Annotated in this window: 47 protein-coding genes (1 of these 47 running past the window's edge); 18 read left to right on the top strand and 29 right to left on the bottom strand. The window is 70.5% G+C overall.

Annotation, left to right across the window (positions count from 1 at the left end; translation table 11 throughout):
- From AB0G20_RS37660 to AB0G20_RS37650, 3 genes are all read right to left on the bottom strand, one after another.
- Positions 1-637, bottom strand: partial view of a glycosyltransferase gene (locus tag AB0G20_RS37660; RefSeq protein ID WP_361310885.1) — the 5' end (the start) only. 1,181 nt of this gene lie to the left of the window's left edge; only the first 637 of its 1,818 coding nucleotides appear in the window; the start codon lies at positions 635-637; its stop codon lies off the left edge, out of view.
- Positions 638-873: 236 nt separating this feature from the next.
- Positions 874-3,156, bottom strand: coding sequence for an oligosaccharide flippase family protein (locus AB0G20_RS37655; protein ID WP_361310882.1), 2,283 nt, complete (start codon positions 3,154-3,156; stop codon positions 874-876).
- Positions 3,149-4,408: a DegT/DnrJ/EryC1/StrS family aminotransferase gene (locus AB0G20_RS37650; protein WP_361310880.1), complete on the bottom strand. Its 1,260-nt coding sequence runs from the start codon at positions 4,406-4,408 to the stop codon at positions 3,149-3,151. Before AB0G20_RS37650 ends, AB0G20_RS37655 begins: the two co-directional genes overlap by 8 nt.
- A gap of 310 nt (positions 4,409-4,718) precedes the next feature.
- Here AB0G20_RS37650 and fahA point away from each other — a divergent pair, with 310 nt between their 5' ends.
- The 8 genes from fahA to AB0G20_RS37610 all read left to right on the top strand — a co-directional run bounded on the left by fahA (position 4,719) and on the right by AB0G20_RS37610 (position 14,446).
- Positions 4,719-5,930 carry a fumarylacetoacetase gene (gene fahA, locus AB0G20_RS37645; protein WP_361310877.1) on the top strand — a complete coding sequence of 404 codons (1,212 nt, stop codon included), beginning with the start codon at positions 4,719-4,721 and terminating at the stop codon, positions 5,928-5,930.
- A 217-nt stretch (positions 5,931-6,147) separates the two neighbouring features.
- Positions 6,148-7,086: a M56 family metallopeptidase gene (locus tag AB0G20_RS37640; protein WP_361310948.1), complete on the top strand. Its 939-nt coding sequence runs from the start codon at positions 6,148-6,150 to the stop codon at positions 7,084-7,086.
- Positions 7,087-7,484: 398 nt separating this feature from the next.
- Positions 7,485-8,273: a GntR family transcriptional regulator gene (locus AB0G20_RS37635; protein ID WP_361310874.1), complete on the top strand. Its 789-nt coding sequence runs from the start codon at positions 7,485-7,487 to the stop codon at positions 8,271-8,273.
- 33 nt (positions 8,274-8,306) lie between these two features.
- Complete coding sequence (locus AB0G20_RS37630) at positions 8,307-8,534, top strand: ferredoxin family protein (RefSeq protein WP_003992261.1); 228 nt, start codon at positions 8,307-8,309, stop codon at positions 8,532-8,534.
- A 51-nt stretch (positions 8,535-8,585) separates the two neighbouring features.
- Positions 8,586-9,911: an ABC transporter substrate-binding protein gene (locus AB0G20_RS37625; RefSeq protein ID WP_361310871.1), complete on the top strand. Its 1,326-nt coding sequence runs from the start codon at positions 8,586-8,588 to the stop codon at positions 9,909-9,911.
- Entirely contained in the window at positions 9,908-10,786 is an 879-nt protein-coding gene (locus tag AB0G20_RS37620; RefSeq protein ID WP_361310868.1) for an ABC transporter permease, read from the top strand. Before AB0G20_RS37625 ends, AB0G20_RS37620 begins: the two co-directional genes overlap by 4 nt.
- Entirely contained in the window at positions 10,770-11,618 is an 849-nt protein-coding gene (locus AB0G20_RS37615) for an ABC transporter ATP-binding protein (protein WP_361310865.1), read from the top strand. Before AB0G20_RS37620 ends, AB0G20_RS37615 begins: the two co-directional genes overlap by 17 nt.
- 11 nt (positions 11,619-11,629) lie before the next feature.
- A complete protein-coding gene (locus tag AB0G20_RS37610; protein ID WP_361310863.1) occupies positions 11,630-14,446 on the top strand; it encodes a fumarate reductase/succinate dehydrogenase flavoprotein subunit in 2,817 nt (938 codons plus the stop codon).
- A gap of 43 nt (positions 14,447-14,489) precedes the next feature.
- Here AB0G20_RS37610 and recQ read toward each other — a convergent pair whose 3' ends face one another.
- The 15 genes from recQ to AB0G20_RS37535 form a co-directional block, all read right to left on the bottom strand.
- Positions 14,490-16,589: a DNA helicase RecQ gene (gene recQ, locus AB0G20_RS37605; RefSeq protein WP_361310945.1), complete on the bottom strand. Its 2,100-nt coding sequence runs from the start codon at positions 16,587-16,589 to the stop codon at positions 14,490-14,492.
- A 206-nt stretch (positions 16,590-16,795) separates the two neighbouring features.
- Positions 16,796-18,445 carry an NADH-quinone oxidoreductase subunit NuoN gene (gene nuoN / locus AB0G20_RS37600; protein WP_184909204.1) on the bottom strand — a complete coding sequence of 550 codons (1,650 nt, stop codon included), beginning with the start codon at positions 18,443-18,445 and terminating at the stop codon, positions 16,796-16,798.
- Complete coding sequence (locus AB0G20_RS37595; RefSeq protein ID WP_361310861.1) at positions 18,442-20,013, bottom strand: NADH-quinone oxidoreductase subunit M; 1,572 nt, start codon at positions 20,011-20,013, stop codon at positions 18,442-18,444. Before AB0G20_RS37595 ends, nuoN begins: the two co-directional genes overlap by 4 nt.
- A 5-nt stretch (positions 20,014-20,018) precedes the next feature.
- Positions 20,019-21,983: an NADH-quinone oxidoreductase subunit L gene (nuoL, locus tag AB0G20_RS37590; protein WP_361310858.1), complete on the bottom strand. Its 1,965-nt coding sequence runs from the start codon at positions 21,981-21,983 to the stop codon at positions 20,019-20,021.
- Positions 21,984-21,998: 15 nt separating this feature from the next.
- The gene (gene nuoK / locus AB0G20_RS37585) at positions 21,999-22,298 is read right to left on the bottom strand and encodes an NADH-quinone oxidoreductase subunit NuoK (protein ID WP_003992252.1); all 300 of its coding nucleotides are present in this window, start codon (positions 22,296-22,298) and stop codon (positions 21,999-22,001) included.
- Positions 22,295-23,137: an NADH-quinone oxidoreductase subunit J gene (locus AB0G20_RS37580; protein ID WP_361310856.1), complete on the bottom strand. Its 843-nt coding sequence runs from the start codon at positions 23,135-23,137 to the stop codon at positions 22,295-22,297. Before AB0G20_RS37580 ends, nuoK begins: the two co-directional genes overlap by 4 nt.
- Positions 23,134-23,775, bottom strand: a complete 642-nt coding sequence (gene nuoI, locus AB0G20_RS37575; RefSeq protein ID WP_361310853.1) for an NADH-quinone oxidoreductase subunit NuoI — start codon at positions 23,773-23,775, stop codon at positions 23,134-23,136. Before nuoI ends, AB0G20_RS37580 begins: the two co-directional genes overlap by 4 nt.
- Complete coding sequence (nuoH, locus tag AB0G20_RS37570; RefSeq protein WP_361310850.1) at positions 23,768-25,144, bottom strand: NADH-quinone oxidoreductase subunit NuoH; 1,377 nt, start codon at positions 25,142-25,144, stop codon at positions 23,768-23,770. The genes nuoI and nuoH overlap by 8 nt, the downstream gene beginning before the upstream one ends.
- A complete protein-coding gene (locus AB0G20_RS37565; RefSeq protein WP_361310847.1) occupies positions 25,141-27,645 on the bottom strand; it encodes an NADH-quinone oxidoreductase subunit G in 2,505 nt (834 codons plus the stop codon). The genes nuoH and AB0G20_RS37565 overlap by 4 nt, the downstream gene beginning before the upstream one ends.
- Positions 27,642-28,991 (bottom strand): NADH-quinone oxidoreductase subunit NuoF, encoded by a 1,350-nt coding sequence (gene nuoF / locus AB0G20_RS37560; protein ID WP_361310845.1) that lies wholly within the window; start codon positions 28,989-28,991, stop codon positions 27,642-27,644. The genes AB0G20_RS37565 and nuoF overlap by 4 nt, the downstream gene beginning before the upstream one ends.
- Positions 28,988-29,848, bottom strand: coding sequence for an NADH-quinone oxidoreductase subunit NuoE (gene nuoE, locus AB0G20_RS37555; protein ID WP_361310842.1), 861 nt, complete (start codon positions 29,846-29,848; stop codon positions 28,988-28,990). The genes nuoF and nuoE overlap by 4 nt, the downstream gene beginning before the upstream one ends.
- The gene (locus tag AB0G20_RS37550; protein WP_361310840.1) at positions 29,845-31,167 is read right to left on the bottom strand and encodes an NADH-quinone oxidoreductase subunit D; all 1,323 of its coding nucleotides are present in this window, start codon (positions 31,165-31,167) and stop codon (positions 29,845-29,847) included. Before AB0G20_RS37550 ends, nuoE begins: the two co-directional genes overlap by 4 nt.
- The gene (locus tag AB0G20_RS37545) at positions 31,164-31,907 is read right to left on the bottom strand and encodes an NADH-quinone oxidoreductase subunit C (RefSeq protein WP_361310838.1); all 744 of its coding nucleotides are present in this window, start codon (positions 31,905-31,907) and stop codon (positions 31,164-31,166) included. Before AB0G20_RS37545 ends, AB0G20_RS37550 begins: the two co-directional genes overlap by 4 nt.
- A complete protein-coding gene (locus tag AB0G20_RS37540; protein WP_018528252.1) occupies positions 31,904-32,458 on the bottom strand; it encodes an NADH-quinone oxidoreductase subunit B in 555 nt (184 codons plus the stop codon). Before AB0G20_RS37540 ends, AB0G20_RS37545 begins: the two co-directional genes overlap by 4 nt.
- A gap of 13 nt (positions 32,459-32,471) precedes the next feature.
- Positions 32,472-32,831 (bottom strand): NADH-quinone oxidoreductase subunit A, encoded by a 360-nt coding sequence (locus AB0G20_RS37535; RefSeq protein ID WP_003974383.1) that lies wholly within the window; start codon positions 32,829-32,831, stop codon positions 32,472-32,474.
- Between the two features lie 725 nt (positions 32,832-33,556).
- Here AB0G20_RS37535 and AB0G20_RS37530 point away from each other — a divergent pair.
- Together AB0G20_RS37530 and def are read left to right on the top strand one after the other, a co-directional pair.
- Positions 33,557-34,396, top strand: a complete 840-nt coding sequence (locus tag AB0G20_RS37530; protein WP_361310942.1) for a C40 family peptidase — start codon at positions 33,557-33,559, stop codon at positions 34,394-34,396.
- Positions 34,397-34,850: 454 nt separating this feature from the next.
- Positions 34,851-35,477 carry a peptide deformylase gene (def, locus tag AB0G20_RS37525; RefSeq protein ID WP_361310836.1) on the top strand — a complete coding sequence of 209 codons (627 nt, stop codon included), beginning with the start codon at positions 34,851-34,853 and terminating at the stop codon, positions 35,475-35,477.
- A gap of 181 nt (positions 35,478-35,658) precedes the next feature.
- Here def and AB0G20_RS37520 read toward each other — a convergent pair whose 3' ends face one another.
- Positions 35,659-36,951: a geranylgeranyl reductase family protein gene (locus tag AB0G20_RS37520; RefSeq protein ID WP_142160740.1), complete on the bottom strand. Its 1,293-nt coding sequence runs from the start codon at positions 36,949-36,951 to the stop codon at positions 35,659-35,661.
- 100 nt (positions 36,952-37,051) lie between these two features.
- On the opposite strand from AB0G20_RS37520, the gene AB0G20_RS37515 reads away from it, so the two are divergent.
- Together AB0G20_RS37515 and AB0G20_RS37510 are read left to right on the top strand one after the other, a co-directional pair.
- Complete coding sequence (locus AB0G20_RS37515) at positions 37,052-37,576, top strand: GNAT family N-acetyltransferase (RefSeq protein WP_361310832.1); 525 nt, start codon at positions 37,052-37,054, stop codon at positions 37,574-37,576.
- A gap of 110 nt (positions 37,577-37,686) precedes the next feature.
- A complete protein-coding gene (locus AB0G20_RS37510; protein ID WP_361310939.1) occupies positions 37,687-37,998 on the top strand; it encodes a PASTA domain-containing protein in 312 nt (103 codons plus the stop codon).
- Between the two features lie 2 nt (positions 37,999-38,000).
- Here AB0G20_RS37510 and AB0G20_RS37505 read toward each other — a convergent pair whose 3' ends face one another.
- Together AB0G20_RS37505 and AB0G20_RS37500 are read right to left on the bottom strand one after the other, a co-directional pair.
- Entirely contained in the window at positions 38,001-38,696 is a 696-nt protein-coding gene (locus AB0G20_RS37505; protein ID WP_361310829.1) for a demethylmenaquinone methyltransferase, read from the bottom strand.
- A gap of 121 nt (positions 38,697-38,817) precedes the next feature.
- On the bottom strand, positions 38,818-39,201 hold the full coding sequence (locus tag AB0G20_RS37500) for a hypothetical protein (protein WP_361310826.1): 384 nt from the start codon (positions 39,199-39,201) through the stop codon (positions 38,818-38,820).
- A gap of 209 nt (positions 39,202-39,410) precedes the next feature.
- Between AB0G20_RS37500 and AB0G20_RS37495 the strand changes: the two genes are divergently transcribed.
- The gene (locus tag AB0G20_RS37495) at positions 39,411-40,430 is read left to right on the top strand and encodes a chitinase (protein ID WP_361310823.1); all 1,020 of its coding nucleotides are present in this window, start codon (positions 39,411-39,413) and stop codon (positions 40,428-40,430) included.
- An 8-nt stretch (positions 40,431-40,438) separates the two neighbouring features.
- Here AB0G20_RS37495 and AB0G20_RS37490 read toward each other — a convergent pair whose 3' ends face one another.
- The 5 genes from AB0G20_RS37490 to AB0G20_RS37470 form a co-directional block, all read right to left on the bottom strand.
- A complete protein-coding gene (locus AB0G20_RS37490; protein WP_361310821.1) occupies positions 40,439-41,101 on the bottom strand; it encodes a hypothetical protein in 663 nt (220 codons plus the stop codon).
- Between the two features lie 7 nt (positions 41,102-41,108).
- Positions 41,109-42,308 carry a cyclic dehypoxanthinyl futalosine synthase gene (gene mqnC, locus AB0G20_RS37485; protein WP_030839983.1) on the bottom strand — a complete coding sequence of 400 codons (1,200 nt, stop codon included), beginning with the start codon at positions 42,306-42,308 and terminating at the stop codon, positions 41,109-41,111.
- 70 nt (positions 42,309-42,378) lie between these two features.
- Complete coding sequence (locus tag AB0G20_RS37480; RefSeq protein WP_361310818.1) at positions 42,379-43,410, bottom strand: CPBP family intramembrane glutamic endopeptidase; 1,032 nt, start codon at positions 43,408-43,410, stop codon at positions 42,379-42,381.
- Positions 43,411-43,476: 66 nt separating this feature from the next.
- Positions 43,477-44,205 carry a prepilin peptidase gene (locus AB0G20_RS37475; protein WP_361310815.1) on the bottom strand — a complete coding sequence of 243 codons (729 nt, stop codon included), beginning with the start codon at positions 44,203-44,205 and terminating at the stop codon, positions 43,477-43,479.
- A complete protein-coding gene (locus tag AB0G20_RS37470) occupies positions 44,202-47,198 on the bottom strand; it encodes a BTAD domain-containing putative transcriptional regulator (RefSeq protein WP_361310812.1) in 2,997 nt (998 codons plus the stop codon). Before AB0G20_RS37470 ends, AB0G20_RS37475 begins: the two co-directional genes overlap by 4 nt.
- A 317-nt stretch (positions 47,199-47,515) precedes the next feature.
- Between AB0G20_RS37470 and AB0G20_RS37465 the strand changes: the two genes are divergently transcribed.
- The 5 genes from AB0G20_RS37465 to AB0G20_RS37445 all read left to right on the top strand — a co-directional run bounded on the left by AB0G20_RS37465 (position 47,516) and on the right by AB0G20_RS37445 (position 51,851).
- Positions 47,516-48,166, top strand: a complete 651-nt coding sequence (locus AB0G20_RS37465) for a hypothetical protein (RefSeq protein WP_361310810.1) — start codon at positions 47,516-47,518, stop codon at positions 48,164-48,166.
- Complete coding sequence (locus AB0G20_RS37460) at positions 48,163-49,251, top strand: hypothetical protein (RefSeq protein ID WP_361310807.1); 1,089 nt, start codon at positions 48,163-48,165, stop codon at positions 49,249-49,251. The genes AB0G20_RS37465 and AB0G20_RS37460 overlap by 4 nt, the downstream gene beginning before the upstream one ends.
- A gap of 35 nt (positions 49,252-49,286) precedes the next feature.
- The gene (locus AB0G20_RS37455) at positions 49,287-49,988 is read left to right on the top strand and encodes a hypothetical protein (protein WP_361310805.1); all 702 of its coding nucleotides are present in this window, start codon (positions 49,287-49,289) and stop codon (positions 49,986-49,988) included.
- A gap of 166 nt (positions 49,989-50,154) precedes the next feature.
- A complete protein-coding gene (locus AB0G20_RS37450; protein ID WP_361310802.1) occupies positions 50,155-50,802 on the top strand; it encodes a hypothetical protein in 648 nt (215 codons plus the stop codon).
- A 62-nt stretch (positions 50,803-50,864) separates the two neighbouring features.
- Positions 50,865-51,851 carry a hypothetical protein gene (locus AB0G20_RS37445; RefSeq protein WP_361310800.1) on the top strand — a complete coding sequence of 329 codons (987 nt, stop codon included), beginning with the start codon at positions 50,865-50,867 and terminating at the stop codon, positions 51,849-51,851.
- Between the two features lie 59 nt (positions 51,852-51,910).
- On the opposite strand, the gene AB0G20_RS37440 is transcribed toward AB0G20_RS37445, so the two are convergent.
- From AB0G20_RS37440 to AB0G20_RS37430, 3 genes are all read right to left on the bottom strand, one after another.
- The gene (locus AB0G20_RS37440; RefSeq protein ID WP_361310798.1) at positions 51,911-52,558 is read right to left on the bottom strand and encodes a hypothetical protein; all 648 of its coding nucleotides are present in this window, start codon (positions 52,556-52,558) and stop codon (positions 51,911-51,913) included.
- 194 nt (positions 52,559-52,752) lie between these two features.
- Positions 52,753-52,983: a hypothetical protein gene (locus AB0G20_RS37435; RefSeq protein ID WP_361310796.1), complete on the bottom strand. Its 231-nt coding sequence runs from the start codon at positions 52,981-52,983 to the stop codon at positions 52,753-52,755.
- 881 nt (positions 52,984-53,864) lie between these two features.
- Positions 53,865-57,632 carry a DUF6531 domain-containing protein gene (locus tag AB0G20_RS37430; protein ID WP_361310794.1) on the bottom strand — a complete coding sequence of 1,256 codons (3,768 nt, stop codon included), beginning with the start codon at positions 57,630-57,632 and terminating at the stop codon, positions 53,865-53,867.
- Between the last annotated feature and the right edge of the window lie 39 nt (positions 57,633-57,671).

Here is a 57,671-nt window from a genome sequence, read left to right as displayed (position 1 = left end):
ACTGGGGGGAGAAGTAGTCCTGCCCGACCCAGTTGGCGACGTAGAAGAGCCAGACCGCGGTCCAGATCAGCCGCCGGTCCTCGGTGAAGGTGCGGTAGATCAGCAGGAGCGGGAGCAGCAGCATCAGGCTGGAGGCCAGGGGCCACCAGGCCATGAACATCGCCGTCGAGTCCACGCCCAGCAGCTTCTGCAGGGCCGCCTGGGCGGCGAAGAAGCCCGGCCACTGGTCGTACACCGCCATGTCGCCGACCTGATCGGCCGTCTGCAGACCGCCGGCCGTCAGCAGATGGTCGATGACCGCCTCGTGCTTCCACGCCCAGGCGTACAGCGGGGTCGGGTACAGCACGGCCTGCGTGGCCCGCTCCATCACCAGCAGACCGAGCACGTACGCCGCCGACCAGGCGCCCGGCCGGCGCGGGTCGCGGACCGTGAACCAGAAGCCGGTGGTGAGCACCGCGAGCCCGGCCCAGAAGGCCGGGTGCAACGCGCTGACCAGTCCATAGTCGTCGAGCCGCGAGACGTCGGTGTGCCGCACGGCGTACGCCCAGAGGGCGAGCGCGACGAGCAGCGGGACGCCGGGCCAGGTGAGCGCGCGGCGCCCGGACCAGGCGGGGGGCAGGTCGGACAGATCCGTCACGGGCTCATGGGCGGGGCTCGACGACTCCGAGGAGGAGGGGCTGGAGGACTGGCTGGCCGTCTCGGGGCCGCTGCCGGGGGTGCTCGCGCCGTCCCGTGCGGGTGTGGGTTCCGGCGTGGATCTCTCCCTCGGTGTGACTGGCGGACGCACGGTGGTTCCCCCCTGGCGGTTGCTCTCTTCGGCTCTGTTCGGCTCTGTCGGCCCTGAGCCCGGATCGGTCCCGGCTCCGGGTTTGATCAGTCGCGGGGTCGGCCGCCCGGTGGTCCGTCGGCCGTTCGGTCGGCTATGGAGGCTGCCGAGGCTATGGAGGCGGTGGAGGCGGTGGAGCGGGAGCGCGCCCACGCGGACGCGGCTTCGTGGAGCAGCAGGAGCAGCGTGAGGGCGACGAGCAGGGGCGGCGCGACCGGTGCGAGCGCGTCGCGCCACACCCAGCCGCCGACCGCGACGAGATACAGAACCCCCCAGCGCCCCGGCCACGTCAGCCGGCCGCCCGCTCTCGCGAGCAGCAGCCCCAGCGGTACGAGACACAGCAGCTGGCAGACCGGCGGCGCCCAGCGCAGCAGCGGCTCGGGCCCGTCGAGCCCCACCGCGTCCGCCAGGAAGCCGACCGTCTTCTCGTACAACGCCCCGTCCACCGGCCGCGGTTCCCGTCCGAGGGCGACCGGTGCGGCGTACAGGGCGAGCAGGGCCGCGCCCAGGCTTGCGCCGGGGAGCCACGGGTCGCGCCGGGTGCTCAGTGTGACGGCGGCGACGAACACCACGAGCAGCAAGCCGCCCGAGGTGAGGGACGGCAGGGGCAGGCCCTCCAGCAGCTGACGCCCGGTCAGGGCCGCTTCGGAGGCGCCGTCGAGCCACGGCAGGTCCCGCAGTGGCGCCCAGAAGAACACGACGGCGACACCGAGCAGGCTCCAGAGGGCGCCTCTCAGCCGCCGCTCCTGCGGCGCCTGGTCCGGTTCCGGCTCGTGGGGCGGTGGTTCCCGGGTCGGCCCGTCGGGCCGCACGATCAGCGCCAGCGTGTCCGCCTGCAGCGCCTCCCGCTCGTATCCGGGGCGCCCGATGAACAGCGTGACCGTGTCCTGGTCGCCGTCCCTGGGCTGGTAGGCGGCGCGGCGGGCCCAGGTCGTGCCGTACCCGGCGGTGGCGTTGAGTTTCGCCCAGCGCGTGCCGTACGAGGGGTCGGCGGGGGTACGGACGGCGGGTGCGCTGTCGTCGTGGCGCAGGGCCGCACGCAGCCCGGCCGTGGCGACGACGGCGATCAGCGTCATGCTCAGCAGCACCGCCCAGCCGGCGCCCGCGATCCCGGACGGGGTGAACAGCATGGCCGCGCTGCCCAGCACCAGGGCGCACATGGCCCCTTGGAGTGCGGCCAGCACACCTGTGCGCCCCTGGACGCGCAGCACGCCGATGTACAACTCCACCACGATCCGTGGCAGGGCACCGAGGGCGAGCAGCCGCAGCACGGTCGAGCCGTGCTCGGCGTAGTCCGGGCTGAAGGGCGTGAGGATCTGCGGGGCGAAGACGACCAGCACCAGCACGACCGGGACCAGCAGCAGCGTCATGCGCCGCAGGGCGCCCCGGACACCGTCGGCGAGCTGACGCGGGTCGTGCGAGGCGTGCGCGGTGAGCGACGAGGCCATGTTGATGGCCATGAACTCCATCGTGCCGCCGACGGTGTAGGCCACGTAGAAGTAGCCGTTCTCGGCGGCGCTGAAGCGGACCGCGACCATCACCGGCAGCAGGTTGATCATCGCCAGGCTGAACAGCGCGCCCAGCGAGTCCCCGGCCAGGAAGCGGCCCATGTCCCTGATTTTCGGGGGTTCTTTGTCGCCCTCGGCCGCCGCCTGGCGCGGGATGAGCCGGCGGAAGATCAGCCAGCCCAGCGGCAGGGTGGAGAAGGCGATCGCCACCGCCCAGGAGACGAAGATGCCGAGGACGGGCAGCGTGCCGGCGAAGACGGCCAGAAGCGCCAGCTTCCCGACCGAGAAGACCGCGTTCCCGGCGGGCACCCACTCCGCCTTGCGCAGTCCGGTGAGCACCCCGTCCTGGAGGGTGAGCAGCGCCCAGGCCACGCAGGCCGCGACGAACACCGCACCGGCCACGGGCGTGCCCAGGGGAGCGTAGGACGCTCCCCACGCGTCGAGCGTGAGCAGGAAGACGGCGGCGGCGAGCGCCACGACCAGCGAACTGGCCACGTACGTGCCCCACACCAGACGCCCGGTCTCCCGTCCCGCGCGCGGGACGAAGCGGACGACGGCGCCGATCATCGTCGTCGCGGTGATGCTGGCGAGCAGCCGCATCGCGGCGATCGCGGCCGAGCCCTGGCCGACGGCCTCCTCCGTGTAGTAGCGGGCGGCCACCAGCCAGAATCCCAGGCCCAGTACGGCGGAGACACCGGTGCTGAGCATGAGGAAGTAGGCGTTCTTGAACAGCGAGTCGTGGGTGTGGTCACTGCGGGCAGGCTTCGGCCCGCCGCCGTCGGTGCGCGCTGCGGCGGGCTCGTGCACCTGGATCTCAGCCACGGGACTGTCCCAGCCCTCCCTGTGTCGGCCTGCTCCCCGGCAGTTCTCCCGGCGCCTGCACCGGCAGCGCCCCGGACCGCTCCAGCACCTCGACGACCGTCCGCGCCCGCAGCGGGTCCACGGGCAGCGCGTGCCGGGCGAACCAGCGGGCCGCCTCGGGGGCCGGCGAGGGGTCGGTGAACTCCGCACCGGCGTAGTCGTCCAGGGGCGGGTCGTAGAGGTAGCCGACGACGATGCCCTGTCGCGCAAGAGCCGCCACCGCCGCGTCCCGGTCGGCCACGAACAGCGGCACACGGAACAACGGCTGCGTGCCGTAGGCGTCACGCGGCTTGGCCCAGGGCGTGGAGAGCAGCAGTTCCGTGCCCGCCCGGCAGGCGTCCAGGACCGCGTCCAGCCGGTCGAGCTTGTGCCCGATGCGCCGCAGCCGCAGCCGGCCCGCCTCCAGTCGGTAGTCGTGCATGTCGACGCGCACCCACGGATGGTGGGCGTCGAGCCCGGGCGTCCGGCGGGCGGCGAGGGCGAGTTCGTCCGGGCGCAGCGGCATCCGGATCTCCTCGCGGTCCGCCAGCCCCAGCAGCCGGATCGCGGCCCAGGCGGCGCGCCGCAGCCGCAGCCCGCGCACCGCCGCCTCCGCGTACGGCCGGACCAGGTAGGCCAGTTCGGCGCTCGTCCGGCGCGGCGCGAGCAGCCCCGCGCAGGTCTTCTCCACCGCCTCCCGCAGCCCCGGGTCGGCGAGCGAGAGCATGCCTCCGGCCTTGGCCCCGACGTGCTTGGACAGGCTGAACACGGAGGCCTCGCCCCACGCCCCGACCGGCCGGTCCCCCACCCGGCTGCCGATCGCGTGCGCCCCGTCCTCGAACAGCGGGATCCCCAGCGCGTCGCACTTCTGTCTGAGGCGCGGCGCCGGGTCCGGGTTCCCGTACAGGTTCGTGGTGAGCACGGCCGACACGGAGCCCCAGACCTCGTCCGGCACGGCATCGATGTCGATGGACGCGTCGAGCGGGTTCAACGGCGCCTGCACCGGCCGCAGTCCGGCCGCGAGCACGACGAAGAAGATCACGTCGTCGTTGACCGGCGACATCAGCACCCGTCCGCCGGGCGGGCACCAGTGGCGCAGCGCCACGTACAGCCCGAAACGGCACGACGGTACGTACACACATTCCCGGCCGAGCCGGATGCGCATGGTCTCTTCCAGCCGCTTCGGCTGTGCACCACGCCGCACCGAACCCGGACCGGCCTCCCCTATGGCCATCCGCCCCCCAGATGTGCCGTGGGAAAGCCCCCTCCCCGAGGCCTTCCGGCACCCGCCCAGAGTCGCCCCGTTCGCACCGCTCCGTCAAGATTGCGTCGCGTCCTGTGGATAACTTCCGGCACGTACGAATGTGGCGTCCCGTCCGGCCCGCCGGAGTCGCCCCGTCCGGTCCCACCGAGGCCCACCTGCCCCGTTCGCCCGTCTCCGCCTCCTCGGACTCTGCCCAGGACCGGTGCGTCACCCGTAACGTGTGGCACGACCACGAATACGTGGCGACGACATGGCACACCCGAAAGCGAGGCAGCACCCGATGCCCCCCTTCGATGTCCCCGAGGGCGACCCCTTCGGCCCGCACAACCTGCCGTACGGCGTGTTCTCCCTGCCCGGCTCGTCCCACCGGACGGTGGGCGTCCGGCTCGGCGACCATGTGCTGGACGCGGGCGCCGCGGCCCACGCGCTCGGCTCGCCGTACGCCTCCCTGCTCGCGCAGCCGACCCTCAACCCGCTGCTGGCCGCCGGTCGCACGGCCTGGTCGGACGTGCGCCGGGCGCTGACCGCCTGGGTGACCGTGCCGTCCCACCGCGAGACCGTCGCACCGCTGTTCCACCCCCTGTCGTCGGTGACCCTGCACCTGCCGTTCGAGGTCGCGGACTACGTCGACTTCTACGCCTCCGAGAACCACGCCCGCAACGTCGGGCAGATGTTCCGTCCCGACGCCGAGGACTCCCTCACCCCCAACTGGAAGCACCTGCCCATCGGCTACCACGGCCGCTCCGGCACGGTCGTCGTCTCCGGCACGGACATCCCGCGGCCGTCCGGCCAGCGCAAGGCCCCCACGGACGCCGCTCCCGTCTTCGGCCCGTCCGTCCGCCTGGACATCGAGGCCGAGGTCGGCTTCGTCGTAGGCGTGCCCTCCCGGATGGGCGCGCCGGTGGCCCTCGGCGACTTCCGCGAGCACGTGTTCGGGCTGTGCCTCCTCAACGACTGGTCCGCGCGCGACGTCCAGGCCTGGGAGTACGTGCCCCTCGGCCCGTTCCTCGGCAAGTCCTTCGCCACGTCGGTGTCGGCGTGGGTCACCCCGCTGGACGCCCTGGAGGAGGCCCTCGTGGCGCCCCCGGCCCGGACGCACGAGCTGCTGCCGTACCTGGACGACAGCGACGAGGAACCCGGCGGCTACGACCTGCGGATCAGCGTCGCCGTCAACGGCCATGTCGTCTCCGAGCCCCCCTTCTCCACCATGTACTGGACGGCCGCCCAGCAGCTGGCCCACATGACCGTCAACGGCGCCTCCCTGCGCACCGGTGACCTGTACGGCTCCGGCACGGTCAGCGGCCCGACGGAGCGGGAGCGCGGCTCCCTGCTGGAGCTGACCTGGAACGGCCGCGAGCCGCTCGAACTCCCCGACGGCAAGCGGACGTTCCTGGAGGACGGCGACGAGGTGACCCTCTCGGCGTGGGCCCCGGGCCCGAACGGCGTGCGGGTGGGGCTGGGCGAGGTGACGGGACGGGTGGTCCAGGGCTGACGACGGTCGACCAGGGGACGGCCGACGGTCGCCCCTCCGGTCTCTTCCGTTGTCGTTCGGCCTCTGACGCACACCGCCCGGCCCGTCATACTGGGCGTGGGGCGGTGTGCCCGCATGTCCGCCGCGCTCGTCGCGGTCACCGGTGCGCACGGCTGCCGCCCTCCCCCGCACGACCCGTAGCCGCCCCTCTTCCGACGAGGAACCGGAGCCCGTGGCCATGACCGTCTGCCTGCTCCTGCTGAGTGTCGTCGCCGTGACGGCCGCCGTCCCCGTTCCTCGTGCGCTGACCCGGGCCGCGTGGCCCGAGCGGGAACCGGTGGTCGCGTTGTGGGTCTGGCAGTGCCTGGTCGCCACGGTCCTGCTGGCGTGCGTGACGGCGCTGTCCCTGGGCGCCGCCGCCGTCTTCGGCACCGTCCGCGCCCAGCTCTTCGCCCCGGCCCCGCCGGCGGTGACCGCGGCGTACGACCTGTCCACCGCCCCGCCGTGGGCCGCCGCCCTCACCCTGCTGCTGGCCTGTGGCGCCGCCTGGACGACCGCGATGCTCGCGCGGGAACTCGTCGAGGCCCGCAGGCGCCGCGCCCAGGCCCGCGCCCACCTGCGCGAGCGCGCCCCCGACCTGCCGGCCGGCCTGCCCGCGGCCCGGGGCCCGCTGCTGGTCCTGGAGGACGAGTACCCGGACGCCTGGTGGATGCCCGGCAGCCCGCCCCAGTTGATCGTCACCACGGGTGCCCTGCACCGCCTCACCGGCCACCAGCTCGACGCCGTCCTCACCCACGAGCGCGGCCATGCCCGGGCCCGCCACGACTGGCTGCTGCACCTGTCCACCGCCCTGGCCACCGGCTTCCCCCGCGTCCCGCTGTTCGCCCACTTCTGCGACCAGACCCACCGCCTGGTCGAACTGGCCGCCGACGACACGGCCTCCCGGCGCTGCGGCCACCTGACGACGGCCCTGGCCCTGATCGAGCTCAACCAGCACCGCGGCGTCCTGTCCTGCGCTTCCAGCCACCGCCTGCTGGGCGAGCGGGTCGACCGGCTCCTGGAACCGCCTCCCCGGCTGGGCCGCCGGCACCGGGCCCTCACCACCACGACGGCCGCGCTCGTACCGCTGCTGCCCCTGCTGATCGCGTTCGCCCCGGGCCTGACGGCGCTGTCGTAGCCGAGGCGGGTGAACGGCCGGTGGCTGTCGTGGCCGAGGCGGGTGGACGGCCGGTGACTGGCGCAGCCGAGGCGGCCCGGCGGTCGGTGACTGTCGCGGCCGAAGCGGGCAGACGGTCGGTGGCTTTCGCAGCCGAGCTGGCCCCGTGACCGATGACTGTCGTGGCCGAGCCGGGCGGACGGCCGGTGACTGGCGCAGCCGAGAGGCCCCGGCGGCCCGTGGCTGGCGTAGCCGAGGCGGCCCGGCGGTCGGTCGCTGCCGTACCGGCCCCGCGATCGGTGGCGGATCTCGTCACGGGTCGGCCGAAACGCCAGCTCACCCGTCGGATCGGTCACACTCCTGGTGGCGCAACATTCCCGCAACACCACTTTTCCTATCGGATAGGTATGGTCCGAGCCATGCCCAGTGACCGCATCCGAGACCACGCCGGACAGGGAGCCGCGACCACCGTCGCCGCCCACCGCGCGCGGCGACGGCTGCGCGCCGACCGGGCCCGGCAACTGGCCGACCTGCTCCGCCGATTGCTGCTCACCGGCGCCTTCTCCGACGGCGTCCTCCCCCACGAGTCGGCCCTCGCCACCGAGTACGGCGCCAGCCGCAACACGGTCCGCGAGGCGCTCGACCTGCTGCGGGCCGAGGGCCTCGTGGAGCGCCAGCCCGGCGTCGGCACCGTGGTCGTGGCCCACAAGTACCCGCACGGCCTCGACCGCCTGATGGGCCTCGCGGAAACCCTCCGCGAGCACGGCCGCGTCACCAACGAGGTCCGCACCATGGGCCCCACCCCGGCATCCGCCCCGGTCGCCGACCGCCTCCGTCTCGCGCCCGGCACCGATGTCCTCTACATCGAACGCCTGCGCCGCCTGAACGGCCTCCCCCTGTCCCTCGACCTCACCTACATCCCCCTCGACATCGGCACCGACCTGCTCGGTGCCGACCTGGAGAACACCGACGTCTTCCGCCTCCTGGAAGCCGTCACCGGCCGGCGCCTCGGCCACGCCGAGATCACCCTGGAAGCGGTCAGCGCGGACACCCACTCGGCCACCGTGCTCGAGGCCCCGCGCGGCGCCGCCGTCCTCATGCTGGAACGCCTCACCCACCTCGCGGACGGCCGCCCGGTCGACCTGGAGTTCATCCGTTTCCGCGGCGACCGCATCACCATGAGCGGCCTGCTGCACCGGACCCGGTAACCAACCCGCTCGCGCAGATTCCTGGAGACAGCCATGCCCTTGGCGCCCCAGCGGGCCGACGTGCCCGTGACCATCGACGAGTCGAAGTGCATCGACGGCTGCACGCTCTGCGTGGACATGTGCCCGCTGGACTCCCTCGCCATCGACGAGCGCAACGGCAAGGCCTACATGCATGTCGACGAGTGCTGGTACTGCGGCCCGTGCGCGGCCCGCTGCCCCACCGGAGCCGTCACGGTCAACATGCCCTATCTGCTCCGGTGAGAGGCCCGAATCGTCATGTCCCGAAACACCACGCAACGCACAGCAGTCGCGATGTCCGCCGTCGTTCTCCTGCTCCCGCTCAGCGCCTGCGGCGGTGACGCCGAGGCGGGCAGCGGCTCCACGGTCACCGTCACCGTCGGCTACCAGTCCAGGACGATCAACACCGTCACGGCGGGCACCCTGCTCCGCTCCCTCGGCTCCTTCGAGAAGGAGCTCAACTCCCTGCAAGACGGCGTCCACTACAAAGTGGACTGGCAGGACTACGCCACCGGGGCGCCCATCACCGCCCAGATGACCGCCGGGAAGATCGACATCGGCTCGATGGGTGACTTCCCGCTGCTCATCAACGCGGCCCGCGGCAAGCAGCTGAACAGCCCCACCCGCCTGGTGTCGGTCACCGGTTACAACCTCCGCGGCGGCCTCAACACCATCGTCACCGCACCCGGTTCCGAGCTGACCTCCCTGAAGGACCTGAAGGGCAAGAAGGTCTCCACGAGCGTCGGCTCGGCCGCCGACGGCACCCTCGTACGGGCCCTGCAGCGCGCCGGCATCGATCCGAACCGCGGCGTCGAGAAGCTCAACCAGCAGCCCTCCGTCGGCGCCTCCGCCCTCGCGGCGGGCAGCACGGACGCCCTGTCCCAGTTCGTCGCCTGGCCGGGCCTGCTCGCCTTCCAGGGCAAGGCGAAGGCGATCTACGACGGCGCCCGGCTGAACCTGCCCACCTTCCACGGCGTCACCGCCCGCGAGGACTTCGCCAAGGAGCGCCCGGCCGTGCTGGAGGCGTTCCTGAAGGCCCAGGCGGAGGCGACCGACTACCTCAACGACCACCCGGTGGACGCCGCCGAGAAGGTCGCCAAGGCGACGGGCCTGCCCGCCGAGGTCGTCTACCTCTACAACGGCGCTCACGGCATCGCCACCTTCGACCCGGCCATCAAGCCCCAGCTCGTCTCCGCGCTGAAGCAGGACGTGTCGATCCTCAAGTCGGCGAAGCTCACCGGCGACGTGGACGTCGACTCCTTCGTCGACGACCAGTACGTGAAGAAGGCCCTCGGACCGGCGGCGTACGCCAAGCGCCTCGACACGAAGCCCGCCCCGGCCGCGAGCGAGGCCTGGCCCGAGGGCGCCTCGAAGACCCTCACGTTCAACTCCCCCTCCAAGCTGCTCCGTTACGTCGCCGGGCACCGCGACGCCCTGCGCGCCGCCTATGTCCCCGACACCACCACCGGCACCCTCTGGTTCGCCGACAAGGCCGTATGGGTGGCCGACGGCGACAAGCTGCTGCCCTTCGTCGCCCCCGACACCGCGCAGGCGTACGTCGCCGGGCACGGTGGAGCGCGGGTCGTCCCGTACGCCGACGCTCTGGAGCGGGCCTCGTGAAGCGGTATGTGCTCCGCGTGGTCTCGCTGGCCGCCGCGCTGGGCCTGTGGCAGGCGCTGACCAGCCTGAACATCGATCTGTGGCTGCGCTTCTCGCAGTTCCCGACGGTCACCGACGTGGCCCGGGCCTTCGCCGCCCGGGTGTCCGGGCCGGACTACTGGACGGACCTCACCGACAGCCTCACCCGGATCCTCACCGGCTTCCTGCTGGCCGCCGTCCTCGGTGTGGCCACGGGCGTGCTCGTGGCGCGCTCGCGACTCGCCGAGGACCTGCTCGGTCCGGTGCTGGAGGTGATCCGCCCGATCCCGGCCATCGCCCTGGTTCCCGTCGCGATCCTGCTGTTCCCCTCCAACGAGCAGGGCATCGTCTTCATCACCTGCACCGCCGCCTTCTTCCCGGTCCTGGTCTCCACCCGGCACGCGGTGCGCGCCCTGACGCCCGTGTGGGAGGAAGCCGTGCGCACCATGGGCGGCGGCCGGTGGCGGATCCTCGGCTCGGTCGTGCTGCCGGGTGCGCTGCCCGGCGTGTTCGGCGGTCTGTCCGTCGGCATCGGCGTCTCGTGGATCTGCGTGATCTCCGCCGAGATGATCTCCGGCCAGTACGGCGTCGGTTACCGCACCTGGCAGGACTACACCGTCGTCGACTACCCCGGCGTGTTCGTCGGCATGGTCACCATCGGCGTCCTCGGCTGGCTCACCTCCACGGCCGTGGAGCTGCTGGGCCGCCGCCTCACCCGCTGGCTGCCCCGCACCGCGTACGTCCCCGGCGCCCGGCCGCCCCGGCCCGGCCGGTCCGTGAAGCCGGCACCGGCCGCCCCCGCCGCCGTCCCCGGCGGGGCCCGATCCGAGGAGGCACGCGATGAGCACCTCGTCTGAGACCGTCCCCCCGAACACCTCGGCCGGGACTGTCCCGAAGACCTCGTCCGGGACCGGCCGGAACACCTCGTCCGGGACCGCAGCCCCCGGCACCCCGGTGCGCGGCACCCGGCTCACCCTCGCCGGCGCCTCCCTCGGCCGCCCCGGCGCACCCGCCCTGGACAAGGTCCACCTGGACATCGCCCCCGGCGAGATCCTCACCGTCGTCGGCCCCTCGGGCTGCGGCAAGTCGACCCTGCTGCGCACCCTGGCCGGCCTGCTGTCGCCGCTCTCCGGCGAGATCACCCAGGACGGGCACCCGCTGACCGGCCCCTCGGCCGACCGTGCCCTGGTCTTCCAGGAGGACGCCCTGCTCCCCTGGCGCACCCTGCGCGCCAACGTCGAACTCCCCCTCGCCGTCCGCGGCGTGCCCCGCGCCGCGCGCCGGGAGCAGGCCCAGGCCTGGCTGGAACGGGTCGGACTCGGCTCGCAGGCACGGCAGTTGCCGCACCGGGTCTCCGGTGGCCAGCGCCAGCGCGTCCAGCTGGCCCGCGCCCTGGCCGGACGCCCGCACGCCGTCCTGATGGACGAGCCGTTCGGTGCCCTCGACGCGCAGACCCGCGCGGGGATGCAGGACCTGCTGGTGGAGGTACTCCAGGGCACCGGCGCCACCGTCGTCTTCGTCACCCACGACGTGGACGAGGCCCTGTTCCTCGGCGACCGCGTGGCCCTGCTCGGCGCGGGCGGCCTCCTCGCCGTCCGGGACATTCCCCGCCCGCGCGAGCGCGACGCACACGACGACCCGGCGCGCGTGGCCCTGCGGCGCGACGTCCTCACCTCGCTCGGTACGTGAAAGGCACCCCGGTGACCACCTCCGTGAACCCCCCTGCGGACACCCCCCTGGCCGTCCCGTCCCTCGCCGACGCCGAGGAACTGACCTGCGACGTCCTCGTCATCGGCGGCGGCACCGCCGGCACCATGGCCGCCCTGACCGCGGCCGAGCACGGCGCGAACGTGCTGCTGCTGGAGAAGGCGCACGTCCGCCACTCCGGCGCGCTCGCCATGGGCATGGACGGTGTCAACAACGCGGTCATCCCGGGCCGCGCCGAACCCGACGACTACGTCGCCGAGATCACCCGCGCCAACGACGGCATCGTCGACCAGTCCACCGTCCGCCAGACCGCCACCCGCGGCTTCGACATGGTGCAGCGGCTGGAGTCCTACGGCGTGAAGTTCGAGAAGGACGAGCACGGCGACTACTCCGTGCGCCAGGTGCACCGCTCCGGCTCCTACGTGCTGCCGATGCCGGAGGGCAAGGACGTCAAGAAGGTGCTGTACCGGCAGCTGCGGCGGCGCGAGATGCGGGAGAGGATCCGCATCGAGAACCGGGTGATGCCGGTGCGGGTCCTCACGGCGGACGGGCGGGCCGTCGGAGCGGCGGGCTTCAACACCCGCACGGGGCAGTTCGTCCAGGTCCGAGCGGGCGCGGTGATCCTCGCGACCGGCGCCTGCGGCCGCCTCGGCCTGCCCGCCTCCGGCTACCTCTACGGCACCTACGAGAACCCCACCAACGCGGGCGACGGCTACGCCATGGCCTACCACGCGGGCGCCGAGCTCACCGGCATCGAGTGCTTCCAGATCAACCCGCTGATCAAGGACTACAACGGCCCGGCCTGCGCCTACGTAGCCAACCCCTTCGGCGGCTACCAGGTCAACCGGCACGGCGAACGCTTCGTCGACTCCGACTACTGGTCGGGCCAGATGATGGCCGAGTTCGCGGCCGAGGTGGCGTCCGACCGTGGCCCCGTCTACCTGAAGCTGAGCCATCTCCCCGAGGAGTCGGTCTCGGCCCTGGAGACGATCCTGCACTCCACCGAGCGCCCCACCCGCGGCACCTTCCACTCCGGCCGCGGCCACGACTACCGCACCCACGACATCGAGATGCACATCTCCGAGATCGGCCTGTGCGGCGGCCACTCCGCCTCCGGCGTCCGTGTGGACGAGCACGCCCGTACGACCGTCCCCCGGCTGTACGCGGCCGGCGACCTGGCCTGCGTGCCGCACAACTACATGATCGGCGCGTTCGTCTTCGGCGACCTGGCGGGAGCGGACGCGTCCCGGTACCAGGCCTACGCGGGCGAGTTGCCGTCCGATCAGCTGCGGGAGGCGCACGAGCTGATCTACCGCCCCCTTCGCAACCCCGACGGCCCGCCGCAGCCCCAGGTCGAGTACAAGCTGCGCCGCTTCGTGAACGACTACGTGGCACCGCCCAAGTCCGGCGCCCGGCTGTCGCTGGCCCTGGAGGCCTTCGAGCGGATGCGCACCGACATCGCAGAGATGGGCGCCCGCACCGCGCACGAGCTGATGCGCTGCGCCGAGGTCACCTTCATCCGCGACTGCGCGGAGATGGCCGCACGGTCCTCCCTGGCCCGTACGGAGTCCCGCTGGGGCCTCTACCACGACCGTCTCGACCACCCGCAGCGCGACGACGCGTCCTGGTTCCACCACCTCGATCTGCACAAGTCCCCCTCCGGTGCGATGGAGTTCACGGCCCGGCCCGTGGCTCCCTATCTCGTTGCGGTCGACGGCTTCGACCCCGTCGGCGGTCCGTCCCGTGCCCTCGGCGAGGTCCACGCCGAGGACGTGGCCACGGCAGGCTCGCGGGACGTGGCGCCGGTCGCGACCCCGGTGGGGGCGACGGAGCCGGAGCGGGCTCCGACGCCGCAGGCCTCGGCCACCGCCCCGTCCGGGGAGCAGTCCTCCGCCCGTCTCCTAGAACTCGTCGCCCTCGCCGACGAGGAGCCCGAACTCGACGCCCTTCAGCCATACTTGAGCGACCCCGTGCCCGCCGTCCGCCGCGAGGCCGTCGCCGTGCTCACCGAGACGCTGCCGCCGGGGACGGGCACCGCCCTCGCCGCCGCCCTGCGCGACACCGCCGCCGAGGTGCGGGCCGCCGCGGCCGCGTCACTGCGCGAGCTCGTCGAGACGCTCCCGGCCGAGCCCGACCTGCGCGACGGCCTCGCCGCCGCCCTGGCCGAGCCGGACCCGGTGGTCCGCGCCGCGGCCCTGGACGTCCTGCGCGCCCTGCGCCTCGGAGACGCCGCCCTGTTCGCGGACTCCCTCGCCGCCTCCGACATCGCCGTCCGCCTCGAGGCCGTACGCGCCCTGGTGTCGGTCGACGCCGCCGGCGAACTGTCCCGCGCGGCGGTCACCGAACCGTCCCGCGAGGTCCGGGTCGCGATCGCCAAGGGCCTGGCCACGGTGGGTGCCGAGCGGCTGGCGGGTGATGCTCCGGCCGACGCCGATCCCACCGCCGACGCGATCGAAGGGGCCCTCACCGGGCTGCTCGACGACCCCGACGCCCTGGTGCGGGCAGCGGCCTACGGAGCACTGGGCACCACCGGCTGCCCGGCGCCCCTCACCGCACGCGCCGTGTCCGCCCTGTCCGCGTCGGCCTGGCAGGTCCGGGCCGGAGCGGCCACGGCCCTGTCCGTCGCCGACCCCGACGTGGCCGTCCCGGCCCTCGCCAAGGCCCTGGCGGACCCCAACGCCGACGTCCGCAAGGCCGCCGTCCTGGCACTGACCCGGCACCGCACCGCCGAGGAGGCCCGCGCGGCCCTCGCCACGGCGACGACGGACTCCGACGCGGATGTCAGGGCGTACGCGGGACGGGCGTTGTGACCAGTCCGGCTCCCGGATTCGCGTGACCCGGCCGGAGCCCGCGCTATATCCAGTCGTCGGGCTCCGGCTCCGCGTCCATCTCCGGCCAGTAGTCCGGCTCGCCCGCGTCCTGACCGGGGGCTTGAGCCGGAGCCCGGCCGGACGGCTGGGCCGAAGGCGCGTCGCCCGCAGGAGCAGCACTTCCCGGCCCGCCGAGCGACGCGAGCACCTCCAGCACACCCTCCCCGTACGTGGCGAGCTTCTTCTCGCCGACCCCGCTGATCCCGCCGAGCTCCCCCACCGACGACGGCCACGCCATGGCGATCTCCCGCAGCGTGGCGTCGTGGAAGATCACGTACGCCGGGACGCCCTGCTCACGGGCCTGTTCGGCACGCCAGGCGCGCAACGCCTCGAAGGCCGGCAGCAGCTGCTCGGGAAGCTCGGCGGCCACGGCCTTGCCCTTGCGCTCGCCCCGTCCGGAGCCCGCGGACGAGGACCCCGACCGGGAGGTCACCGGCTTCCTGGGCTCCTTGCGCAGCGGCACGTCCCTCTCCCGCCTCAGCACCGCCCCACTGGCCTCGGTCAGCACCAGCGTGCCGTACTCGCCCTCCACGGCGAGCAGCCCCTGGGCGAGCAACTGCCGGATGACGCCCCGCCATTCGCCCTCGGTGAGCTCCTCGCCGATGCCGAACACGGACAGCTGGTCGTGGTCGAACTGGATGACCTTGCCGGTCCGCTTCCCCAGCAGGATGTCGACGATCTGCACCGCGCCGAACTTCTGCCCGCGCTCCCGCTGCAGCCGGACCACCGTCGACAGCGCCTTCTGCGCCGCGATGGTGCCGTCCCAGGTCTCCGGCGGGGTCAGGCAGGTGTCGCAATTGCCGCAGCCGGACGGGTCCGGGTCCTGGCCGAAGTAGGCGAGGAGCTGGCCCCGGCGACACTGGGCCGTCTCGCACAGCGCCAGCATCGAGTCCAGGTGGGCCTGGGCCCGGCGCCGGAAGGCCTCGTCGCCCTCGCCGGACTGGATCAGCTTGCGCTGCTGGATGACGTCGTTCAGGCCGTAGGCCATCCAGGCCGTCGAGGGCAGCCCGTCGCGGCCGGCCCGGCCCGTCTCCTGGTAGTAGCCCTCGACCGACTTGGGGAGGTCGAGGTGGGCGACGAAGCGGACGTCCGGCTTGTCGATGCCCATGCCGAAGGCGATGGTCGCCACCACGACCAGGCCGTCCTCTCGCAGGAAGCGGGACTGGTGGGCGGCGCGCGTGCCCGCGTCCAGGCCCGCGTGGTACGGCACCGCCTCGACGCCGTTGCGGCTGAGGAACTCGGCCGTCTTCTCCACCGAGTTGCGCGACAGGCAGTAGACGATGCCCGCGTCGCCCGCGTGCTCCTCGCGCAGGAAGCTCAGCAGCTGCTTCTTCGGGTCGGCCTTGGGCACGATCCGGTACTGGATGTTGGGCCGGTCGAAGCTCGCCACGAAGTGGCGGGCCGTCGGCATGTTCAGCCGCTCGGTGATCTCCTGGTGCGTCGCGTGCGTGGCCGTGGCCGTCAGCGCGATCCGCGGCACGTCCGGCCAGCGCTCGCCGAGGAGGGACAGCGCCAGGTAGTCGGGCCGGAAGTCGTGGCCCCACTGGGAGACGCAGTGCGCCTCGTCGATCGCGAAGAGGGAGATCTTGCCGCGGGAGAGCAGGTCGAGTGTGCTCCCCACCCGCAGCCGCTCTGGCGCCAGGTACAGCAGGTCCAGCTCGCCGGCGAGGAACTCGGCCTCGACCATCCGCCGCTCGTCGAAGTCCTGCGTGGAGTTCATGAACCCGGCCCGCACGCCCAGCGCCCGCAGCGCGTCCACCTGGTCCTGCATCAGGGCGATCAGCGGGGAGACGACCACCCCTGTACCCGGCCTGACCAGGGACGGGATCTGGTAGCACAGCGACTTGCCGCCGCCGGTCGGCATGAGCACGACGGCGTCGCCGCCCGCCACGACATGGTCGATGACGGCTTCCTGCTCCCCGCGGAAGGCCTCGTAGCCGAAGACGCGGTGCAGCGCGGCCAGCGCCTCGCTCACGTCGGCGCCGAGGGGCCCGGCGGGGCCGCTGCCCGCGCCGATCCCGGCCCCGGTCCCGGTCACCGCGTCCAGTTCCGTCATCACACCCGTCCCGCCCGTCGCGCCCATCATTGCGTCCCCCGTGCGTCGCGCCTCGACCACTGCGTCCACCATAGGCGCCCGCACCGACAGCCCCGGAGTTATCCACAGGTCCCGCCCGGTGGAGACGGTGCCCATACATGCGTTCGGCTTGACCCGGTGGCAGCCCGCCCGGAAAACGCCGTGGGACCCGACTCCCGAAGGAGACCGGGTCCCACCCAGGCGATACGGGGCGGTCAGCGCACGAACACTCCCGCCTGCCCCGCCAGATCCAGGAAGTACTGCGGTGCCACGCCGAGCACCAGCGTGACCGCGACACCCACCCCGATCGCCGTCATCGTCAGCGGCGACGGCACGGCCACCGTCGGGCCCTCCGGCCGCGGCTCGCTGAAGAACATCAGCACGATGACGCGGATGTAGAAGAAGGCCGCGATCGCCGACGAGATCACACCGATCACGACGAGCGGGGCGGCCCCGCCCTCCGCCGCCGCCTTGAACACGGCGAACTTCCCGGCGAAGCCGGACGTCAGCGGAATGCCCGCGAAGGCCAGCAGGAACACGGCGAACACCGCCGCCACCAACGGGGACCTGCGCCCGAGCCCCGCCCACTTGGACAGGTGCGTCGCCTCGCCCCCCGCGTCGCGGACGAGGGTGACCACCGCGAAGGCGCCGATCGTCACGAACGAGTACGCCGCCAGGTAGAACAGCACCGACGAGACACCGTCGGGCGTGGTCGCGATGACACCCGCGAGGATGAACCCGGCGTGCGCGATCGACGAGTACGCCAGCAGCCGCTTGATGTCGGTCTGTGTGATCGCGACGATCGCACCGCCCAGCATGGTGACGATGGCCACGGCCCACATGACCGGCCGCCAGTCCCAGCGCAGGCCCGGCAGGACGACGTACAGCAGCCGCAGCAGCGCGCCGAACGCCGCCACCTTCGTCGCCGCCGCCATGAACCCGGTGACCGGCGTCGGCGCACCCTGGTACACGTCCGGCGTCCACATGTGGAACGGCACCGCGCCCACCTTGAACAGCAGGCCCATGACCAGCAGCGCGGCGCCGATCAGCAGCAGCGCGTCGTTGCCCATGGTGTCGGCGAGCGCCGGGTTGACGTCCTGCACGGTGCCGTCGACGACCTGCGCGATCGTCGCGTACGACATCGAGCCGGCGTAGCCGTAGAGGAGTGCGATCCCGAACAGGGTGAACGCGGAGGCGAACGCGCCGAGCAGGAAGTACTTGACCGCCGCCTCCTGCGACATGAGCCGCTTGCGGCGGGCCAGCGCGCACAGCAGGTACAGCGGCAGGGAGAGGACCTCCAGCGCCACGAACAGCGTCAGCAGGTCGTTGGCCGCCGGGAAGATCAGCATGCCGGCGACGGCGAACAGCAGCAGCGGGAACACCTCGGTGGTGGTGAACCCGGCCTTGACCGCGGCCTTCTCGCTCTCGCTGCCCGGCACGGACGCGGCCTGCGCGGCGAAGGAGTCGACGCGGTTGCCGTGCACGACCGGGTCGAGGCGCCGCTCGGCGAAGGTGAACAGGCCCACCAGGGCCGCCAGCAGGATCGTGCCCTGCAGGAACAGGGCCGGCCCGTCGACGGCGATCGCGCCCATCGCCGCGATGCGCGCCTTGGTCGTGCCGTACCCGTCGGCCGCGAGCGCCACGACCGCGGCGAAGGCGGCGGCGAGCGCGACGACGGACACGAACATCTGGGCGTAGTAGCGCGACTTTCGCGGTACGAACGCCTCGATCAGGATCCCGATGATCGCCGCACCGACGACGATCAGGGTCGGCGACAACTGGCCGTACTCGAACTTCGGCGCGTCGATCTTGGTGATCGGGTCGGCCGCGGTTGTCCACAGGCTGTGGACGGCTGTTGCGCTCACTTGGCCGCCTCCACCTCGGGCTGGGGGTCCTTCTTCTGTACGTCGGACATGGTCTGCTTGACCGCCGGATCGATGATCTGCGTGACGGGCTTCGGATAGACGCCCAGGAAGATCAGCAGGACGACCAGCGGGGCGACGACCACGAGCTCCCGCACCCTGAGGTCCGGCATCGCGGAGACCTCCGGTTTCACCGGGCCCGTCATCGTCCGCTGGTAGAGGACGAGGGTGTAGAGCGCGGCGAGGACGATGCCGAACGTGGCGATGATGCCGATCACCGGATAGCGCGTGAACGTGCCGACCAGGACCAGGAACTCACTGACGAACGGCGCCAGTCCCGGCAGGGAGAGGGTCGCGAGGCTGCCGATCAGGAACGTGCCCGCAAGCACCGGGGCGACCTTCTGCACTCCGCCGTAGTCGGCGATGAGCCGCGAGCCGCGCCGGGAGATCAGGAAGCCCGCCACCAGCATCAGCGCGGCCGTCGAGATGCCGTGGTTGATCATGTAGAGCGTCGCCCCGGACTGGCCCTGGCTGGTCATCGCGAAGATGCCCATGATGATGAAGCCGAAGTGGGAGATCGACGCGTACGCCACCAGCCGCTTGATGTCGCGCTGGCCGACCGCGAGCAGCGCCCCGTAGATGATGCTGATCAGGGCGAGGACGAGGATGGCGGGCGTGGCCCACTTGCTGGCCTCCGGGAACAGCTGGAGGCAGAAGCGGAGCATCGCGAAGGTGCCGACCTTGTCGACGACCGCCGTGATGAGCACGGCGACCGGTGCGGTGGACTCCTGCATGGCGTTGGGCAGCCAGGTGTGCAGCGGCCACAGCGGTGCCTTCACCGCGAACGCGAAGAAGAAGCCGAGGAACAGCCAGCGCTCGGTGTTGGTCGCCATGTCGAGCGTGCCGTTGGCGCGGGCCTCGGCGATCTCCTGGAGCGAGAAGTTCCCGGCGACCACGTACAGGCCGATCACCGCGGCCAGCATGATCAGTCCGCCGACCAGGTTGTAGAGGAGGAACTTGACGGCCGCGTACGACCGTTGCGTCGCCGCCGCCTTCTCGCCGTGCTCGTGGGCACGGTCCCCGAAGCCGCCGATGAGGAAGTACATCGGGATCAGCATGGCTTCGAAGAAGATGTAGAAGAGGAAGACGTCGGTGGCCTCGAAGGAGAGGATCACCATCGCCTCGACGGCCAGGATCAGGGCGAAGAAGCCCTGCGTCGGCCGCCACCGGCTGCTGCCGGTCTCCAGCGGGTCGGCGTCGTGCCAGCCCGCGAGGATGATGAACGGGATCAGCAGGGCGGTCAGCGCGACCAGCGCCACCCCGATGCCGTCCACACCCAGTTCGTAGCGGACGCCGAAGTCGGCGATCCAGGCGTGGGACTCGGTGAGCTGGTAGCGGTCGCCGTCCGGGTCGAAGCGGACCAGGACGGTGATCGCCAGGACGAGCGTGGCGAGCGAGAAGAGCAGCGCCAGCCACTTGGCGGCGGTGCGCTTCGCGGCCGGTACGGCGGCCGTGGCGATCGCCCCGACGGCCGGGAGGACCGCTGTCGCTGTCAGCAGAGGAAAGGACATCGGTATCAGACCGCCCTCATCAGCAGGGTCGCGGCGACGATGACCGCCGCACCCCCGAACATCGAGACCGCGTAGGAGCGGGCGAAGCCGTTCTGCAGCCTGCGCATCCGCCCGGAGAGGCCGCCGACCGAGGCCGCCGTGCCGTTGACGACGCCGTCGACCAGGGTGTGGTCGACGTAGACCAGGGACCGCGTGAGGTGCTCGCCACCGCGGACCAGGACGACGTGGTTGAAGTCGTCCTGGAGCAGGTCTCGGCGGGCGGCCCGGGTGAGCAGCGAGCCGCGCGGGGCGACGGCCGGGACCGGGCGGCGGCCGTACTGGGCCCAGGCGAGGGCGACACCGATGATCATGCAGGCGACGGTCGCACCGGTGACCACACCCGCGCTGATCGGCGGGTTGCCGTGGCTGTGCCCGGTGATCGGCTCCAGCCAGTGCATGAACCGGTCGCCGATGCTGAAGAACGCACCACCGGCCACCGACCCGACGGCCAGCACGATCATCGGGATCGTCATGACCTTGGGCGACTCGTGCGGATGCGGCGGGGTGTACTCGCCGCGCGTCTCGGCGGCGGGCTCCGCGCTCGGCGCGGCCGGGGAGGGCGTCGGGGCGTTGCGCCAGCGCTCCTCGCCGAAGAACGTCATCAGCATCACGCGCGTCATGTAGAACGCGGTGATGGCCGCGCCGAGCAGGGCGCAGGCGCCGAGGATCCAGCCCTCGGTGCCGCCCTTGGCGAACGCCGCCTCGATGATCTTGTCCTTGGAGAAGAACCCGGACAGGCCCGGGAAGCCGATGATCGCCAGGTAGCCGAGGCCGAAGGTGATGAACGTGATCGGCATGTACTTGCGCAGTCCGCCGTAGCGGCGCATGTCGACCTCGTCGTTCATGCCGTGCATGACCGAGCCGGCGCCGAGGAACAGGCCGGCCTTGAAGAAGCCGTGCGTCACCAGGTGCATGATCGCGAAGACGTAGCCGATGGGGCCGAGGCCCGCGGCGAGGATCATGTAGCCGATCTGCGACATGGTCGAGCCGGCCAGGGCCTTCTTGATGTCGTCCTTCGCGCAACCGACGATCGCACCGAACAGGAGCGTGACCGCGCCGACGATGGTGACGACCAGCTGCGCGTCCGGGGCGCCGTTGAAGACGGCCGCGGAGCGGACGATCAGGTAGACGCCCGCCGTCACCATGGTCGCCGCGTGGATGAGGGCCGAGACCGGGGTCGGGCCCTCCATCGCGTCCCCGAGCCAGGACTGCAGCGGCACCTGGGCGGACTTGCCGCAGGCGGCGAGGAGCAGCATCAGCGCGATCGCGGTCAGCTTGTCCTCACCGGCGGCACCGGCGAGACCGGCCTCCCCGTGGCCGCCGAGCACCGGCCCGAAGGCGAAGGTGCCGAACCACAGGAACATCAGCATGATCGCGATGGACAGGCCCATGTCGCCGACGCGGTTGACCAGGAAGGCCTTCTTCGCCGCCGTGGCGGCGCTGGGCTTGTGCTGCCAGAAGCCGATCAGCAGGTAGGAGGCGAGACCGACGCCCTCCCAGCCGACGTACAGCAGCAGGTAGTTGTCGGCGAGGACGAGGATCAGCATCGCCGCGAGGAACAGGTTCAGATAGCCGAAGAAGCGGCGGCGCCGCTCGTCGTGCTCCATGTACCCGACGGAGTACAGGTGGATCAGGGAGCCGACGCCCGTGATCAGCAGCACGAACGTCATCGACAACTGGTCGAGCTGGAAGGCGACGTCCGCCTGGAAGCCTTCCACCGGGATCCAGCTGAACAGGTGCTGGCTCATCTCGCGGTTCTCGGCGTCCCGGCCCAGCATGTCGGTGAACAGCACCAGGCCGAGCACGAAGGAGACGGCCGCGAGCAGGGTGCCGAGCCAGTGGCCGACGGCATCCAGCCGGCGTCCGCCGCACAGCAGGACCGCCGCTCCGAGCAGGGGCGCCGCCACCAGCAGCGCAATGAGGTTCTCCACGATTCTTCCGACCCCTTACAGCTTCATCAGGCTGGCGTCGTCGACCGAGGCCGAGTGGCGGGCACGGAACAGGGACACGATGATCGCGAGCCCGACCACGACCTCGGCGGCGGCGACGACCATCGTGAAGAAGGCGATGATCTGGCCGTCGAGGTTGCCGTGCATCCGGGAGAAGGCGACGAACGCGAGGTTGCAGGCGTTGAGCATGAGCTCGATGCACATGAACACGACGATCGCGTTGCGCCTGATCAGCACGCCGGTGGCGCCGATCGTGAACAACAGGGCCGCGAGGTAGAGGTAGTTGACGGGGTTCACTTCGACGCCTCCTCGGGCCGCTGGAACTTCGCCGGCCCGACCGCCCTGCGCCCCAGCCGCTCCTCGGACCGCCGCTCCAGGGCCTTGAGGTCGTTGAGCGCCTCCTGCGACACGTCACGGATCTGGCCGCGCTCGCGCAGGGTCTTGCTGACGGTGAGCTCGGACGGCGTGCCGTCGGGCAGCAGGCCCGCGATGTCGACCGCGTTGTGCCGGGCGTACACACCGGGCGCCGGCAGCGGCGGCAGTTGCTTGCCTCCGCGGACCCGCTCCTCGGAGAGTTCGCGCTGGGTCTTGGCCCGCTCGGTGCGCTCGCGGTGGGTGAGCACCATGGCGCCGACGGCGGCCGTGATGAGCAGGGCGCCGGTGATCTCGAACGCGAAGACGTACTTGGTGAAGATGAGGGCGGCCAGGCCCTCCACATTGCCGCCGGCGTTCGCCTGGCCGATGCCGCTGAACTCCGTCAGGGACGCGTGGCCGATCCCGGCGAACAGCAGGACGCCGAAGCCGAGTCCGCACAGCAGGGCCAGCCAGCGCTGGCCCTTGATGGTCTCCTTCAGGGAGTCCGCCGCGGTGACGCCGACCAGCATCACCACGAACAGGAACAGCATCATGATCGCGCCGGTGTAGACGATGATCTGGACGACGCCCAGGAAGTAGGCGCCGTTGGCGAGGTAGAACACCGCCAGGATGATCATGGTCCCGGCGAGGCTGAGCGCGCTGTGCACGGCCCTCTTCATGAGGATGGTGCCCAGGGCGCCCAGCACCGCGACGGTGCCGAGCATCCAGAACTGGACGGCCTCTCCGGTGGAGGTGGAGTAGGCGGCGAGCTGGGTGGTCATCGGCCGGTCACCCCCTCCGACGCGGGTTCCGTCCCGCCGAAGGTCGAGTCGGCCTCCTGCACGACCTCGCCCTTGGAGTGGGCGACCTGCTGCTCGGTGCCGGGAGCCGCCTCCGTCACCAGGCCCCGGTAGTAGTCCTGTTCGTCCGTCCCGGGGTAGATGGCGTGGGGCGAGTCGACCATGCCCTCCTCGAGACCGGCGAGCAGCTGCTCCTTGGTGTAGATGAGGTTGGCCCGGCTGGAGTCGGCCAGCTCGAACTCGTTGGTCATCGTGAGCGCGCGGGTGGGGCAGGCCTCGATGCACAGGCCGCACAGGATGCAGCGGGCGTAGTTGATCTGGTAGACGCGGCCGTACCGCTCGCCCGGCGAGTAGCGCTCCTCTTCGGTGTTGTCCGCGCCCTCGACGTAGATCGCGTCGGCGGGGCAGGCCCAGGCGCACAGTTCGCAGCCGACGCACTTCTCCAGGCCGTCCGGATGGCGGTTGAGCTGGTGCCGTCCGTGGAAGCGCGGAGCCGTGGTCTTCTGCTGCTCCGGGTACTGCTCGGTCAGCCGCTTCTTGAACATGGCCTTGAAGGTCACGCCGAAGCCGGCCACGGGGTTCTGGAAACCGGGATTGGTGTCCTTGGGTTCCTCAGTCATCGGACGCCTCCTTTCCATCCGTAGTTCCGCCCAGAGATCCGTCACTCTGAGTATCGGGCCCGCCACTGACAATCAGCTCCCGCTCACGGCGTGAGCGGCGGCGCGGGACCGGCGGAAGTTCCTGTCCGGGCAGGGGCGGTACGGGGAATCCGCCCGCCATCGGGTCGAAGGCGGCCGGGGTCTCGGCCGGCTGTTCGGCCTTCTTGGCCTTCTCGCGGAACATGTCGGCGACGAAGGAGAGCAGCAGCAGGGCGAGTACGCCGCCGCCCACGTAGAGGGCGATGTCGGCGAAGTCGTAGCCCTCGTTCCTGAAGGCCCGGACGCAGGCGACGAGCATCAGCCACACCAGCGAGACCGGGATGAGGACCTTCCAGCCGAGCTTCATCAGCTGGTCGTAGCGGACGCGCGGGAGCGTGCCGCGGATCCAGATGAACATGAACAGCAGCAGTTGGACCTTGACCGTGAACCACAGCAGCGGCCACCAGCCGTGGTTGGCGCCTTCCCAGAAGGTGCTGATCGGCCAGGGGGCCCGCCAGCCGCCGAGGAAGAGCGTGGTGGCGACGGCCGAGACGGTCACCATGTTGACGTACTCGGCGAGCATGAACATCGCGAACTTGATCGACGAGTACTCGGTGTTGAAGCCGCCGACCAGGTCGCCCTCGGACTCCGGCATGTCGAACGGGGCGCGGTTGGTCTCGCCGACCATCGTCACGATGTAGATGACGAAGGAGACCGGCAGCAGCACGATGTACCAGCGGTCGGCCTGCTGTTCGACGATCGTCGACGTCGACATCGACCCCGAGTAGAGGAAGACGGACGCGAAGGCGGCGCCCATCGCGATCTCGTAGGAGATCATCTGCGCGCAGGAGCGCAGGCCGCCCAGCAGCGGGTACGTCGAGCCGGAACTCCAGCCCGCCAGCACGATGCCGTAGATGCCGACCGAGGCGACCGCGAGGATGTAGAGCATCGCGATCGGCAGGTCGGTGAGCTGCATCGTGGTGCGCTGGCCGAAGATCGAGATCTCGTTGCCGGCCGGGCCGAAGGGGATCACCGCGATCGCCATGAAGGCCGGGATCGCCGCGATGATCGGCGCGAGGACGTACACCGCCTTGTCCGCGCGCTTGACGATCACGTCCTCCTTCAGCATCAGCTTGATGCCGTCGGCGAGCGACTGGAGCATGCCCCAGGGGCCGTGCCGGTTGGGGCCGATGCGCAGCTGCATCCAGGCGACGACCTTGCGCTCCATGACGATGGAGACCAGCACGGTCACCATCAGGAAGGCGAAGCAGAACACCGCCTTGATGGCGACCAGCCACCAGGGGTCGGTGCCGAACATCGAGAGGTCTTCAGCGGCGAGGTACGGGCTCATGCCTCCACCTCCTTGGGGGCCTCGCCGGCGAGCGTCGCCGGGCCGATGCGGACGAGGGAGCCGGGCCGCGCCCCGGTGTCGGAGGCGACGCCGCCGCCGGTGGAGTTCAGCGGGAGCCAGACCACCCGGTCGGGCATCTCACTGATCTGGAGGGGGAGCTCCACGACGCCCCGGGGGCCGGTCACCGCGAGCAGGTCGCCGTCCTTGACGCCCGCCTCGGCGGCCGTCGCGGCCGACACCCGCGCGCGTGCGGCGTGCCGGGTTCCGGCGAGTGCCTCGTCGCCCTGCTGGAGGACGCCTTGGTCGAGCAGCAGCCGGTGCCCCGCGAGTACGGCTTCCCCGATGGCCGGCCGCGGCAGCGCGGCCGCGGTCTCCAGGGGTTCGCCGGCCCGCGGGCCGTCCCAGGCGCCGAGCCGGTCGATCTCGCCGCGTACGGTGCGCAGATCCGGCAGTCCGAGGTGGATGTCCATGGCGTCGGCCAGCATCTGCAGCACGCGCGCGTCGGTGGGCGCCAGGTGCCGGGTCATCTGGTCGGGCTTGAGCGCGGCCTCGAAGAAGCGGATCCGGCCTTCCCAGTTGAGGAAGGTGCCGGCCTTCTCGGCGACCGCTGCGACGGGCAGGACGACATCGGCCTTGCGGCTGATCTCGCTCGGCCGCAGTTCCAGCGAGACCAGGAAGCCCACCTCGTCGAGCGCCGCACGCGCGCGTGCCGGGTCGGGCAGGTCCGCGATCTCCACGCCCGCCACCAGCAGGGCCTGGAGCTCTCCGGTCGCCGCGCTCTCCACGATCTGGCCGGTGTCGCGGCCGTAGCGGTGCGGGAGACCGGCGACGCCCCAGACGCCGGCGACCTCGTCGCGCGCGCGTGGGTCGGTGGCCGGGCGACCGCCCGGCAGCAGCGACGGCAGCGCGCCCGCCTCGATCGCGCCGCGCTCCCCGGCCCGGCGCGGGATCCACACCAGCCGGGCGCCGGTCGAGGAGGCCGTGCGCGCGGCGGCGGTGAGCCCGCCGGCCACCGCGGCCAGCCGCTCGCCGACCACGATCACCGCACCCTCGGTGCGCAGCGCCTCGGCGGCGAGCGCACCGTCGTCCTCCAGGCCGGCGCCGCTCGCGAGCGCGTCCAGCCACTCGGTCTCGGTGCCGGGAGCGGCCGGCAGCAGCGTGCCACCGGCCTTCTCCAGGCCGCGCGTGGCGTGCGTGGCCAGGGAGTAGACCTTCTGTCCGTGCCGCCGCCATGCCTTGCGCAGCCGCAGGAAGACGCCGGGCGCCTCCTCCTCCGCCTCGAACCCGACCAGCAGGACGGCGGGGGCCTTCTCCAGCGCGGTGTACGTGACACCCGTGCCGTCGAGGTCCCGGCCGCGCCCGGCGATCTCGGCCGCGAGGAAGTCGGCCTCCTCGCTGCTGTGCACGCGCGCGCGGAAGTCGATGTCGTTGGTGTCGAGGGCCACGCGTGCGAACTTGCTGTACGCGTAGGCGTCCTCGACGGTGAGGCGGCCGCCGGTCAGGACTCCGGTGCGGCCCCGGGAGGCCAGCAGCCCCTGGGCCGCGATCTGCAGCGCCTCCGGCCAGGAGGCCGGTTCCAGGTCACCCTCGGCGTTGCGCACCAGCGGCGTGTCGAGCCGGTCCCGCTGCTGCGCGTACCGGAACCCGAACCGCCCCTTGTCGCAGATCCACTCCTCGTTGACCTCGGGGTCGTCGGCCGCGAGCCGCCGCATGACCTTGCCGCGCCGGTGGTCGGTGCGCGTGGCGCAGCCGCCGGAGCAGTGCTCGCACACCGACGGGGAGGAGACCAGGTCGAAGGGGCGGGAGCGGAATCGGTACGCCGCCGAGGTCAGCGCGCCGACCGGGCAGATCTGGATGGTGTTGCCGGAGAAGTAGGACTCGAACGGGTCGCCCTCGCCGGTGCCGACCTGCTGGAGCGCGCCGCGCTCGATCAGCTCGATCATCGGGTCGCCCGCGACCTGGTTGGAGAACCGGGTGCAGCGGGCGCACAGCACGCACCGCTCGCGGTCGAGCAGCACCTGCGTGGAGATCGGGACGGGCTTCTCGTAGGTCCGCTTCCGGCCGTCGAAACGGGAGTCGGCGTCGCCGTGCGACATGGCCTGGTTCTGCAGCGGGCACTCGCCGCCCTTGTCGCAGACCGGGCAGTCCAGCGGGTGGTTGATGAGCAGGAGCTCCATCACACCCTTCTGGGCCTTCTCCGCGACCGGCGAGGTGAGGTGGGTCTTCACCACCATCCCGTCGGTGCAGGTGATGGTGCAGGACGCCATCGGCTTGCGCTGGCCCTCGACCTCGACGATGCACTGGCGGCAGGCGCCGGCCGGGTCGAGCAGGGGGTGGTCGCAGAACCGGGGGATCTCGATGCCGAGCTGCTCGGCGGCCCGGATGACCAGGGTGCCCTTGGGCACACTGATCTCCGCGCCGTCGATCGTCAGCGACACGAGGTCCTCCGGCGGGACCGCCGCCTCTCCCCCGCCTGAGGGAGCGTTGGTGGTCACGGTCATGCGGTCACCTCCGTGCGGTCGGCCCAAGCCGTCGACTTGGCGGGGTCGAATGGACAGCCCCGGCCCGTGATGTGCTGCTCGTACTCCTCGCGGAAGTACTTGAGCGAGGAGAAGATCGGCGAGGCGGCGCCGTCGCCGAGGGCGCAGAAGGACTTGCCGTTGATGTTGTCGGCGATGTCGTTCAGCTTGTCGAGGTCGGACATCTGTCCCTTGCCGGCCTCGATGTCGCGCAGCAACTGCACGAGCCAGTAGGTCCCTTCGCGGCAGGGCGTGCACTTGCCGCAGGACTCGTGGGCGTAGAACTCGGTCCAGCGGGTGACGGCGCGGACCACGCAGGTCGTCTCGTCGAAGCACTGGAGAGCTTTGGTGCCGAGCATGGAACCCGCGGCGCCCACTCCTTCGTAGTCAAGGGGGACGTCGAGATGCTCGTCGGTGAACATCGGGGTCGAGGAGCCGCCCGGCGTCCAGAACTTGAGGCGGTGGCCGGGGCGCATCCCGCCGCTCATGTCGAGCAGCTGGCGGAGCGTGATCCCGAGCGGCGCCTCGTACTGACCGGGGCTGGCGACGTGGCCGGAGAGGGAGTAGAGCGTGAAGCCGGGCGACTTCTCACTGCCCATCGACCGGAACCATTCCTTGCCCCGCTGCATGATCGCGGGAACCGACGCGATCGATTCGACGTTGTTCACCACAGTCGGGCACGCATAGAGGCCCGCGACGGCAGGGAAGGGAGGACGAAGCCGCGGCTGCCCCCGGCGGCCTTCGAGCGAGTCCAGCAGTGCGGTCTCCTCACCGCAGATGTACGCGCCCGCGCCCGCGTGCACGGTGATGTCGAGGTTCAGTCCGCTGCCCTGGATGTTCTCGCCGAGGAAGCCGGCCTCGTACGCCTCGCGCACGGCCGAGTGCAACCGCCGCAGCACCGGGACGACTTCACCACGCAGATAGATGAAGGCATGCGACGACCTGATGGCGTAGCACGCGATGATCATGCCCTCGATGAGGCTGTGCGGGTTCGCGAAGAGGAGCGGGATGTCCTTGCACGTCCCCGGCTCCGACTCGTCGGCGTTGACAACGAGATAGTGCGGCTTGCCGTCCCCTTGCGGAATGAACTGCCACTTCATGCCCGTGGGGAATCCCGCGCCGCCGCGCCCGCGCAGACCGGAGTCCTTGACGTACGCGATCACGTCGTCCGGCGTCATGGCGAGCGCCTTGCGCAGCCCTTCGTAGCCGTCGTGCCGTCGGTACACGTCCAGCGTCCAGGACTTGTCCTCGTCCCAGAAGGCCGACAGCACCGGTGCGAGCAGCTTCTCGGGGCTCATGTCTTTCAGCTCGGGTGCCAAGGTCATCACTCCCCCTCCTCGGCGGCAGGCCCGGCCGGGTGGGCGGGGTCGGAGGCCGACGTGTCCTGCGGCGCGTCGTGCGAGCTCAAGTGCTCCGTCGGTGACGGCTCGTGCGGTGCCCCGGTCCGGGCCGCCTCACCGCGGGGGTGCACCACACGCGCGGGAGAGGCCTCCCCCTTGGCGAGCTTCAGGCCGACCAGGGAGGCGGGTCCCGCGCTTCCGCCGGACTCCACGGCCCCGTCCCGCTCGTCGGGGAAGCCGGCCAGGACCCGGGCGGTCTCCTTGAAGGTGCACATCCGGGCCCCGCGGGTGGGCGTGACCGGCCGTCCCTCGCGCAGGTCGTCGACGAGACGCTTGGCGCTGGCCGGGGTCTGGTTGTCGAAGAACTCCCAGTTGACCATCACCACCGGCGCGAAGTCGCAGGCCGCGTTGCACTCGATGTGCTCCAGGGTGACCTTGCCGTCGCCGGTGGTCTCGCCGTTGCCGACGCCGAGGTGCTCCTGGAGCTCCTCGAAGATCGCGTCCCCGCCCATGACGGCGCACAGGGTGTTGGTGCACACCCCCACCTGGTAGTCACCGCTCGGCCGGCGGCGGTACATGGTGTAGAAGGTGGCGACCGCGGTGACCTCGGCCGTGGTCAGGCCGAGCACGTCCGCGCAGAACCGCATGCCGGTGCGGGTCACGTGCCCTTCTTCGGCCTGCACGAGGTGCAGCAGCGGCAGGAGGGCGGACCGGGAGTCCGGGTAGCGGGCGATGATCTCGCGCGCGTCCGTCTCCAGACGGGCCCGGACGTCGTCCGGGTAGGCGGGTGCGGGCAGTTCGGGCATGCCCAGGCTGACGCCCCGCTCGGAAGACGATGTGGTCATCGGTCGACGCCTCCCATCACGGGGTCGATGGACGCGACGGCGACGATGACGTCGGCGACCTGGCCGCCCTCGCACATCGCCGCCATGGCCTGCAGGTTGGTGAAGGACGGGTCGCGGAAGTGGACCCGGTAGGGGCGGGTGCCGCCGTCGGACACGACGTGCACCCCGAGTTCGCCCTTGGGCGACTCGACCGCCGCGTACGCCTGTCCCGGCGGCACGCGGAAGCCCTCGGTGACCAGCTTGAAGTGGTGGATCAGGGCCTCCATGGAGGTGCCCATGATCTTCTTGATGTGGTCGAGGGAGTTGCCGAGGCCGTCGGGTCCCAGGGCCAGCTGGGCGGGCCAGGCGATCTTCTTGTCGGCGACCATGACCGGGCCGGGCTGGAGCCGGTCCAGGCACTGCTCGACGATCCTGAGCGACTGCCGCATCTCCTCCAGGCGGATGAGGAAGCGGCCGTAGGAGTCGCAGGTGTCGGCGGTCGGGATCTCGAAGTCGTACGTCTCGTAGCCGCAGTACGGCTGCGTCTTGCGCAGGTCGTGCGGCAGGCCCGTGGAGCGCAGGATCGGGCCCGTCGCGCCGAGGGCCATGCAGCCGGCCAGGTCGAGGTAGCCGACGTCCTGCATGCGGGCCTTGAAGATGGGGTTCCCGGTGGCGAGCTTGTCGTACTCCGGGAGGTTCTTCTTCATCTTCTTCACGAACTCGCGGATCTGGTCCACCGCGCCGGGCGGCAGGTCCTGGGCGAGTCCGCCGGGGCGGATGTACGCGTGGTTCATCCGCAGGCCGGTGATCAGCTCGTAGATATCGAGAATGAGTTCACGATCACGGAATCCGTAGATCATGATCGTGGTCGCGCCGAGCTCCATGCCGCCGGTGGCGATGCACACCAGGTGCGAGGAGAGCCGGTTCAGCTCCATCAGGAGCACGCGGATGATCGTGGCCCGGTCCGGGATCTGGTCCTCGATGCCGAGGAGCTTCTCGACGCCGAGGCAGTACGCCGTCTCGTTGAAGAACGACGTCAGGTAGTCCATGCGCGTCACGAACGTGGTGCCCTGCGTCCACGTCCGGTACTCGAGGTTCTTCTCGATGCCGGTGTGCAGATAACCGATTCCGCAGCGGGCCTCGGTGACGGTCTCGCCGTCGATCTCCAGGATCAGGCGGAGCACGCCGTGGGTGGACGGGTGCTGCGGGCCCATGTTGACGACGATGCGCTCGTCGTCGGCCCGGGCCGCGGACTGGACGACCTCGTCCCAGTCGCCGCCGGTGACCGTATATACGGTGCCCTCTGTGGTCTCCCGAGGGGAGGCGTGCGATGTGCTCATGAGTACGACCTCCGCTGGTCCGGAGCCGGGATCTGGGCGCCCTTGTACTCGACGGGGATGCCGCCGAGGGGGTAGTCCTTGCGCTGCGGGAAGCCCTGCCAGTCGTCCGGCATCATGATCCGCGTCAGGGCCGGGTGGCCGTCGAAGACGATTCCGAAGAAGTCGTACGTCTCGCGCTCGTGCCAGTCGTTCGTCGGATAGACCTCGGACAGCGACGGGATGTGCGGGTCGCTGTCGGGGGCGCTGACCTCCAGGCGGATCACCCGGTTGTGGGTGATCGAGCGCAGGTGGTACACGGCGTGCAGCTCGCGGCCCTTGTCGTTCGGGTAGTGCACGCCGCTGACGCCGGTGCACAGCTCGAAGCGCAGGGCCGGGTCGTCGCGCAGGGTGCGGGCGACGCGGACGAGGTGCTCGCGTTCGATGTGGAAGGTCAGCTCGTCGCGGTCGACGACCGTCCTCTCGATGGCGTTCCCGGGGACCAGGCCCTGCTCCTCCAGCGCGCCCTCGAGCTCGTCGGCGACCTCGTCGAACCAGCCTCCGTAGGGGCGGGTCGCCGGTCCCGGGAGCCGGACCGAGCGGACCAGGCCGCCGTAGCCGGAGGTGTCGCCGCCGTTGTTGGCGCCGAACATGCCGCGCTGGACGCGGATCTCCTCGCCGCCGTCACCGCGCTGGCCCGGGAGGTTCGACGTGCTGAGGTCCTTCTCGGGGTTCGCGTCGTTGGTGCCGTTCGCGTCGCTCACCGCAGCAGCCCCTTCATCTCGATCGTGGGCAGGGCCTTGAGCGCCGCCTCCTCCGCCTCGCGGGCCGCCTCCTCGGCGTTCACGCCGAGCTTGGAGGACTGGATCTTCTGGTGGAGCTTGAGGATGGCGTCCATCAGCATCTCCGGCCGGGGCGGGCAGCCGGGGAGGTAGATGTCGACCGGCACGATGTGGTCGACGCCCTGGACGATGGCGTAGTTGTTGAACATGCCGCCGGAGGAGGCGCAGACCCCCATGGAGATCACCCACTTGGGGTTCGGCATCTGGTCGTAGACCTGCCGCAGCACCGGCGCCATCTTCTGGCTGACCCGGCCCGCGACGATCATCAGGTCCGCCTGCCGCGGCGAGCCGCGGAAGACCTCCATGCCGAAGCGCGCCAGGTCGTAGCGGCCGGCGCCGGTGGTCATCATCTCGATGGCACAGCAGGCGAGGCCGAACGTGGCCGGGAAGACGGACGACTTGCGCACCCAGCCCGCGGCCTGCTCGACGGTGGTCAGCAGGAAGCCGCTCGGCAGCTTTTCTTCGAGTCCCATGACGTGTGGCCCCTCAGTCCCATTCCAGGCCGCCGCGCCGCCATACGTACGCGTACGCGACGAAGACGGTGAGCACGAAGAGCAGCATCTCCACGAGCCCGAAGATCCCCAGGGCGTCGAAGGTGACGGCCCAGGGGTAGAGGAAGACGATCTCGATATCGAAGATGATGAAGAGCATCGCCGTCAGGTAGTACTTGATCGGGAAGCGCCCGCCGCCGGCCGGCGTGGGGGTCGGCTCGATGCCGCACTCGTAGGCCTCGAGCTTTGCGCGGTTGTACCGCTTGGGCCCGATCAACGTGGCCATGACCACGGAGAAGATCGCAAAGCCTGCCCCGAGGGCTCCCAGTACGAGGATGGGCGCATAAGCGTTCACCGCTCCTCGCTCCTCTCAGTCGGCACTGACTGCTGGCGGTTTGCATCGGGCTCACATCCGCCCCACCTGTCCCTCGAACCCCGCCCGCCCCGGCGAAGATCGGGAACATGTGAAGCAGGTCACAAGCCCAACCGCGTGCATCTTATGCCCGACGCTCTGTGATCTGCGACACGGGGTATTGCACAAGCTTTGTGATCTCCACCACCTGACGATCGATCATGAAGTCGGATGAGCGGTGATCTTCACACGCGAAGCGTCCGAGTGATCACGAGAGGTGACATTTTGGCTCGTCAGCGCAGGCCGGAGGGGGCGTCTCAATATCAAGATGGTTCTCGTGCATGCAAATTGGCGATGGACTTGATCTCTTGATAGAGGCGCGTTCACACATCAGGGGGGCATGCGGGGCGAGGTGTGGACGCGTGCACGCGTTCACGATCTTCGCGAGGCCGTGACCCGGCCGTGATCTTCGCGCCGGGACGCGACCGGCGGGGCAGCCGTTCCGTGACCTCCGTCACGTTGATGAGAGGTCCATGAGAACGGGGCTTGGCCAATCAACCCAACCGGTGGTAGGCGCGGGGCAATTCGGGCGTATTGATCAAACACCGTGATCACAGGCCGGTCACGGTGCGCCCGCAATGTCCGTTAAGGCGTCAATAAAGGGCCTCGTTCGGGGGTTTTGAGGGCCCGATTGAGTAACTGTGGCGCAGCACACGTTTCTTGAAGATATGAAGGAGCCCCTGGTACCGGTTATTCCCATGTCCCACACCGCTCACATACGCAGCCACCGGAAACCCCGCCGCAGCGCGACCTCATCGATCGCTCTGCGCGCCGGCGTTGCCGGTGGCGTTCTCAGCATGGCAGCGGCTGGTGCGTCGGCCTCGGCGAGCGCCGCCGAGCCGGTGACGCAGACCATCGAACTGCCCACCCTGACGGCCGACCTGTCCGCTCAGGTCGCCCAGTCCGCGGCCGCCACCCAGCAGGCCGCCGCGAACTACGAACTGCGCGCCGAGCGTGACGCCGCCGCCGCCAAGGCCGCGACGGAGGCCAAGAAGGACCTCGCCGAGGCGAAGAAGAAGGCGGAGGCCAAGAAGAAGGCCGCCGAGGCCGCCCGCAAGGCCGCCGCCGAGCGCGCCAACCGCAGCACCGAGCGCGCCACCCTGTCCGCGTCCGCCTCCGCGTCCGCCTCCACGTCGGTGTCGGCGCCCTCCAGCGGCAGCGTCGCGACCGTCATCGCGTTCCTCAAGGCCCAGGTGGGCGACGCCTACGTCATGGGCGCCACCGGTCCCAACGCCTGGGACTGCTCCTCCCTCGTGCAGGCCGCGTACAAGCAGGTTGGTGTGGACCTGCCGCGCGTCTCGCAGGACCAGTCGATGGCCGGCACGGACGTCTCGCTGTCGAACCTCCAGGTCGGCGACATCCTCTACTGGGGTGGCAAGGGCTCCGCGTACCACGTGGGTGTCTACATCGGAGACGGCCAGTACCTGGACGCGGCCAACCCGTCCAAGGGCGTCGTCATCCAGGACCTGTCGGGTTACCCGGCAGACGGCGCGGTGCGCGTCCTCTGACGTCACGCCCCGTCTGACACATCCGCACATACGGGCTCGAGGGTCGCTGCCGCACCGCGGCAACGGCCCTCCCGGCCTGTCCGGGGTCATCAGGCCCCGATTCCCCTCGGCCCGTCTCCGGGCCGCTCCAGGGGCCCTCACGGCCCTTCTCGGGCCCGCTCGGCACCGCAGCCTGCCCGTGCACTCCCGTCACTCCGGCACCCCGCGCCCGAATTGTCCTGACCTGGCGGGGTGTTGACGGTGAGCCGTGCGAGCGCACCCGCAACCTCGCTTCCGTAGCGAGCCGGAAGTCCGGTACGCCCCGGAATCACCCCGTCCGACGGCCGGGTGTGGCCGGACTGCTCCTGGGACCGACCCAGGTGTTCTGTTGTCATGAATCCCGAAGGGCGGAGAGGGCTCCCACGGCCGGAAGCCGCTCTCCCGCCACCACGGCACCATCACAGGGAGACAACAGATGCCAAGCGTCTTCGTGCAGGGACGGTCCGTCGACTCGTACCCGCGGCTCGCGCCCGAGGCCCGGCGGGGGAAGGTCCGGCGGATCACCGAGGCCGGCGAGGAGGTCCTGCACAAACCGTGCCGGGACGTCACCGAGTTCGGTCCGGACCTCGCCGCGCTCATCGACGACATGTTCCTGACCATGTACATCGCGGACGGGGCCGGGCTCGCGGCCAACCAGGTAGGGGTCGATCTGCGGGTGTTCGTGTACGACTGCCCGGACGACGACGGGGTGCGGCACGTCGGGCACATCGTCAACCCGGTCCTGGAGCCGCTCGACGCCTCGCACAGGAGGCTCCTCGACGAAGCGGAGGGCTGCCTCTCGGTTCCGGGCGCCACCATGGACGTGCCGCGTCCGGACCGGGCCGTGGTGCGCGGGTTCGACCGGGACGGAGAGCCGCTCGTGATCGAGGGCACCGGCTACTTCGCCCGGTGCCTCGCGCACGAGGCCGATCACTGCGACGGGCAGCTCTATCTGGACCGGCTCTCCCGGCGGGAGCGCAAGGACGCGCTGCGGCAGACGGCGGACCGGCGGGAGGCGGTGTACGCGCGCCGGGCCGCCAACATCGCGGCGTTGAGCGGTTGATCGGACCACCGGCACCACGGGCCCGGTTCCCCGCTCGGCCCGCCGGCAGCGCAGGCCGGCAGCCCGCTCGGGCCACCGGCTCTCGCGAGCCGGCCGCCGGCTGACGCGGCGCCGAGCACCCCTCGACGCGGCGTCGACGACCCGGCCGGGCCACCGGCACCGCAGGCCGCGGCCTCGCCGCTCAGGCCTTCGGTGCCACCCTGCTCAGCCCGTTGATGATGCGGTCCATCGCGTCACCGCCCGTCGGGTCGGTGAGGTTCGCGAGGAGCTTCAGCGTGAACTTCATCAGCATCGGGTGGGTGAGACCGCGCTGGGCCGCGATCTGCATGACCTTCGGGTTGCCGATGAGCTTCACGAAGGCGCGGCCGAGCGTGTAGTAGCCGCCGTAGGTGTCCTTCAGGACGCGCGGGTAGCGCTGGAGGGCCAGTTCGCGGCTCGCGGGGGTCGGCCGGGCGTGGGCCTGGACGATGACGTCGGCGGCGATCTGGCCGGACTCCATGGCGTAGGCGATGCCCTCGCCGTTGAAGGGGTTCACCAGGCCGCCGGCGTCACCGACGAGCAGCAGGCCCTTGGTGTAGTGCGGCTGGCGGTTGAAGGCCATGGGGAGCGCGGCGCCGCGGATCGGGCCGGTCATGTTGTCGGGCGTGTAGCCCCAGTCCTCCGGCATCGACGCGCACCAGGCCTTCAGGACCTCGCGCCAGTCCAGCTCCTTGAAGGAGTCGGAGGTGTTGAGCACGCCCAGGCCGACGTTCGAGGTGCCGTCGCCCATGCCGAAGATCCAGCCGTAGCCGGGCAGGAGGCGGTCCTCGGCGCCGCGGCGGTCCCACAGCTCCAGCCAGGACTCCAGGTAGTCGTCCTCGTGGCGCGGGCTGGTGAAGTACGTGCGCACCGCCACGCCCATCGGGCGGTCCTCACGGCGGTGCAGGCCCATCGCCAGGGACAGCCGGGTGGAGTTGCCGTCGGCGGCCACGACGAGCGGCGCCCGGAAGGTGACCTCGCGCTTCTCCTCGCCGAGCTTGGCGTGCACACCGGTGATGCGGCCCGTGCGCTCGTCCAGGATCGGCGCGCCCACGTTGCACCGCTCGAAGAGCCGGGCACCGGCCTTCTGCGCCTGCCGGGCGAGCTGCTCGTCGAAGTCGTCGCGCTTGCGGACGAGTCCGTAGTCGGGGAAGGAGGCGAGATCCGGCCAGTCGAGCTGGAGCCGCACCCCGCCGCCGATGATGCGCAGGCCCTTGTTGCGCAGCCAGCCGGCCTCTTCCGAGATGTCGATGCCCATCGCCACCAGCTGCTTGACGGCACGCGGGGTGAGGCCGTCGCCGCAGACCTTCTCGCGGGGGAACTCGGTCTTCTCCAGCAGGAGGACGTCGAGTCCCGCCTTGGCGAGGTGGTAGGCGGTGGTGGAGCCGGCCGGCCCCGCGCCCACGACGATCACATCGGCGGTGTTCTCGGAGAGGGGCTCGGTCACGACGGTCACGGCGGGATCTCCCCAAGTTCGTCAATCTTGCGTGCCGACCGGCACTGGACATGGGCAGTCTATGCAGCAGCATTCATCACCCGGCTGAAGGGCTGCCTCCGTGAATCGAGCTCTCCCCGCTGTGCGGCTTCGCGTCCCCACCCACGAGGACGCGATCGTCTGGCACCGGATCTTCGACGACCCGGACGTCATGGAGTTCCAGGGCGGCAGGGCCGCGGAGCTCTCGGTCTACGAGGAGCTCACCGCCCGCCAGCGCCGGCACGACGCCGAGCTCGGTTTCTGCCTGTGGACCGTGCTCGACGAGTCGGGGCAGGTCATCGGCTTCACCGGCGCCCAGCCGTGGGAGCGGACCTGGGGCCCGGCCGGGGAGATCGAGATCGGCTGGCGGCTGGGCCGGGAGCACTGGGGCAAGGGCTACGTCACGGCGGCCGCGTGGCAGACGCTGGAGCGGATGCGGGCGACCGGGGTACCGGGCGTCGTGGCGATGGTCGACGCCCGCAACAGCCGGTCCATCGCGGTGACACAGCGCCTGGGGATGCGCCTCGCCGAGACGTTCACGACACCGTCCGCGCAGCGCGCGGGGCACTGCTACCGGCTCGATCTCCAGGCCGTTGACGCAGAGTAGCCGACTGTCACAGAAAGACACCTGTCGCTTCCGGTCGGTACGGGGCGGGAGTTACCCTTCCTGTACCGCTGGGGGTGACATCTGTGCACATATCCCGCAAGACACCCGAAGTGCGCGTGCCGCGTCTGGTCGGCCTGATGGCCGTGGACGCGCGGGAGACGGCCCGGGCGCAGGGTCTCCTCCTCAGCGCGCCGGACCGGCCCGAGCTCTCTCTCGTCGTCGTCGACTACGTCGTACGCCAGTACCCGCAGCCCGGTGCCGAGGTGCCGCGGGACTCGATGGTCTACGTGTGGTTCGACTTCGGGCCCGGTGAGGGCGGCGGGGGCGTGCACGAACCGCGGATCCCGCGTCCGCCCAGGGGCGGTTTCCAGCGCGAGCTGGACGAGCCGGGCGACCCTCACATGGTCCTCAGCTCGCCGTAGGGTCAGCTCGCCTTGAAGCCCCGGTGCAGGGCGACGATCCCGCCGCTCAGGTTGCGCCAGGCCACCCGAGACCAGCCGGCCTCGCCCAGCCGCTCGGCCAGCGCGGGCTGGTCGGGCCAGGCCCGGATGGACTCGGCGAGGTAGACGTAGGCGTCGGGGTTGGAGGACACCGCCCGCGCCACCGGCGGCAGGGCGCGCATCAGGTACTCGGTGTAGACGGTGCGGAACGGCGCCCAGGTGGGGTGCGAGAACTCGCAGATCACGACCCGCCCGCCGGGCCGGGTCACCCGGTACATCTCCCGCAGGGCGGCGTCCGTGTCCTGCACGTTGCGCAGCCCGAAGGAGATGGTGACGGCGTCGAAGGTGTCGTCCTTGAAGGGGAGCCGCGTCGCGTCCCCGGCGGTGTAGGGCAGCCAGGGCTGCCGCTGCTTGCCGACCCGGAGCATGCCCTGGGAGAAGTCGCACGGGACGACGTAGGCGCCGGTCCGGGCGAAGGGCAGCGAGGACGTGCCCGTGCCCGCCGCCAGGTCGAGGACCTTCTGCGCGGGGCGCGCGTCGACCGCCTTGGCGACCTCCTTGCGCCATCGCCGGTCCTGGCCGAGGGACAGCACGTCGTTGGTCAGGTCGTACCGTTCCGCCACGTCGTCGAACATCGAGGCGACTTCGTGCGGCTGCTTGTCCAGGGATGCGCGGGTCACGGGCCCATTCTTGCAGCACCCCCTCCGGGCAGGAGCCGCGGCTTCTTCCGTGCCGCCAGGTCCTCCACGGGCGCGGCGCCGGCCGCGGGAAGGGGTGGTCGTGGTCATGGAGCGCCCCCGGTCAGTTGGCGCCGGCGGAGGCGGACGGGGACGGGGTGGTGCCGCTCGCGACTTCCCGGGCCGGAGCCGACGGGACGCCGCTGGGCCGGGCCCCCGCTTCGCCGGGGCCGCCCGGAATGCCCTGCGGTTGGCCGCCGCCGGGCCCCGCACCTGCGAACGGCAGCAACTGCGACGGCGTCAGGGACGTCCCCCAGCCCATGAAGGCCGCGCCGAGGACGGCCGCGTACCCGAGGCAGACGGCCCCCAGGAGGAGGCCGATCCGGCGCAGCAGCCGGGCGCGGCGTCCGGAGTTGTCAACGAACACGGGGCCTTCGGCGGACCCGTTGCCGCGTTTGCGGCGGCGACCGCGAGGGGCGCGGTTTTCGATGGCAGGCTCGGAATGCATTCCCCGGACAGTAGGGCGCCTTTATGTGCTCTAAACTCGGGTTTTCTTGTGAGAGACCCGCGAGAAATGACAGAGGCTGTCCTTTCTCTGAGAGTTCTCGGGAATGCCCGCGGAACTCGCCGCGCGCAACCGACATCGTGAGACGTTTGCTGCCGGGAAACGTACTTCCTGTCCTACCCCCAGACCTCACGAGAACGGGAGCGCACGTCATGAGGAGTTACCGGAAACCGGCGGCGGCCGGGCTGGGCTGCCTGTTCGCCCTCGCCACCGCCGCATGCTCCGGGCAGGGCGACGCGGCCCCCTCGGCCCCCGCGGCGACGGCCGGCCCCAGCACCTCGTCCCCCGCCGGAACCGGCACGTCGTACGCCCCGTACGTCAGCGCCACCGAGGCCGCCGGCACCGACTCCGCAGGCTCCCCCACGGCGTACAACCTGGCGTTCGTCATAGCCGACGGCGACGACTGCACCCCGCGCTGGAACGGCACGCACGCCATCGGCGACTCGACGGTCACCTCCCGTATCGCGCGGCTCAAGGAGGACGGCGGCAAGGTCCGGGTCTCCTTCGGCGGCGCCTCCGGCAAGGAACTCGCGGCGAACTGCGACAGCGCCTCGGAACTGGCGGCGGCGTACGGCAAGGCCCTGGACGCGGCCGGGGCCACGCTCGCCGACTTCGACATCGAGGGCGACGAACTCTCCGACTCCGCCTCCGTCGCCCTGCGTTCGAAGGCGATCGCCCGGTTGCAGCAGGAACGCGGCGGCCTGGAGGTCTCGTTCACGCTCCCGGTGATGCCCTCGGGCCTGGACGAGGACGGCCTCGCACTGCTCGGTTCCGCCAACGACAACGGCGTACAGGTCTCCACGGTCAATCTCATGACGATGAACTACGGCTCTTCGTACGACGGTGACATGGGCGGCTACGCCCTCACGGCCGCCAAGGCCGCGCACACCCAGCTGAAGAAGGTCTTCGGCACCTCGGACGCGACCGCCTGGCAGGGCATGGCGCTCACCTCGATGATCGGCGTCAACGACGTCGACAACGAGACGTTCACGCTCGCGGACGCCGCCGAGGTCCGCGCCTTCGCCGAGGAGAAGGGCATCGCCTGGGTGTCGATGTGGTCGACGGCCCGGGACCGGCAGTGCGCGGACGGCTCCACGTCGGACAAGGCGGCGACCGACTGCAGCGGGGTGACGCAGGGTTCGGGGGCGTTCGGGAAGGCGTTCGCGGGCTGAGGCCGGGGTCAGCGGGCCCGGTACACCAGCCGGCCAGCCAGCACGGTCGCCACACAGGTCACCGCGCCGCGCTCCCGCAGGGCCGTCTCGTCGGGTACGTCGAACACGGCCAGGTCGGCCCGGCCGCCGATGGTCAGCGGGCCGTGGACGGTGCCCCGGAGGTCGTACCCTTCCGCGAACGGGTCGAGGTCGGGCCGCTCGCCGAGCAGCGTGCCGGGGGCGTCTGTGGTCCCCACGACGGTCAGCCCGGACCGGGCGACGGCCGTGGCCACCAGCGGATCGCGGAAGCGGGCGCCGGGCGAGGCGACCGCCGTCGTGCCGTACCGCAGCATCCGCTGCACACCGCGGCGCACGCTGCCCGACCAGCGGGTCTCGGTGAGGTCGCCCAGGGCGGCCAGCCGCTCGCCCCACAGGGGCTGTTCGCCCAGCTCGCCGGCTTCGCGCGGGTCGGGGTGGTAGCAGTGGCGCAGCAGCCACAGCGGGTGCCACTGGCGCAGACCCGGGGTGAGCACGCCGGGCCAGCGCCGCACCCGCGCGCCGGGCGCGTCTTCGGCGACCTCGTCATAGGGCCCGACGGCGGTGATCCGGTCGCCGTCCACCACGACGGCTCCGTCCACGACGGGTGCCACGCCCGCCGGCAGGACCAGCGGGGCGGCGTGAATCGTCAGCACGGTCGGGTCAGTTCGGGGCCAGCAGCTTCAGCTCGGGGTGAGCCGTGCCGCCCTCGATGGCCGTGGAGGAGATGTGCGAGACGACGCGGTCGTCGACCGGGTCGTTCGCCGGGTCGTCGTGGACGACGAGGTGCTCGTACGTGGTCGCCCGCTGGGCGGGCACCCGGCCCGCCTTCCGGATCAGATCGATGATCTCCATCCGGTTGGACCGGTGCTTGGCACCGGCCGACGACACCACGTTCTCCTCCAGCATGATCGAGCCGAGGTCGTCGGCGCCGTAGTGCAGGGAGAGCTGCCCGACCTCCTTGCCCGTGGTCAGCCACGAGCCCTGGATGTGGGCGATGTTGTCCATGAACAGCCGCGCGATGGCGATCATCCGCAGGTACTCGAAGAGCGTCGCCTGCGTGCGGCCCTTCAGGTGGTTGTTCTCGGGCTGGTAGGTGTACGGGATGAAGGCGCGGAAGCCGCCCGTGCGGTCCTGGACGTCCCGGATCATCCGCAGGTGCTCGATGCGCTCGGCGTTGGTCTCGCCGGTGCCCATGAGCATCGTGGAGGTGGATTCCACGCCCAGGTTGTGCGCGATCTCCATGATCTCCAGCCAGCGCTCGCCGGACTCCTTCAGCGGGGCGATGGCCTTGCGGGGCCGCTCGGGCAGCAGCTCGGCACCGGCACCGGCGAAGGAGTCGAGGCCGGCGGCGTGGATGCGCTGGATGGCCTCCTCCACGCTCACCTTGGAGATGCGGGCCATGTGCTCGACCTCGGACGCCCCCAGGCTGTGGATGACCAGCTGCGGGAATTCCTTCTTGATCGCGGCGAAGTGCTTCTCGTAGTACTCGACGCCGTAGTCCGGGTGGTGCCCGCCCTGGAACATGATCTGGGTGCCGCCCAGCTCGACGGTCTCCGCGCAGCGGCGCAGGATGTCGTCCAGGTCGCGCGTCCAGCCCTTGTCCGTGGCCTTCGGCGGGGCGTAGAACGCGCAGAACTTGCACGCCGTGACGCACACGTTCGTGTAGTTGATGTTGCGCTCGATGATGTACGTCGCGATGTGCTCGGTCCCCGCGTACCGGCGGCGGCGTACGGCGTCGGCGGCGGCGCCCAGGGCGTGCAGCGGGGCGTCCCGGTACAGCACGAGTGCCTCGTCCGGGGTGATCCGCCCACCGGCGGCTGCACGGTCGAGGATGGGCTGAAGGTCGGCCTTCTCGGTCACCGGGCGTCCCTTTCGTAAGGGTTGTGGACGGACCAGCCCAGCGTACGCCAGCGGTTCGGGGGGCTGGACGTCAGGCCGCGCGGGCGGGGCCGGGGTACGGGGCGGGCGGCATCGCCGGGGTCGAGAGGCGCTGCGGCTTGTGGCGCCGGGCGAGCCACAGCACGATCGCGGCGTAGAGCAGGTCGGTGGCGATGGCGGCGAGGGCCAGCGGCCAGGGCGCGTCGGCGGCGGTCTCGTCCGAGGACAGTCCGTCGACGACCGCGGCGGAGGCGCCGAAGGCCAGCAGGTTGTTCAGGACGTGCAGGGCGATGGCCGCTTCCAGCCCACCCGTGCGGATCGTGAGCAGCCCCGCCACCAGGCCGTTCACCAGCAGCCCGAGGAAGCCCCACCGGGTGCCCCAGCCGTGGGCCGCGGCGAACAGCACGGCCTGCGGGATCACGGCGAACCACGGGGAGCGCACGAACGCCCCGACCGCCTGAAGCAGCCAGCCGCGGAAGACGTACTCCTCGGCCGCGGCCTGCAGCGGGACGAGGACGGCCAGCACGGCCAGGGCCGCGAGGAAGGAGCGCCAGCCCACCCACGTGTCGGACTCGCCCGAGTCGCCCGGCAGGAGGAAGGCCGTCACCGTGAGCAGGAGGATGGGCAGCAGCCCGGCCAGCAGACACCGCCCGAGCCAGCCGATCCGCAGCCGCCCGGTGACCGAGGTGACGGTGCCGACGGGCCGTCTCGCCGGCCACAGCGTGGCCAGCAGCACCAGGGGCAGGGCTATCGCGATGGACACGAGATCCATCGCCGTGTTCCCGAGCGGCCCTAAGTCGGCACCGCCGTCCGGCAGTTCCGGCGCGCCGAGCGCCGTGCCGAGGCCGTAGCTGACGCCGAACAGCACGAGGATCAACACGAAGTAGGTGACGGCCAACAGCAGGGTCCCGACCCAGGCCCGCCACCAGCGGTGACGGCCCGTGGCGCGGTCCAGGCGGTGGTAAGGGTGGCCGGTGGGGTCGGGCGGAGGGACGGTGGGGTACGGCGTCGGGGCGGTGGGGTACGGGGTCGGGCCGGTGGGGTACGGCGTCGGGCCGGTGGGGTAGGAGGATGGGTTTGTCATGATCAGCATCATGACAGCGCCGGTTGCGCGGATCACAGGAGTTCGGCGCGTTTCCACGCTCCCGCGTCAGGCCGTGAACGCGCCCACCAGAAGCCCCAGGAACGCCCCCGTGATCAGGAACGGGCCGAACGGGATGGCGGTTTTGCGGGTGGCTCGGCGGGTGATGACGAGGGCCCCGCCGTACAGGGCGCCCAGGAGGAAACCGGCGAAGGTGCCGAGCATGACCGTCGGCCAGCCGTACCAGCCGAGGGCGGCGCCGGTGCCGAGGGCGAGTTTGACGTCGCCGAAACCCATGCCCGCGGGGTTGACGAGGAACAGGACGAAGTAACCGCCGCCCAGGGCGAGGGAGCCGAGCAGGGCCGTCGTCCAGTGGCCCGCGTGTTCGGGAACGAGGGCGGTGAGGCCGAGCAGGGCCAGGGCGGCCGCGGCGAAGGGGAGGGTGAGCGGGTCGGGCAGGCGCCGTACGCGGAAGTCGACGACCGTGAGCAGGACTCCGGCCGGGGCGAGCAGCAGCCAGACCCCGAGCTCGGGGCGGGTGCCGGTCGCGGCGGCGAGGACGGCGCAGACCAGGGCGGTGGCGATCACCAGAGGGGTCGTACGCGGCCCGTACCCGGTCTCCGCACACTCCGGGCACGCCGCCCGTCCCAGCCAGCCCCTGAGGGCGTGCCCGCCGGGGCACTCCCCCCGCCACGCCTCCCCCGAGGGCGCCGAGAACCGGTAGGCCGCCCGCGGCAGCAACGCTCCCGCCGCCGCGCCCCACAGCGCGGCGGCGACGGCCAGCAGCCCGGTGCTCATCCCACCGCGGCGATCGCGTCACGCCAGGCCGGCAGCAGCTCGTCGAGCAGTGCCTCGGTGCGCGGCGGCAGCCCACGGGCCCCGCTGCGGCCGATGAGGTCGGTGGCGAGGGCGGTCAGCCGGTCCGAGTCGCCGGTGGCGTGCGTGGCGCGCAGCAGCTCGTGCCACAGGCGCTCGTCGGCCGGAGCGGTGCGCAGGGCCGCCTGCAGCGCCTCGATGGCCTTCTCCGCACGGTTCTTCTCCATGTGGAACTCGCACAGCGCGAGCCCCGTGTCCGCGACGAGCAGCGGCAGTTGGGCGTCGACGATCTCGTGGGTGAGCCACCGGTAGCGACCCTCGGGCCGGTCGGCGAGCAGCGGCCCGCGCACCAGCACGAGCGCGTCGGTGAGCAGCCGCCCGCGCACGGCCCGGCTGCCGACACCCTTGCCCTGCGTGGCCTCGTGGTAGAGGGACCGCAGCACGTCCAGGTCGGAGACGACGGTCTTGGCGAGCGTGAGCCGGCCGGAGCTGTCGGTGGTGAGGCGGGGCGTGCCGTCGGTGTCGGTGCCGAGCCAGGCCCGCAGCCGCTCCAGCAGCGACTCCCGTACGTCGTCGGTGACGCCGCGCGGCCACAGCGCGGAGGACAGCACGCGCGGGTGCACGCCCTCGCGGTGCAGGAGCAGCAGGGCGAGCGCCTCGTGCAGCAGCGCGCTGCGCTCCCCGTCCGGGTTGTCCAGGCCGATGATCTCGTACGGCCCGACGAGCCGGGCGTACACGGCCGGCCGGCCCTGCTCGCTGATGTCGACGAGGAACGGCGGCGTGTTGGCCGGGCCGCCCTCGGGCCGGCTCTCGGGGTCGGCCTCGACGAACAGCTCGACCACGGCACGCTGCTGGGCGACGGGCAGCAGCTGGGCGTCGAGTTCGAGCCCGAGGAGGGGCGCGAGCAGCTTGCCCTGGCCGGTGATCTCCATCTCCCAGGCGGCGCCCGGCAGATCGCCGGTCTCGGTGCCGACGAGGTAGCCGATGCCGAGACGGCTCGCGTCGGCGGCCAGTTCGGCGAGCTTGACGGCGTCCTCGGCGGACGGCTGGGCGGCAAGCAGGACGAGGTGCGGGGCCCAGCGGGTGTGCTGGGCGGGCCCGGTACGGCCGGTGAGGACGGAGTCGTGCCCGGCGGCGCCCAGCGCTCCGCGCCGCTGCCGCGTCTCGGCCTCCATGGTCTCGACGAGGGCCTCGATGTCCTCGAGGTGCCGGATCCGGTTCGGGGCGAGCGGGGTGAGGTCCTCGCCGAACCCGACGAGCGTGATGGTCATGCGGTCGGACCAGCCGTTGGTCGCCAACTCGGCGGCGACGGACGCGAAGACGGCGGCCCGGTCGGCCTCCCGGCCGCTCAGCGACACGATGCCGGGCACGGCCTCCAGGTTGAGCAGCAGCCGCGAGTCGTCCATGGTGCCGAGGCTGACCAGACCCGGGTAGGGCGCGGCCGTGTCGACGTCCTCGTAGCGCTCGGCGTCCGTCCGGGACAGCATCCAGAAGGTCTGGTCCTGGCCCTGCTGCCAGGGCGCGGGCGGCTTCCCGGCGGGCTGGGCGAGCTGGAGGTGCAGGTCGCCGTTGCTGAGCCAGGCCGCGTACACGACCGGCAGCGCGCGCGACTCCTCGGCGAGCGAGGCGGCGAGTCCGCGCAGGCTCCGGTCGAGCAGCCGTACGCCCTCGGGGTCGGCGCCGACGAGCAGCGCGTCCTGGACGTCCTGCGCGTCACCGCTCGGCGTGGGCGGCTCCATGCCGCGCCGCCCGCCGATGGAACCGAACGCCGACTGCCACAGCGCCTGCCGGCGCCGACGCCCCAGGGCGCCGAGGAGACCGGCGGCGAGGAGCGGGGCGGTGAGGAGGGCTTCGGGGAGGCCGAAGGAGCTGTCGGACTCGGCGCCGATGCCGGTGGCCTGCTGGTGTCCGGTGCCGGGGTCGGGCCGCTGCTGGTCGGGGACGGACACCTGGGTGGCGCCGCCACCGGCGTGCTCGTGTCCACCGCCCTGGGCGCCGGAGCCGCCTCCGCCCTGGGCGTGGTCGCCGGTCTGGGCGTAGTCGCTGATCTGCTGCTGCACATCGGGCGACACGTTGGGCGCCTCGTCGGGCATCTCGACGAGCTCGCCGCCGCGGGCGTCGCCCGGCATCTCCATGATCCAGCCGGGCCGGATGAGACTGGCCTCGGAGAGCTTGGATCCGTCCGGCTGCACGCGGTCCTTGTTGAGCTCGAAGATCTCCTTGTAGCGGCGGCCGTCACCGAGGTGCCGTTGGGCTATCTCCCAGAGGGAGTCGTGGTGCCGCCCCTCGGGCGGCTGGATCCGGTAGTACTTCGTGTCGCCCTGCTTGGCGGTGCTGCCACCGGCGTCGGCGTGGGCGGCGGCGTGCGAGGCCTGCTCGGCGAGGGCCGCGGCGGCACCGGCGGCCTGGTCCTGCTGCTGGGCGAAGAGCCCCGGGGTGGCCTGCGCGGCCGCGACGGTCGGCTTCTGGTTGGCGTCGTAGCTGTGCCCGAGCTGCGACAGCCCGGGCGTGAGGCTGGCGGCGGTGGCACCGACGAGCAGCAGAGCGGCGACGAGCTGGCGCGCCAGCAACTGACTCGGCCCGGCCCCCGGCACCCGCCCCGGCACGCCGACGCCCGACAGCGCGGCCTTCATCTCCACGAGCACGCACGCCGTGAACTGCGCCCACGCCATCCACACGATGACGGTGAGGATGTTCAGGAACGTGTGGACCGTGATCTCCTGCTGCAGCCAGTCGAGGCTCGGCACCCCGTTCGGCAGCGGCCACCCGATCTGCGTGGCCAGCGCGCCCGGCACGCCGACGAGCAGCACGGCCAGGGCGACGAAGGCGAAGAACGCCTTGACGAAGTCCCCGAACGACCGCCGCCGAATCCTCACCGGCTGCGGAGTCCGGTTCCTGGGGGCGGCCGTGGTTCCCGTCGCTCCCGTCGTACTTCCCGTCGAGCTTGACGAGCTTGAGGTGCGGCGTCGCGGCATGGCGGGTGTCCTGGGGTCGTGTGTGGAGTGAGGTGAGGCCGAGCTGTGGGGTGAGGGTGTGCTGAGCCTACAGAGATCTTATGGACTCGTACGGGGGGCGTCTAAGGGCAGCAGTAAGGAACCTCACTACCGTCCGATTTGCCCTTGTAGCCACGGGCGTCGACCCTGCGGCCGAACTTGACGATCACCCTTCTTCGCGAGCGCTACGCGCTCCCCTCACGCTCTCCACACAATCGCCCATGGTGGGCCGAGGACCCAACACGCCCCCCTGATAGCTTCGTTCTCAGTTGCACACGCCGAACTTCGGGGGAGAAGCCGTGGCCCGCCGCGCTCTGACCACCACAGCCGCCGCGTTCGCCGCGACGGCGGCACTTCTGCTCACAGCCTGCGGCGGGGGCGGCGACTCGTCGTCGGACGACATCAAGGGAGCGGGCACCGGCACGGACAGCCCTTCGGCTTCGCCGTCTTCTCCCTCCGGCCGACCGGACGTCAGTCTGCCGAGTGACCTCGAGGTCGAGTTCGACATCACGAAGCCGTCCGACACGCGCCACGCGGCAGCCCTCGAGAGCGCGCAGAACTACATCCTGGCTCTCGACCACGGCATCACGGCCCAGGACCCGGACGACCCGGCCTACCGGTTCTACTCACTGGGAAGTGCCACCAAGTACGCGAAGTCGCAGATCCAGGCATGGGTCGACGACGACTGGACCGCGACGGGATCCGACAGCTACTACCGGGGCAGGACCGACGACGTCGGCACATCGAAGGGCGTCCTCGTCACGATGTGCCGGGATCAGAGCAAGTTCTACGGCAAGAACGTGAAGACGAAGAAGATCCGGTACACGAAGGAAAGCCTCAACGACTTCCAGCAGTTCCGCCTTCTGATGAAGCCGCCACAGGGATCCCCGAAGGTATGGAAGGTGCTGCAGATCGAGGTGCAGGGGCGCGTGGAGGACTGCCGTCGATGAGTCACCTGCGACGCTCTCTGGCCTGGTCCACCGTGCTGGCGGTGGCCGCCGTGCTGGGATGCGGCGGCACCGCGTACGCAGCGGGGCCGGAGGACAACACGAACGTGCCACCGGCCGACAATGAGAGCGGCGGCGGTACGGACGGTGAGGGAGGCCTGTCGGCTTCCGTCTCCAACATCAAAATCACGTACCCGAGTGGTGATGACGGCGGCGGCAAAGAAGGCAACCTCGGCACGGTAGACCCCAACTGGAAGCCGCCGGCCTGCTGGTACGAGCCCGCGTTCAGCCCGGAGGGCTTGAAGAAGTTCGTGGACACGGACGGTGGCGGCGACGTGGGCATCCACGAGTCGTGGATCGGCAAGGGCCTGTGGACCGACCACTACCGGGACGGCAAACCGGCCGACAACTTCGACTTGAAGGCCCCGACCAACAGCTCCGCCGAGGGCTACAAGGACTACAACCTCGGCAAGGACGGCTACTTCTGGCGAGGTGTCGCCCCCGACCCCGACGACCCGGACACCTGGGACTGCGGCCGCATCATGTTCTGGGTCGACGCCGGCGAGGTCCCGGACGATCCGAACGCGCCCACCCCGAAGACGCTCGCCGAGTACGCCTACAACAAGGTCAAGGTCCCGGAGACCGAGGTCGAGCTGAAGCCGGAGGCCAAGTCCACGGTCAACCTGCCCACTTGGGTCTGGCTGGACAAGGGCACCTTCAAGGACGTCAAGGTCCGTGCCGCACTGCCGAACACGGGCCTGTGGGCGGAGACGACGGCCAAGCCGGTCGCCCTGCACCTGGAGCCGGGCACCAAGGACGCCGAGGTTTTCCCTTCCTCCGGCGACTGCGAGATCAACGACGACGGCTCCATCGGCTCCCCGTACACCAAGGGCAGCGCCGACAAGACCCCGCCGTGCGGCATCCGCTACCTCCGCGCGATCGACGGCGCCCCCTACCAGCTCTCGGCCAGCGTCACCTGGCAGATCACCTGGGAGGGCTCCGACGGCACCGGCGGCGACCTGCCCGACGGCACCTTCGAGACCACACAGGACATGAACGTCCAGGAGATCCAGTCGATCAACCGCTGACGGCGATTCCGCCGCTACGTACCCCAGTAGAGGTCATGGACGAAAAACCCGAGCGCTACCGGGTCGAGTTCGCGAGTGGCACAGCCGCCTCGGTGGCGAAGCGCCGCTCCTTCCGCGACCTGGAACGCAACGACATCGAGCCCGACTTGCCCGGCTGGCCACCTCAACGGACCTTTGCCGTACGAGGGTTCTTCGGCAAGCTCGGCCAATACGCGCTCTCCGCCGTCACCGGGCTCTTGATGCTGCCGCTTTACATCATCGCCGACGCCCTTGGCAGTCCCGCGTCGCCTGAGAAGCGGGGAAAGCTGGAGGAGCGTGAGAACGAAGTCGACGACTTTCCCGTCATGTGGGCGGGCGTGGACGAGACGGCTCGTACGCTTCCCTGGCAACTCGACCCCTCACGGCGGCCCTGGCGCCTCGTGACAGAGATCGAACTGTCGGAGACGGATGGGCTGGTGCGCATCTTGTCGTACGAGGACTCGGCGCGGGGCAATCGGTACGTCTCATGGGGCGGTGGCGAGCAGATTCCGGGCTCCGAGGCCGTCCTCTGGTCGTTGCCCCGGAAGGAGATCGTCGGCGCAGAGATCAAGCGATACAGCGTGGCCGAGTCCGACTTCAAAGTCTCCTTCCGGGATGGTTCGTGGGTTCGGCTGACGAGTTCGCCGTCCGGTACCCAGTGGATCGTCGGTCTGCTCGGTCAAGGGATACCTGAAGGTGATCCCGCAACTGCCCTGTAGGCAAGGACCTCACGCGGCACCCGGCGGGGACGGCACTATTCGCAACCGCCACGCCACACTCCTCACCTTCCCCACACAATCCACCACTGCCTCTCAAAGCCGCATGACCCGTGCCTGATAGCTTCGTTTCCTGTCGCATACACCGAAACTACGGGGGAGATCAACTGTGGCCCGCCGCGCACTGACCACCACTGCCGCCGCGTTCGCCACGGCGGCAGCGCTGCTTCTGTCCGCCTGCGGCGGGGGCGACGATTCGCCGTCGGACGACATCAAGGGCGCGGGCGACAGCTCGAGCAGCCCGTCGGCCTCGGCGTCGTCCTCGGCGCCCGGCGTCAAGCGCCCGGTGATCAAGCTCCCCAGCAGCTTCCAGCTGACCTTCGAGAACTGGACGAGCAGCGATCCCGTCGAGCAGGCAGTGCTGGACGACGGCAGGGAACAGCTCCGGGCGGGGTACGAGGCGATCATCGAGAACGACCCCGACAGCAAGAACCGTGCCTTCTACGACACGAAGAACGGCTTCCTGCAGAGCCAGCAGTGGATCAGGACCTACACGGACAAGAACCTCACCGTCATCGGCAAGTTGCCCGTGTTCGACCCCAAGGTGACTCTCGCCAAGGACAAGGCGGCGGCTTCCCTCTCCTACTGCACCGACGAGAGCAAGGCCAGCACGAAGAACCGCAAGACCGGCGAGGTCAAGGGGAACCCGGCAGGCACGGACCCCGAGGTCGTCTACGTGATCTCCATGGGCAAGAACGCCCAGGGCGTGTGGCAGGCAGTGTCGGCCCACTCGGAGCGGGGTGGCTGCGCCAAGTGAGGTCCTCACGCGCCTCCCGGCCCCTCACAGTCCTCTCGCTCACCTCCGCCCTCCTGGCACCCGTGCCTGCCGTCGCCCTCGGTGGCGAAGGCAGTTACGGCGGCGGGGCCAAGAACAACGAGATCTCCGCTTCCGCCTCGCAGTCCCGGATCAAGGTCAGCCAAGTGAGCGGCCCCACCGGCGGCAAGCAGGGCACTGTCGCGTCGACGGACGTGAACTGGAAGCCGCCGCCCTGCTGGTACGAGCCCGTCTTCACCCCCGAGCAGCTGAAGAACTTCTCGGAGAACGACGGCAGCGGCGACGCCGGTCTGCGCGACGGCTGGTACGGGTCGAAGCTCTGGACCGACCACTTCAGGGACGAGAAGGACGCCACCACCATCTTCACCAAGCCGGCCACGGTGAAGGGGTACAAGAACTACAACCTCGGCAAGGACGGCTACTTCTGGCGCGGAGTGGCTCCGGACGTCACCGGGATCGACAACACCTCGCTGTGCAGCCGGCTGATGTTCTGGCAGGACGCCGGCACGATTCCCGACGACCCCAACGCCCCCACGCCCGAGACCCTCGCCGACTACGCCTACGACAAGGTCAAGGTCCCCGAGACCGAGGTGGAGTTGAAGCCGGCGGTCAGGTCGACGGTGAACCTCCCGACCTGGGTGTGGCTGGACAAGGGCACCTTCAAGGACGTCAAGGTCCGCGCCGAGCTCCCCGGAACGGGCCTGTGGGCGGAGACGACGGCCAAGCCGGTCGCCCTGCACCTGGACCCGGGTACCAAGGACGCCGAGGTCTTCCCCGCCTCCGGCGACTGCGCGATCAACGACGACGGCTCCATCGGCACCCCGTACACCAAGGGCAGCGCCGACAAGACCCCGCCGTGCGGCATCCGCTACCTCCGCGCCACCGACGGCGCCCCCTACCAGCTCTCGGCCAGCGTCACCTGGCAGATCACCTGGGAGGGCTCCGACGGCACCGGCGGCGACCTGCCCGACGGCACCTTCGAGACCACACAGGACATGAACGTCCAGGAGATCCAGTCGATCAACCGCTGACGGCGGGCGTCAGGCTCCCGTGAACTGCCACCCCCCGCTCCTGGTCGTGGTCGTGGTCGTCAGGTGCTTGTGGTGGTCAGGGCTTCGAGCGCCCGGTCGTAGGAACGGAACGCCGCTTTGCCCTGCTCGGGCGTTCCCACATCGGGGCGGAGGATCCCTGGAAGGTGAGCAACCCGCCACATCCTGAAGACCAGGGCCGGGTCACTCCGCCCCGTCGCGTCCGCGACAGCGGCCGCGATCGTCAGCGCTTCGGCGGTCCGGGTCGCTCCTTGCCGGACGTCCCCGCCGGCCACGACCGCAGCGGTGACGAGGGCCTGCAGGAAGTACGTCATCTGCAAGTCGGCGGCCATGTGGCACATACGGCGCACGACCTCTGGCTGTTCGAGATCCTCGAGCCGCGGTGGAATCCCCTCGACCGCCCCCGACCACAGCAGCAGGGCCGGGGCCGTCACCTCGTGCTCGCGCAGGTAACCCAGTTCGTCCGCGATGGCCATGGTGGCCGGTGAGAAGCCGCCGATGCCGCGGACGAGGTCGAGCAGTCGGTCCACCTCTCCGCGGCGGCTGCTCACCAACTCGCCGACGGAGGCAGCACCGACGTTCCATGCGCCGGTCGCCGACACGGCCCCGATCTCCACGATGCCGCCGAGGGGCCCGAAGATCTCGCGAGCCAGCACGCCTTCCGGAACGGGAACAACCTGACTTGCCACTACTTCGAGCCTCGCATCCGCTCAGAGCCGTCCCATCATGTGCTCGAAGATCGCCTCACGCTCGGGGGCCGCCTTCCTGCCGGGTCGCCGTGCAAGGGATGGCACAACGGCCCGGCGGCTCACCACATCTCCACGCGCGGGGTCATTCACTACCGTTTACTCGACCTCACGTGCGACAAGTTCGACACTCGCTCTCATGCAGACGTCTCGCCGGTCCGCTGCACGACTTCGCCGACGACGTCGCCGACGCACTGCGCGACCTGAAGGGCATCGCCGAGGAGGACGAGATCCTCTCCTGGGCGGGCAGGGCGGATGTGTTCGCGGAGGAGTTTCGCGGACGCACCCAAGAAGCTGCGGAAGCTGAAGATGTCGTACGACCTGGCCGGCGACGCCTCGCGTTCTTCCGAAATCTCCGGATCACCCAAGAGGCAGGTCACTGTCACACATGGAGCAGACAAAGACGGATTCCTTGACCACGTTCCAGTTGTGACATGACGGACAGCACCGGAAAACGATCGGGTGGGTGTAACCCGTGCCGTGCTCCACTTCTGCTCGGTCGAGGCCTATGACCACTGCCGCCCAGGATTCGGCTTGCGGACAGTATCCGGTCGACTGGTTGCTTACATAGTCGGCAATCAATCGGCCGTTCCCGTCATTCCGGGAGAATCGCACTTCACCCGCGGCAAGGACCGGTTCCGCGCCGGCACATGCCACATGCTCGGACCTGCGAGGAGCAAGAACCAGGAAACAGGATGCGTCAACGACAAACGTGAACGGCTCAGCCGCTTCGTCAGAGCCGCGCTCCTCAAGGAACCGCTCAAGGTCTGCTGCGGATGTGATGCGCGATCCCGCCCTGTTGGAGACCGCCTGCCTTATTTCGGCAGGGCCGACGTATTCGTATGCGACCAGCCGAGGATTCTCTTTCACCCGTCCATCCGAAAATCAGCGATCCGAATCGGGGCGCCGCCCTCCGCAGCCGACTCGACGGCGAGATCACGGAGCGGTCCCGGAGTACCAGGCCCCCAAGAACTCCACCCCTTGCGAAAGTAGTGCTCGACCAGGACCTGCCCGTCCCTGCTCGACTTCACGTTCGCTCTGGTGAAATCGGCCAGACGGCACAGAAGGTCCACGACCTCGGTTTCACCCGGCAAACCGTCTTCACTTGACCAGCATCCCAGCCAGCCCTTGGCCCCGGCTCGGCGCTCGGTTCCGACACACACCCAGATCCTGTCGTCCCCGTGCGGGTCCCTGATGACATCAGCGATCAAGCCTTCTGACTCGACCAGGAGGACCGACGTCATGTCTCTCACCTCCGAAGTGCAAATTCGATCAGCAGATCCGGGTCCATCTCTCCCGAGCCGATCCTTCGAACTATCTCGGCCGTCCGGTGATGCCCACCGGTTATATGTACCTGCGACCCTGGGAAACGGACCGAGTCCCCTGGCGCCCAGTCGCGATAGCCACTGATGGGGTCGTTCCCTTGCGGCCCTCCGAACCTGGTGAGATCTTCGTTGGGAAGGTTCCTGACACCGCCGTGCCCCGCGATCTCACCCCCGTACATCTGGGCTTCCGTCAGAGGGTGACTGGCGATCCTGTTGTCGACCAACTCACCGGCCCGCACATAGAACCTATCGTAACGAGAGTGAATGGGAAGGTCGGCCAGGTGTTCATTGGGATACGGAGCGAGACCGAGGGGATCCGACCTGGTATGCGGATTCGCCACATACGAGACCGGGTTGGGAGCCGGTTCGAGGCCCAGTGGATCCGGACTGAAGTAGCGGGCGGTTTCGGGGTCGTAATGGCGGAAGCAGTTGTAGTGCAGGCCTGATTCCGGGTCGAAGTACTGGCCCGGGAAGCGGAGCGGCGTGTAGGAGGGCGCGTCGGCCGTCCATGCAGTCGTCCCCCAGAGGGTGCTGCGAGCGCCCCACGCCACTACGCCCTGTTCATCGACAAGCTCGCTCGGTGCCCCCAGCAGATCGGTCACGATCGCGTAGAAGCGGGAGTCGATCTCATGCTGGGGCGCTTCGGCAGCGGTGATGCGCTCCGTCTGGGCGATGGGACGAAGACCCTGGTGGTCCCAGGTGAGCGTGACCGGGTTCGGTAGGCCGACGGCGGTCGTCGTCTGCTCACACAGGGTCGCCCCGTCCCAGGTGAAGTCGACGCGCTCGATGATCGTCTCGCCGTCTCCGGCCACTTTCAGCTTCGCCGTACGGCGGCCCAGTGGGTCGTACTCATAACGCCACCGGGTGCCGTCAGGCGCTACCAGTGACGTCAGACGGTCCTCCGCATCCCATTCGTAGTGCCATGTGTCCGGTGTGCGAGACAGGCGCGTCTTCTGCCGCCGGATGACACGGCCCAGAGCGTCATGCTCGAAACGGACCCGGCCGGCGCGTGTGATGCGGGTGCCCTTGTACTCCCGAACCCCCTGGGATTCCGCGCCCGGATGCGTCGTCGGCCACTCGGCCGACCGCTGATTGCCCGCTTCGTCGTAGGCGTAGCGTTCGGTCCAGGCGGCCGCGCGTACCGCCGTCACCCGCCCGGCGGTGTCGAGTTCGAAACGATGGGCACCGGTCAGGCGGTCATCCACACTCACGAGATGTCCGTCTGCGCGATAGGAGTATGCGCGGTGCTGAACCAGGGCACCATCCGGACCCGTCAGCGTCTGACCAGTCAAACGGCCGAGGGGATCGAACTCCTGCGTAAGGTCGAGAGTCCCGCCGATACGACGGATCAGTTCGCGGCCTGCCGCGTCATAGGTGAATTCGATCGGACGGCCCGATGTGACCATTCCGGTCCGTCGGCCCGCCAAGTCGTACGTCCAGCTGCTGCGTGCGCCGCTCGGCGTCGTGCGCGCCGTGCGGCGGCCTGCAACGTCGTACTCGAACGACAGCGCACGGCCGTTGACCACCTGCTCGAGGAGACACCCCCGTTCGTCGCGGCGCAGCGTGAGCGTCGCCTCGGGACCGACGGCTTCCGTCAACTGGTCCGCGGAGTCGTACGCGAACGTCGTGACCCGGCCTGCGGCGTCCTTGCGTACCACCTGCCCGAGTCGGTTCCGCTGCAACAGGACCGTCTGCCCGAGCGCATTCGTGCGGGCCGACATCCTGCCTGCCGCGTCGTACCAATACCGGAGCGGACGGTCATCGAAGTCCGTCTCGGCGATCAGGTTGCCTGCCGTGTCGTACTCGTACGTCCACGTCAGTCCCTGCGGGTTGGTCACCTTGACCAGTCTCAACTGGGTGTCGTGGGCGAATTCGTAGCGAGCACCGTCCGGGCCTGTGCGGGCGGCCAGCAGGTCGAAGTGGGTGTACTCGAACCGGGAGACTCCGCCCAGCTCATCGATGTGGGAGGTGCAGTTGCCCTCCCCGTCGTAGAGCCAGGTCTCGGTCCGGCCTTCGGCGTCGGTGCGGCCGGCGAGGAGGCCCTCCACCGTCCAGTCGAGTCGGGTCGTGGCTCCGGTGGGTTCCACGATGACCGACGGGTGGCCGAACGCGTTTCTGGCGTATCGGGTGATGGCGCCGAGGGGGTCCGTGATCTCGACCGGCAGGCCTGCATCATCACAAGCGACTGTGGTCACTTGCCCCAGTGGGTCCGTCACAGCGGTGAGGCGGCCTGCGTCATCGTAGGTGAAGTGGGTGGTACAGCCTGCGTGATCAGTGAGCGCAATGCAGTTGCCGCGGTCGTCGTAGGTGCGTCGACGGGTTCTGCCGTCGTGCTGCTCGATCGTGGTGGGAAGCCAGTGCTGGTTGTACTCCAGGCGTGTGTCGCGACCAGCGGGGTCCGAGATCTTCGTGGGCTGACCCTGTTCGTTGATCTCGTAGCTGGTTCGGCAGCCGAGGGCATCCGTCTCGGAGAGCACCCGGTGGTGCCGGTCGTACGTCGTGCGTCTTGTGCCTCCGAGGGGGTCGATCTCGGCGACGACCTGGCTGTCGGAGTTGATGACGAACCGGGTCGTCGCACCTTCAGCCGTCGTCAGGGTGGTGACCCGACAGTCGGCCCAGGCAGCGTCCGAACCGTCGTAGTCGAGGGTGATGCTGATGTGGCCGGCCTCGCCGCCCTCGGCTGTGCACCGATCCAGCTTGTCGTAGGTGTAGGCGTAACTGCGGTTGTTGGTGTCCGTCCAGGAGGTGACGCGCAGGCGATCGTCGTAGGTGAACTTCAGCGGCAGCCCGGAGGAGTTGACGGTCTCCGTGAGGTTGCCGTCGGTGTATCCGTATCGCTTGATGACGACGTCCGACCCGTTCTCGGCCGCTGATGCCAGGCTGAGCGCCGTGACGCGCCCCTCTTCGGTCTCGAGCTTGAGGTGGTAGCCGCCGGAATGACGGAGGCCGACGGGGACGCCCTGGTCGTCGTAGTCGAAGGTGATCGTGTGCCGGTTACGGTCGATGATGCGGGTCGGCAGGGCGATACCGTCACTGTCGGGGCGCGCGAACTGCAGCGTCTGACCGCTGAGCGGGTCCACGACACGGTAATCGCCGTCACCGAGACGAGTGAGCGGCCTACGGGGCCCTGATTCCGGCAGTACCGGCACCTCCGGAGCGACCGGGTGGGGGTACGCGAGGAGCAGGCCGTCTTCCGTGACGAAGACGACGCCCTCCTCGTCGATTTCGAGCCGCTGGTCGATGGTGGATGCCCAGGTCGGGCCGAACCACCAGCCGCAGCGGTAGTCGGAGGCGATTCTGCGCGTGAACGCCAACGGCAGCAGGCCTGGCAGTTCCACGTCGGTCTGCGGCAGGAACATGGCCCCGGTGGCCATGTCGATGGGGTCGCTGCCCTTGGAACGCACGACGCTCTTGACCCGGTTGTACGCCCCCTTGGCGCCGTCGGCGATCATGCCGCGGGCGCTCTTGCCCAGCCCGCGCACGGCGAGCCCCATGCCTTTCAGACCGCCTCTGAGCCCCTTCACGGCAGCCATTCCGCCCTTGAGCCCCTTGGCTAGTCCACCGAGGGTGGTCAGGCCCTTCATGCCCGGTATGCAGTCCAGCGCCGCGAGCCCGACATCCCATAGGGACGCTTGCCCCTTGGAGTACTTGTAGAGCGTGTCGGCCAGCACCACGAGAGCCGCGATCAGCACGATCGCGCCCAGGATCGGCCCCCCGATGATCATCGCGAC

The sequence above is a fragment of the Streptomyces sp. NPDC024017 genome, assembly GCF_040638895.1.
Classification (GTDB): Bacteria; Actinomycetota; Actinomycetes; order Streptomycetales; family Streptomycetaceae; genus Streptomyces.
This window is presented reverse-complemented; position numbering and strand designations above follow the sequence as displayed.

What these genes read in the sequence shown, in the direction of transcription:
- AB0G20_RS37650 (WP_361310880.1), bottom strand. Translation starts at nt 4,408, where the DNA reads ATGGCCATAGGGGAGGCCGGTCCGGGTTCGGTGCGGCGTGGTGCACAG.
- fahA (WP_361310877.1), top strand. Translation starts at nt 4,719, where the DNA reads ATGCCCCCCTTCGATGTCCCCGAGGGCGACCCCTTCGGCCCGCACAAC.
- AB0G20_RS37640 (WP_361310948.1), top strand. Translation starts at nt 6,148, where the DNA reads ATGACCGTCTGCCTGCTCCTGCTGAGTGTCGTCGCCGTGACGGCCGCC.
- AB0G20_RS37635 (WP_361310874.1), top strand. Translation starts at nt 7,485, where the DNA reads ATGCCCAGTGACCGCATCCGAGACCACGCCGGACAGGGAGCCGCGACC.
- AB0G20_RS37630 (WP_003992261.1), top strand. Translation starts at nt 8,307, where the DNA reads ATGCCCTTGGCGCCCCAGCGGGCCGACGTGCCCGTGACCATCGACGAG.
- AB0G20_RS37625 (WP_361310871.1), top strand. Translation starts at nt 8,586, where the DNA reads ATGTCCGCCGTCGTTCTCCTGCTCCCGCTCAGCGCCTGCGGCGGTGAC.
- AB0G20_RS37615 (WP_361310865.1), top strand. Translation starts at nt 10,770, where the DNA reads ATGAGCACCTCGTCTGAGACCGTCCCCCCGAACACCTCGGCCGGGACT.
- recQ (WP_361310945.1), bottom strand. Translation starts at nt 16,589, where the DNA reads ATGGGCGCGACGGGCGGGACGGGTGTGATGACGGAACTGGACGCGGTG.
- AB0G20_RS37595 (WP_361310861.1), bottom strand. Translation starts at nt 20,013, where the DNA reads ATGTCCTTTCCTCTGCTGACAGCGACAGCGGTCCTCCCGGCCGTCGGG.
- AB0G20_RS37580 (WP_361310856.1), bottom strand. Translation starts at nt 23,137, where the DNA reads ATGACCACCCAGCTCGCCGCCTACTCCACCTCCACCGGAGAGGCCGTC.
- nuoI (WP_361310853.1), bottom strand. Translation starts at nt 23,775, where the DNA reads ATGACTGAGGAACCCAAGGACACCAATCCCGGTTTCCAGAACCCCGTG.
- nuoH (WP_361310850.1), bottom strand. Translation starts at nt 25,144, where the DNA reads ATGAGCCCGTACCTCGCCGCTGAAGACCTCTCGATGTTCGGCACCGAC.
- AB0G20_RS37565 (WP_361310847.1), bottom strand. Translation starts at nt 27,645, where the DNA reads ATGACCGTGACCACCAACGCTCCCTCAGGCGGGGGAGAGGCGGCGGTC.
- nuoE (WP_361310842.1), bottom strand. Translation starts at nt 29,848, where the DNA reads ATGACCACATCGTCTTCCGAGCGGGGCGTCAGCCTGGGCATGCCCGAA.
- AB0G20_RS37550 (WP_361310840.1), bottom strand. Translation starts at nt 31,167, where the DNA reads ATGAGCACATCGCACGCCTCCCCTCGGGAGACCACAGAGGGCACCGTA.
- AB0G20_RS37540 (WP_018528252.1), bottom strand. Translation starts at nt 32,458, where the DNA reads ATGGGACTCGAAGAAAAGCTGCCGAGCGGCTTCCTGCTGACCACCGTC.
- AB0G20_RS37530 (WP_361310942.1), top strand. Translation starts at nt 33,557, where the DNA reads ATGAAGGAGCCCCTGGTACCGGTTATTCCCATGTCCCACACCGCTCAC.
- def (WP_361310836.1), top strand. Translation starts at nt 34,851, where the DNA reads ATGCCAAGCGTCTTCGTGCAGGGACGGTCCGTCGACTCGTACCCGCGG.
- AB0G20_RS37500 (WP_361310826.1), bottom strand. Translation starts at nt 39,201, where the DNA reads ATGCATTCCGAGCCTGCCATCGAAAACCGCGCCCCTCGCGGTCGCCGC.
- AB0G20_RS37495 (WP_361310823.1), top strand. Translation starts at nt 39,411, where the DNA reads ATGAGGAGTTACCGGAAACCGGCGGCGGCCGGGCTGGGCTGCCTGTTC.
- AB0G20_RS37480 (WP_361310818.1), bottom strand. Translation starts at nt 43,410, where the DNA reads ATGACAAACCCATCCTCCTACCCCACCGGCCCGACGCCGTACCCCACC.
- AB0G20_RS37475 (WP_361310815.1), bottom strand. Translation starts at nt 44,205, where the DNA reads ATGAGCACCGGGCTGCTGGCCGTCGCCGCCGCGCTGTGGGGCGCGGCG.
- AB0G20_RS37470 (WP_361310812.1), bottom strand. Translation starts at nt 47,198, where the DNA reads ATGCCGCGACGCCGCACCTCAAGCTCGTCAAGCTCGACGGGAAGTACG.
- AB0G20_RS37460 (WP_361310807.1), top strand. Translation starts at nt 48,163, where the DNA reads ATGAGTCACCTGCGACGCTCTCTGGCCTGGTCCACCGTGCTGGCGGTG.
- AB0G20_RS37455 (WP_361310805.1), top strand. Translation starts at nt 49,287, where the DNA reads ATGGACGAAAAACCCGAGCGCTACCGGGTCGAGTTCGCGAGTGGCACA.